Raw genomic sequence first — 57671 nt, 5'->3', positions numbered from 1 at the left:
AAGTCACGGCAATATGTCTTTAGGGCAGGGTATTTGAAGGTATAAGGAACACTTTCGGTTTGTCCAGAAGGCATTTTAGCATTTTATTAATAAACTTTTTTCAAAAAGCTTAAAATGGGAAGCCGTTTTTAGTGGTTTTCGTAGGAGGAAAAATGGCTAATGTTCCTAATTATAAAGCGGCCTATGTGAAAAGAGGTTATCCTGCTGTAGGATAACCTCTAGTTAATTAAAATTTCACGAGCGTACGGCCGCGAACTTCTCCTTTAAGGATTGCCCCAAGATAGTCAGGGAGCTCTTCCAGCGAGACCTCTGCGTTTATTGCAGACAATAAATGCTCTGGTTTATATTCCCCAGCCATTTTCTCCCATACAGAAAGCCTTTTTTCCATAGGACAGTAAACAGAATCAATGCCAAGGAGGTTAATGCCTCTGAGGATAAAAGGAAACACAGTAGCTGTAACTTCGGTCCCGCCGGTTAGTCCGCTTACGGCTACCGATCCGTTATAGGCGGTCTTACTAAGAATGGAAGCAAGGGTCTTTCCCCCAACGGGATCCACTGCCCCTGCCCAAAGCTGCTCATCAAGTGGTCTTAATTTATTTCCTGTCACATCTTCACGCGAAATAATCTCCTTAGCCCCAATCTGTTTTAGGTATTCATGTTCGGACTGTTTGCCTGTACTGGCAGTAACTTCATAGCCTCTCTTGGCCAAAATGGAGACGGCGATGCTTCCAACTCCGCCGGTTGCTCCGGTAACAAGTACTTTCCCTTTTTCCGGGCTTAAGCCGTTTTCTTCAAGCCTCATCACAGATAAAGCGGCAGTAAACCCAGCTGTTCCATATACCATAGCTTCCCTAAGGGTTAATCCTTTTGGGAGGGGTACAACCCATTCTGCTGGAATACGGGCGTATTCGCTGTAACCTCCATAATGGGAAACGCCTATTTCATAGCTGGTGGCAATTACTTCATCGCCTTCCTTAAACCGGTGATCAGTTGAAGAAACCACCGTACCCGCCAAATCAATTCCTGGTATAAATGGATAGGAACGGACGATTTTTCCGTTTGGAATGCTCGCCAGACCATCTTTAAAGTTTACGCTTGAATAGGCTGTTTTGATGGTTACTTGTCCTTCTGGAAGCTCCTCACTGGAAATTCTTTTAATTTCCAGTGAAAAATCATCTTCAATTTTATTAACCATTAAAGCTCTAAATTGTTCGGGCATTGAAAAAACTCCTCTCGGAACTGGTTTATTATCAGTATAGGCTTGAGAGAATGCTAATTCAATTATGCTGTTATATATCACTGTCAATATAGTAAAAAGTCGCAACAGAATCGCCATAATATTAACAATTAATTTCCATTCTTTATTATTTTTTCAGTTTAACAGGGTCGATATTCAGGGTTTTACATAGGAAAATAAACCTATGTTATAAACTGTGTAAAATGGGTAAATATAAATGTTTCGAAACATTACTGTTGCTAAATTGAAAGCTAGCTGAAACCTTTTGGGATAAAAGTTTTGGTAAAATAATAAAATATGAGACTTATATCTTAATTTGGCGGCGAATTATATTTAGGTATTCTTGTTAAAGAGAAACCATATGATGATTTGTGTATTTGGGATAAGGGCCATTAGGCACCCTTATATTTATATAGAAGGGAAGGTAACTACCTTGGAAAATCAATTGATCCAGAAAGCGTACTATGAATCGTTTATGGGAGAGAATGAGAAGCGGCATCCTGTCCAGGTTCTTGGTGAAGTCTGCCAGGAAGAACAAACAAAGGAGCTTCCTGAACTGGCAAACATACGCTTTGCACAGGGAGAGGTTTACTTTCTTAATAAAGATTTTGAATCAGCCATTTTTAAGTGGGAAAATATAGGCAATGATTTAGAGCCTTGGGCAAAAAAGAACATTGGAGATGCCTATTATGAATTGGGGCAGCTTTCAGTTGCCGAGGATTTTTATAAATCAGTTGAGACTGACAATGAAGTCTTACAAACCGAAGTAGCGTTACAGCTATTTTCTCTTTACATAGACCGCGGCAAACAGGAATCAGCTGTAAGTATAATCAAAGGGACGGTTTCCGCTAATCCGGACTATCCAAATGTAACAGAAATTGCCCGTGCCTATTTTGAAAGAGAAGAGGATTGGAATAATGCCATTGAATTGGCAGTTCTTGAGGCAATTAGGACACAGTCTCTTGATTGGTTTGACGTCCTGAATTCTTATGTTGAAGGCGGATATGCAAGAAACCATTCGCCGGAGTATTTTCTTCAGGCATTATTGGTTCTATTTGATATTGACCAAAAGCGTTTTGAAAGGCTGGCGGTTTCGCTTTGGGAGAATTATAAAAATCAGGATAATTACTTCACTTGGCTTAAGGAAATTAATCAGCTGCTGGTAACATTAGATATGGACAGGGAAGGGAATTGGCATTCACTATCTGCTGAATTCCAGGAGGCATATTTTGCCTTAATAGACGGAAGGTTCCTCATAAAAAAAATACAGGATTTGGTACCTGTTTTGCTTGAAAACTGGCTGAGAATCACCGATGTTTCTCACGCGCTGTTTGCATCGGCTGCGGTATTATCCTGGAGTGAGATATTCCCATCAAGCATAAGTGCTGCTTCAGGGGCAGATGCAGAAAAACTCTTAAACTTTACAGGTGCAAAGGTTAATTGGATTGAAGAGGGACTTCATTTATTTGAGACAATCCAGAACTGGGCGAAGGGCCACCAGATGGATATTGGCAACCGAATGAGATGGATTATTGGGGAACTTACCAATTTCCATACAAACCGTCTTCTCTTGGCTGGAATGAAGGGAAGCGGAAAATCGGCCTTTATCAATTCTGTTCTTAGCGAAAATATTCTCGGTGAGGAACCAACCTCTGCGGTTGTTATGTTCAGAGATCACGCACAAGTAGAGATTGATGAAATTGGTGATACAGAGACTAGAATGATCTCTGATTTGGCTGATTTCCGCGAAAGCACAGAAAAACGGCGGGGTGCAAATTCCACGATCGTAGACTTTAAACTTCCATCACAGTTTTTGATGGAAAATAGGGTGGCGTTAATTGACACACCAGGATTTAATGGGGAATTAGAAAGAAGTGAAACAGTAAAATACCTGCATCTTGCAGATACGATCCTATTTTTCCTGGATGCCAATTCACCTTTAACAGACAGAGAACGTACCGTACTTGCCTATATTCAAGAGCTTGCTCCCGAAATCCCGGTTCATTTTCTGCTGAATAAGATGGATATAGTAGAGAATGAAGAAGCCGCACGGGCAATTGCAGAAGATACATGGGAAAAAATTAACCACTATTTCCCGAACTCCAAGATATTTGCTTTTTCCAAGGAGTACGACAGCGGAAAACAGCTAAAGGATTTGTCTGAGTTTATTAAAGGGAGCGTTGGTGCTGCGATTTCCGATGAAGGCAGGACATCGCGCCTACTGTTCTTTGTACGTCAAACGATAAGAAATCTTGTTCAGGATCGGATCGCAATGGAAAATGATCTTGTTGAATCGGTCAAATGGAATAATGATATGTCCGTCAAGCTAAATGGTGCTTTAAACCAACTCGACGATATCGAAGTGGAAAAGAAAAGAAATATTACGAAATCGTATAAGTCTTTAAAAGATGAAATTAAAAGTGATATTTCGAAGACTGTTCCTGGACTATTGAAGAATACTTCTGAATTAATTACAGAACAAAGCGATCTGAGCAAAATTCACATAGAATTGAACGATGAAATGAACAGGCGTATCAGGGAATATCTCGAAGAAAATGTAATGCCTAAATATTATCAGGCATTACAAGAGTGGATTCAGCAATCCAATAATGAATTTACCGAAACACAAATTTATTTGGATGAAATGAGCGAGGGGTTCAATGCCCTTTACGGGGAAGAGCGAATCAAGCTTCAATGTGATTTCAGAGTGGTTGATGACTGGCGTCGGGATTCTGACCGTATGACAAACGGAGTTCAGTTTGAAAAAGAAAATATTCTACTACGAAACACTCCTGGCCAGTTTCTTTTAAAAAGTGCTGGCAGACTGTTTGGTGTTAATAATTCGATGGTTTATAACAAATATAAATCATTTGTTGAGAATGAGGATTACCGTGAAACTACAGATTCAGTGATTAAAAAATTCCTTCAGCAGTTTGAGCTGTTTGAAAAATCACTGGAACGTGATATTGAATTGTTCTTCCGAGACCCGATCCAGGTATTGAATAGCGCTGTCACAGAAACAAAGGCAGAAATCGAAACTGATCAGGAGAAACTTGACAGAATGAGGACTAATCCGGAAATGTACCGCGACCCATTGGCTTTGTTCGAGGTAAGAGTCCGCCAGTACGAATGGATGAGTGTAGCAGGCAGGGAAAATTATATACACTAAGAACGGCGCTGAAGCTGGATTATAAAAAAAGGAAGATGCATCGGAGCATCTTCCTTTTTTAGTCGTTTGGAAAACTACAGATTTTTACGGGAGAACCATTAATCATTATGAACAATAACTTCGCTTCCTTCTTTGATGGTTCCTGTTTTCACAACGGAGGCATAAACACCAAAAATGGTATTTCGCTCTCTGACAAGTGTTTTTAAAATCGAAGGATTTATTTTCGATGGGTCCTCTGGATCAACTGTTATGTAGAAACACCGCTCACAGCCCTGGTTCACTTTAAACCTAGCTTCTCCAATGGATAATTCTTTGCCGATCCACTGTTCTTCTTCGAATGGTACATCATCATCAAGGTCAAGTACTATAGTTGGACGGAACCTCCTTAAATCAAGTATTTCCAGCCCGCACATTTCACTAAACTTTTTGAGTGAGGAGCGTGTAATAATAAGAGCATGATCCTCCCAGTACGCCCCTCTTTCCTTTTCTGTGTTAAAGGACACCTGTTTTAGTATGCTTCCTGATTGGGAAGAAATTTGTTTAAAAAGCACAGGATCTTTCCATTCATATTCCCTGGCGTCCTTTGAAATAATAACATTGCCTGGAATAGATGACAGCTGTGACTGATAGGTTAGCAGATTGGGCATCTTTTGAACGGTTAAATACTTTTCATCCTCAAGCATGAACGCAAATGAACGGTCACCGGGGATTCCGTGTTCTGAAATGAGAACTTCATTTAAGCGCTCGCCTCCCATGGATTTTACCGGATAACGGTATAGATCTATGACTCTCCCTGCACGCATTTTTATCTCTCCCATAAAATTATTAATTTAGATTATTGCCTATTTAAATCTTTTTGTATATCTATAAGAGTAAACATGCTTGCCGTATGTGTAAATTATTTCTATGATTAATGGGAAAACATTTTTGGAACAGGAGATGGATTTAAGATGAAAACGGCTCTCTTAGTTGTTGACTTGCAGAACGCCTATTATGCTATGGAAGAAAGTAAGAAAAGCCTGAAGGGTATCTTGGGGTATGTGAATTACTCCATTTTAAAATTCCGTGAAGCAGATCAGCCGATTATTTTTATACAGGATGAAGAGGCAGGGGTTGGCACGCATGCTTTTGATTTATACGAAAAATTAGATGCAGATAAAACAGATATTTTTATCTCTAAAAGATACTCCAATGCTTTTTGGCAGACAGAGCTTGAAAATATATTAAAGGATTTGAATGTTGGTATGGTGCTTATCTGCGGCTTTGCTGCGGAGTATGGTGTCCAGGCTACATATCAGGGTGCTATGGAAAGAGGATTTGAGCCTGCTTTACTGCAGCATGGCATAGCCAGTACGAACGAGAAGTATGTTGACTTCGTTCAGGATATCTATCGAACGACCTCCATAAAGGTTGTTGAGTATATGTTTAATACCCAGCGCTTATAGCCCTAATCATCACGTTTTATAAAAATAAAAACCCGCCTTATGGCGGGAAGTAATTAAGCACTTACAGTTGGACGTGGCGACCTTAGCCTTTCTTCAAATGGCCATACGTCATTGAACGGGCGCTTGTGCTTTTCTTATGAGATACATAGCTGTGCAAAACCATGCCCATAATGATGACAAACATGCCACACCAGGATAAGAGTGACGGCATTGGAAGAGCGAGGAAGAACAGCTCACCGGCCAGAGCAAATAAGACTTCAATTGATTGGGTTGCTTCTACAGCTGCAAGTTTTTGCATATTACCTCTTACCATGTCTGTTGCTTTAAAAAAGATAACAGTGGCAATTACCCCTGAGCTTATTGCGACAAGGAGTGATTGATATACCTGGCCGGATTCAGGTAATCCGGAATCAAAGAAACCATAAAGGGCGAGCAGCAGCCAGAAAGGCAGGCTGGCAATTGTCATTCCAAGCACCCTTTGGTAGGCATCCAGACGGCCACGGCAAATGTCCATCATTTTTCGGTTTCCGAGCGGATAGGCAAAAGATGCAAGAATAACAGGAATTACACCCAGCAATAATGCAGATAGTGTAATTACCTTTGCCTGTTCAATTTGCAGAAGTACGATACCAAGCAAAATGATCATCGACATCGCAAGACCTTTAAATGGAATTTTTCCTCGATGCTTTTGAGGGCCATTTTTAGATATTATTGTCTCGAAAAATAACGGGGCCAGAAGCGAACCTGAGATGATAGTTATCTGCCAGGTTCCGGCAATCAGCCACCCTGGTGAATATGCAGCGGCAAAGCACAAAGGTCCGTAAAAGAGTCCGAATCCTACAAAACTCCATATTAACCATGGGGCGGGTCTTTCGCGCATAACATCAAATAGCTGACGGAGATTTTTTCGCATCAGGACGATTCCGAAGAGAAAAGGGATCATAAAAATATACCTGAGTGAAGCGCTCCATAGCCAGCTGCCTCCAGACAGCTCCATTGAGCGGTTTAAAATAAATGTAACGGCAAAAAAGAATGCTGCAAAAATACCTAATATAATGGGCCGCATGAAACTCCTCCTTATATGGGCCATAGGTTCCCGTATTTAAAGTCCCCTTTTATTGTAATCATTTAAAAACTTAACGTGCCTGTGCCCTTTATTTCTAGTAACTAAAGCGCTAGTATTGTACCCCAAAATGCTCTGAAGGAAGGAAAAGGCTAATTAATTTATAACATAACAAGAAAATTCTGAATAATAAAGAGAAAAAAATTTATCTTCAAAAAAAGAAATAAATAAAAAACCAGTTCCACTAAGGAACTGGTTGAATGCTTTAAGTAAGAAGCCGCATTTGCCGTAGTTAATATAAGAAAGTTTTAAACCACCACTCCTCAAAGTGGGTGTTCGCAGAAACCATCCTGCATGTCCTCCTTGTCGTATAGACAGAGGCTTGTCATTCCGATTTCAATTAAAACTCCCTATTACAGCTTAAAGGTTAAAACTTTATTATGAGTACGAACAACGCAGCTTGTATTAATATATTACCCGGAAATTTTAAAAAATACAATGGGAGATGTTACCTATATGAATCCAGTAACAACCGAATGCATTGATGAGCTTATTTTTATGAAAAATAAAGGACTCTTTTCAAGACCTGATGTTATTCTTTATCATCCCGGGCACTTTCCGGAGTTAAATGAACAATTATTTGATTATTACAGGAATAATGACAAAAGCATTGTTATGATTCCTGATGTGTTTAATACATTTCTTGGGATGAGTGAATATGAGTATTATGCCCCGCTTTTAACAGAAAAAGGCATAAAGAAGGAAAAACTTTGTAAGGTACCGGCTTACGAGGGGGAACAAGGAGTGGAGGCTGTTATTCGATCCGCATTTCAATTACTTAATGGCACCAATTACAAATACATAATGTTAGCGGGGAAATCCTTTTTTTCACGAAGATTTTATTTACTGGCCTCTATTTATGCCACAGAGGATAAGGTTATTGATGTTTTGCCTTTAAGGGACAACAGAGGAATCGTTCCGGCTAATTGGCGTGATTGCAAAAAAAGCCGTGAAAGAATTTTAAATGAATTGGAGCAATATGCAGCAATCCTAAAGAAAGTTCTATAGAGAAAAATTAATCTAGGGATGGGGGATTAATGCGGTTTTATGGGTCTAACAATCGGGAAGTTAAAGTTACAGGACGCAAAGGTTCTTTTAAAAATGATTTCAAGCAAACGGGTATAGAAAGAAAGTCAGGTGCTATAAACTCTCAAAAGCAGGATTTTTTCATTAAATCCAAATAGAAAATAGCAAATAATTGGAAAACCCAATTCGGTTAAAATTTGTAAAAAAGGGGAAATAACGATATATATATAGTTTGAGGAAAAGAGGTGCATAAATGGCAGACAACTTTGAAAACCTTATGTTTATCCGAGAGTTAGGCCGGTTGATGAGTGATTATAGAAACTGTAACGATAACGACATCAAAAGAGCCATTTATAAAGATATAGAGCTATTGGGGAAGGCGTTAAATTATTAAATACAGGGAAATTTCCTTATTATGAATTTCAGTAGTGTCCTAATGGGCACTTTTTTATTTTGTATTTAGGGTGAATGGTTCTTATTAACTTATTAAGCCCAAGGCGCAGTTATGTCCTTGAGAGGCTGGATGAAGGACAGTTTCAAGTCGCCTGATCAACATTTTGCCTCTTGGAAGACCTGATGAAGGACCTCGATTGAGGCCCCTTGCGCATTTTTCGTCCTTGAAGTTTATATCACAGTCTCTCACAGCACTAAAAGAGCAGATCCACTCACCTTTTTATTTCACGAGTTGTGCAAATTCTTTAAGGGATGTGGAATAGTTTACATAGATTCTGGGCAATAGGAAGAGCTCGTCATGTAATTGTTTTTTTGCAAAAGGTCCGGGAATTGTTGTAAGCCCATATTGATAAAATTTTTTTGTTTCTGCAACAACTTTAGAGTTATAACTCCCATATGGATAGGCAAGCGCTATTACGGGCTTTCCGGTAATTTGCTCAATTTTTTCCTTTGAATGTTTCAACTCATAATCGAGATTTGTTGTTTTTGTTAAATTTGGATGTGTTGCTGTGTGGGATTGTATCGAAAAATAGCCTGAGTGAGCTAAAGATTTTAATTCCGAAGCTGAAAGTCTTTCGGGTCTTCCTACAAAATCTGAAATAGCGAAAATGGTGCCAGACGGAGCAAATTTTTTTTCCTTTAGTCTTTTAAATACCGATAAGGCATTTAAATTGTCTTTCCAGCCATCATCAAAGGTAATAAAAATGGGTTTATTTACTTTGTCTATTTCTTCAAAACGTTCGAAGGTTAATAAGGTATATCCATTCTTCTTAAGAAAGTCCATTTGCTTTTCAAAATTTTCAGGAGTTACATACAATTCTTTTTGTCCATAACCATTATATTCATCGATCCAATGATAAAGCAGGATTGGTGCTTTCGAAGCGGCAGATGCTTGATTTGGAATGAACAGCAGTAAGACGATTACGATAATTTTTTTCATAATACTCCTTTTTCATATAACCTCTGCAGTCTTCCCTTTTTTTATTCTCCGGCGCCTTTAATTTCCACCTATATTTTATGAAGAAACATTGAAAAATAATAAGGTAACATATCATTGCAAGGGAGGAATTTAAATTGATAAAGAAGCATCTCGCTGTGCTGGTCGCTCCTGTTTTAATGCTGGGACTGGCTGCGTGTAATAATAATGCAAATGATGACATGAACAACAGGGGAAATAATAATGGACCTCTTCATGTCCGCTACAACCCTGATCGTGATAACAATAACGGCCGTGTCAATGACCGCTTTGATAATGTACGTTATAATACAAATAGCAGGCTGAATGACCGATATATGAATGACCGTGATATCGACCATGCAGGGCCTCTGACAGAGAATTATGATAAGGGTAACAGACGTAATGCGGGATTTGATGACAGGTTTAATGGCCGAAAAGATATGCTGAACATTTCCTCAATGGAAACTGATATGAATAGCAACAAATATCCTCATACTAGAGCTGTGTTAATCCAAATGGCTAAGTATCAGTTTATTCCATTTACATTGGGTCAGGCAGGCGAGTTGCCGCAGGGTCTTGGCCAGCAGCAAAGACCTTCTGTATCCGTACCGAGGGTTCAACAGGGAACCCCATCTCAGCAGCCAGCACCACAGCAGGGTCCAACTGCCCAGCCTGCTCCGCAGCAGGGACCAACAGGACCACAACAGGGTCCAACTGCTCAGCGGCCAACACAGCAGCAAAAGCCAGCAGCACAGGCACCTGCGCAAAGTAAGACACAAACAACTCAAGGGATTAGTCAGTTTGCACAGCAAGTCATTGATTTAACAAATGCTCAAAGGAAACAAAATGGGCTTCCTGCTCTGAAAGCAGATACACAATTAAGCGGTGTAGCTCAAAAGAAAGCAGTGGACATGGAGAAGAACCATTACTTCTCACACACCAGTCCGACTTATGGTTCCCCATTTGATATGATGAGGGACTTTGGGGTGACTTATAGTTCCGCAGGTGAGAATATAGCCATGGGACAAAAAACTCCTCAAGAGGTAGTAAACGCTTGGATGAATAGCCCGGGCCACCGTGCTAATATTCTAAACCGCAGTTTTACCAATATTGGGGTAGGATTTGACCAAAACGGCAACTACTGGTCACAGATGTTTATCGGTAAATAAGAAAACAGAGTGAGCCAGAATTCCTGGCTCACTTTATTTAAATACAATATGGGTAGACAACCATACCGTCATGTTTTATTTACATATACTATCTTGAATCTTTTTAGGAGGAGAAGTTTAATGGCTGAAAATAGGCAATATGGTATGGGAGGTTATCCTGGAATGATGGGCGGCTCGCAAATGGGATATCCAGGAATGGGCGGCTCGCAAATGGGATATCCGGGAATGGGCGGCTCGCAGATGGGATATCCGGGAATGGGCGGCTCGCAAATGGGATATCCAGGAATGGGCGGCTCGCAAATGGGATATCCGGGAATGGGTGGCTCACAGATGGGATATCCAGGAATGGGCGGTTCGCAGATGGGATATCCGGGAATGGGCGGCTCGCAGATGGGATATCCAGGAATGGGCGGCTCGCAGATGGGATATCCAGGAATGGGCGGTTCGCAGATGGGATATCCAGGAATGGGCGGTTCGCAGATGGGATATCCAGGAATGGGCGGTTCGCAAATGGGATATCCAGGAATGGGCGGTTCGCAAATGGGGTCTCAAATGGGTTCGCAGATGGGTTATCCAGGAATGAGCGGCTCACATATGGGATCAGGACAATATTACCCAGCAACCCCTAAACCTAAATCAGGAAGCTGAAGAAGTTGTTCTTAGGATATTGCAGGGCAGTTGGCCAGGCAAAAAACTAATAAATTGCCCCCAGATCTAAATCTGCGGGCTGTTTTTATTAATTTAAAAAATATTTTGTATTCGCTATGTTAAAATAGGATTACAGTTAAGAAGAAATGGTTATAAATCATATGAATTGCTCGAATCTTATAACAACAGGGGAAAAAGGGTCGAAAAATGAGAAAAGAACATAATACTAATTAACAAGGGGGATTCCGATGAATTCACAGAAAAGGGAGCTTCACAGGGGGCTGGAGGAACGCCATATTACGCTTATGTCATTGGGAGCGGCAATTGGTGTAGGCTTATTTTTAGGATCTGCTTCAGCCATAAAATTAGCTGGTCCGGGGATTTTGCTAGGATATGGATTTGCCGGAATAATTATGTTTTTCATTATGAGAGCGCTGGGTGAAATGGCAGTACAAAAACCAGTTGCCGGTTCTTTCAGCAAATATGCGCGTGATTACTTAGGACCGCTTGCAGGGTACATAACAGGATGGAACTACTGGTTTCTATGGGTCGTAACATGTATGGCTGAAATTACAGCTGTAGGAATTTATATGGAATATTGGATACCTGGTGTTCCTCGATGGGTCTGGGCTTTGACTGCTCTAGTGGCGATGGCAACTGTCAACTTTCTTGCCGTAAAAGCATATGGTGAACTAGAATTTTGGTTTGCGTTAATTAAAATTGTAACCATTGTCGCCATGATTATTGTAGGTATAGGTATGATTGCTTTTGGGATAGGCAACGGAGGTATTGCAACTGGTATTAAAAATCTTTGGGCACATGGCGGGTTCTTCCCGAATGGAATCAAAGGTGTGCTCATGTCATTACAAATGGTTATGTTTGCTTATCTTGGCATTGAAATGATTGGGGTAACGGCAGGAGAAGTGAAAAACCCTGAAAAGACTCTTTCCAAAGCAATTGATTCAGTCTTTTGGAGAATACTGATATTCTACGTAGGTGCTTTGTTTGTCATTATGTCCGTTTATCCTTGGCAGGAAATTGGCACGCATGGAAGCCCGTTCGTAATGACCTTTAAGCAAATAGGAATACCTGCGGCTGCTGGTATTATCAACTTCGTTGTATTAACAGCTGCTCTTTCTTCCTGTAATAGCGGAATTTTCAGTACTGCCCGTATGCTATTTGACCTCGCGGGACACGGGGAAGCCCCGCAAAGCTTTAGTAAAGTAACAAAAAGCGGGGTGCCTGGAATGGCCGTAATCGCCTCCGCTGCAGTGCTCTTGGTAGGAGTATTGTTAAACTATGTGGTCCCAGCGAAGGTTTTTACATGGGTTACCAGTATTGCAACATTTGGAGCGATTTGGACTTGGGGGATTATCCTGCTGTCACAAATTCGCTATCGCCGCAGTTTAAATCCGGGTACAAAGCTGAAATATAAAATGCCACTTTTCCCGGCGGCATCCTATATTTCACTTGCATTTCTAGTCTTTGTAGTGGCTCTCATGGCCTACGGAGAGGATACCAGAATTGCAGTTGTTATTGGTCCGCTGTGGATTATATTTTTGGTAGTGTTTTATTATGCCAAAGGGCTGCATAAAACCAAAAGGGACATTATTAATAAAGCAAGCTAAAAGGTGGACAAGCAGCGCCAGAGGATAAAATTCCTTTGGCGTTTTTGTTTTTATTTTCTTAAAATAGCATGATAAAGGTGTTATCCTATTAATGAGGTGTATATTAAAATGAGTGATAAAAAAATAACTCCTGAAGAGCTTTATAAAAAGCTAAACAATAACGAAAAAGTAGTGATTCTTGATGTAAGGGCAGAAGAAAAATTTCAGCAATACAATATCGAACATCCGATGGCTGATACTGTTAATCTGCCAAAAACAAATATTCTGGGTACAGACCACCAGGTTTCGGTTCTTCCGGAAGCTAAGGAAATCGTAGTGGCCTGTACAACAGGAAACTCTGCTCAAAAGTGTGCAGATGTTTTATCTGGTCAAAAGGTAAATGCTATTGTACTTGAAGGTGGGATCACTGCCTGGAAAGAGTTTTTAAAAAAGATCTAGTGCCTTGTGGCAAACAGTTTGGAGAGAGCAGCATGCTGAAGACAATCAATCAACGGCTTGAAAAAATGATGCCCTTTATTACACCTACAGGTGTGATTTTGGGTGTTTTGTTTGCATCCTATTTAAAAGACTATTCTTATCTAATTCCATGGATTTTTGCATTTATGACCTTCTCGGGGAGCTTAAGCTCCAACTTTAGCTCACTTAGAGAAGCCATTGTTCATCCTTATCCAATCTTTATTGCTATTATGATACTTCATATTATTATGCCAATATGGGCTTGGGGGATTGGGCATCTGGCATTTAGCGGTGATGCCTACACTATTACAGGGCTTGTTCTCAGCATGGTAATACCTACAGGGATTACAAGCTTCATATGGGTTTCCATTTATAAAGGGAATATACCTGTTACACTTTGTATCATATTAATTGATACCCTGCTTTCGCCTCTTATTGTTCCATGGTCATTATCCTTGTTTATTGGGCAAAAGGTACATATAGATGGCCTGGGAATTATGTTTGGACTGATGAAAATGGTGGTTATTCCCTCTCTGCTGGGAATGCTTTTAAATCAGTTTACAAAAGGAAAGGTAAAAGATGTGCTAAGTCCAAAGCTTGCGCCCTTCACGAAGGCATCTCTTGGAATAGTGGTCATGTTGAATGGAGCGGTTGTTGCTCCTTATCTTAAACATATTAGTTTGAAATTGGCTGGTATCATTGCAGTGGTGTTTTTTATTGCATTAACTGGCTATTTATTGTCCTATGTTATAGGAAGGGTTTTAAAAAGGGACAAGGAAACGACTGTTTCGCTAATTTTTACTGGCGGAATGAGAAATATCAGTGCTGGTGCAGTACTTGCAGTCTCCTATTTCCCCGCCGCTGTTGCTGTTCCTGTAGTGGTGGGGATGCTGTTTCAACAGGTACTGGCTTCTTTAAATGGCCTGCTCCTAAATGGAATTTTTTATAAAAGAGATAAAAGCCAAAGTGCGGCAATTTAACCAAATTGAAGAAGCCTGAGTCAAAACGTTTCAGGCTTCTTTGTAACCTGAATTCTTTCCCCGCATTTGAAAAACTCTATCGTTTACCTGTTTGGGTTCAGAATACTTTTCATATAGTTACCCCTTTTGTATTTGGTGTCGATTTGGGTTCACGCACTCTGAATACCATTACCCTTTTGATTTGCGCAGTCCAATTGGGTTCTCGTTTCTCCAGAGAAAGTTACCACTTTTGGCTTGTTCAGCCCAATTGGGTTCACAATTCTTCAGAGAAAGTTACCTCTTTTGATTTGGGCAGTCGATTTGGACTCACCATACTCCACGTATATTTATCTCCTTTGCCTCTGTTAATATCCGAATCTTGTTACGATAGTCTCCGCTTTTGATTTAGTCTGGTTCTTTAACCAGCTAAGAAACACCTAATTACGTCCCGGAGAAAGGGTCATGTGAAATTCCTGGGTGCGCGAGGTTATTTGTGTATCCAACGCCTCCCTCGACCCGACCAAATACCCCAAAATTACTGCCTCAGAGTTCTTTTTCAAATATTTTCCACATATCTACTACTGTATTATATTCTTTTATATTAAAAAGGGGAGGACGATTCATGGGAGTTAAGTTCATCAAGATTTCTGTCGTCTATTTTGTGATTGGAGTATGCCTTGGAATGTATATGTCAATGACTGAGCATTTTAATTTAACACCTGTCCATGTCCATATTAATTTGTTGGGGTGGACGGCCATGACGCTTGCCGGTCTGATTTATGTTGCGTTTCCTGAGGCTGCCGAAACAAAATTAGCAAAAGTTCACTTTTGGCTCCATAATATTAGTTTGCCGGTTATGATGGTGGGTCTTGCATTTTTTGTAACTGGTACAAAAAATGCTGCATCGGCTATTGCCGTTGGTGGTACTTTGATGGTACTTGGTATTGTGCTTTTTGCCTATAATGTTCTTGTGAATATAAAAGGAAGTTAATTTCAGTAAAAATTCCCCTGTTATTCAATATTGATATAGTGATATAATCGAAAAATCGTAAGAAAAGTTAGCGCCGCCATTTTCTTCTCCTGAAAATTGCCTTTTCGGGAATGGTGGTGCTTTTTATTGTGCTTTTTACAGGGGGATTTCACAAATATGGATATAAAGAAGAAATTGCCGCTTATTTTTACTCTTCTAGTTTTTGCAATCCTACTTTCTAATAATACTATCCATTTTTTTCAATCAAAAGAAGAGCTATTAAAGCAGAATAATCGGGAAATTACCTTACTTGCCCAGGAATTAAGCTTCCAGGTACAGCAGGCAAAAGAGGGAAGTTTGTTTGTAGAAGACCAGTTGGGCAGGGAGTTGCGAATTGCATCAGTTGCCATAAAAAAATCACTTCCGCCAAATTATGAGCAGGTGACAAATGATCAGTTAACAGCTCTCTCAAAGGAGCTTATGATATCCCATATTACCTTACTTGGGAAAACAAATAACGATATTATTGGTGTTAGGTCGTCTGATCCGGATGAGTTGAATATGTCAACAAAGGACTGGGGATATTGGCATACAGCCTTTAACCAGCTGTTTGTAAATAAAAACGTAACGATTAAAAAAGGGCAGTCATTGCCAAACTACTGGTCCGGTCCGGTAGAGGTGGCTTCAAGCAATCCAAAGCATATTGATAAATGGGGCTATTATTATGAAGGGAGCACCAATTATATTATCGATCCCTATCTCCGGGACAAAGAAGTTTTGGCATATGAGGACCGGTTTGGACCTATCAAAATCATCAATCGTTTCACAGATAATCTGGAGGGTGTCCTTGAGCTGACTGTTTTCAATCCAAAGAAATTTGGTGAGAAAAAAGAAATTATCAATGACAACGGAAAACCTTACACCAGAATTTCTGCAGAGCCAATTTGGTATGGAACCTATCATTTTAATAATCGCGATACCGATCAAAAATACATAAAAAAAGCGATAAAGACGGGTAAGCAGCAAAGCTATATTAAAGTGCTCAATGGAAAGAAGGTCCAAAAAACCTTCGTACCTTCGAAGCTTGGGCCAGACGAGCCGTTTGTTCTGGGGTTTACCTATGATTATGGTGTAATCGATAAACAGCTTCATAAAGAATTGGTGAAGCATATCATTCTCTCTGGAATTTTTATGCTGCTGGTTCTAATTACAAGTGTTATTTTTTCAAGAGCAATAACAAGACCAATCGATTATATTGCCGAGCAGGTAAATGAAATTGCCAAGGGGAACTTTGGAAAAACCATCGAATCAATCAGAAAGGATGAGTTAGGCTTCTTAGCAAGAAACGTGAATGCCATGTCCTCTTCCTTGAAAACCTACGTGGACAATTTTAAAACCAGCCAGCAAATGATAGAGTACCAAGCCCTTCACGATCCGTTAACAGGACTGCCAAACAGAAGGCATGCGACAGAAAAGCTGACAGCTTTGTTATCTTTCATAAAAGAAAATGGTGAAAATGTTGCGCTTATGTTTATTGACATTGACCGTTTTAAAAATGTAAATGACTCACTTGGACACAATATGGGCGATGAGCTTATCCGGCAAATTGCAAATCGCTTAAAAACATGTGCACTGCTAAGCAAGGGATTCATCTCCAGACAGGGAGGCGATGAATTTATCATTATATTAGAAAACGCCCAAATGGAAGCCCTTCAGGAGCTCGGAAATAAAGTGGTTGATTCACTTAAAAAACCATATTTCATAGATGGAACTGAAGTTTTTGTTGGTGCAAGCTGCGGGGTAAGTGTATTTCCGGACCATAGCGAAGATATCGATACACTTATTATGTACGCGGATATGGCGATGTACGAAGCAAAAAATCAGGGTGGAAATTGCGTTGTTTTTTACAATGAGAGGCTGAATGAAAAAAACCAAAAGCGGCTGACAATGGAAACACGATTGCGGAAAGCTATCCAGGAAGAAAAGATTGATGTCTATTTTCAGCCAAAGATTAATGCGAAAACAGGATATATAACCGGAGTGGAAGCCTTGGTTCGCTGGACTGATGAGGAGCTTGGGTCTGTATCTCCTGAAATATTTATACCTGTCGCTGAGGATTCCGGATTGGCTTTACCAATATGGGAATTTGTTATGGGACAAGCCTGCAAAATGGCTTCAGAATGGAAGGAAAAGTATCCTTTCCCGCTTACTATGGCTGTAAATTTTTCCGCAAAGCAGTTTCAAAACCCATCAGCGCTGATAAAAAGAGTAAAGGAATTCTTAACTTTTTATAAACTTCCTGGAGAGCTGTTTGAAATTGAAATAACGGAAAGTGTGCTCCTATACAATACAAATGAAACAATTGCGGCCTTAAGTGAGCTAAGAGATGAAGGTATTAGGGTGGCGATAGATGATTTTGGAACGGGCTATTCATCGTTGAGTTATTTAAAAAGGCTTCCAATTAATACTCTTAAAATCGATCGCTCTTTTATAACAGATATTGACGAAGCCTATAATAATGCAGAGATTGCCTATGCGATTATTAATCTGGCTAAAAGCCTTCGTCTTCAGGTAATAGCGGAGGGAGTAGAAAAGGCATACCAGGTTCAATATCTGCTTGAAAATGAATGTACGGAAATGCAAGGATATTATTACAGCAAACCGGCTAAAGCTAGTGACTTTGAGGATCTCCTGTCAATGCAGGGGACATTCACCGCCTGATAAAGGCGGTTTTTTGTTTTCATATATATCCGTTAATTCTTAACTGTTATTGTACTAAAGTACTATATAAATAGTAAAAGCTGATTATATATGAAAAATATCAGGGGGCATATGGCATGTTCTGGTTTATCTCTTTTTTATAATGGAAAAAAAGAAGATGAAAGATGCATAATTTGAACTAAAAATTTTTTCGAATATAGGACATTTGAAGTTTAATATTTCCAAATTTGTAAATATATAATTATACCAAATTTGGAAGGAGAAAGTAAATATGAAAAAAATCCTAATTTTCACCTTTTTAATCGCCTTAGGCTTTGCCGGGGGGAGTATTATGCCTAAAGTATGGGCAACTTCTGGGGAAAAGGATTGTAATTGCGGATGCGGTTCGGGCCAGACACAGGTTTCAGTTATTCCCTCTGCCAGTGATATGATGGTAATGACCAGCCTCATGGAAGCGTTATCTAAGGATCAGGATGGATCACTCTCCAAACAGGAAGTAGCAGCGATGCTTGAGCAATTGCAATCCCGATATGCAGCTGTTCTAGCCGCAGCAGCAATCCCTCCAGGAACGGAAAAGGTTACAGGTACGAAGCAAAGTACATTTACAAGCAATTATTATGAATACCTAAATCGTTATATTCAAAACAGCACTGGTACACCACAAAAGCAAAATAATACTTCAAATACAAGTGAAATCACCTCTAAGTCTATAACTTCAAAAGTTATCCCTGGTCCAGTAGTGCAACCACCAAGTACAACAGAAACACCAAATACAGCCTTAAAACCAAGAACAGCAGCAACAACCAGTCAGCCTGTTGAAAAGAAGAAAAAAGTTAAAAATAATAATGGATTAGGTAATGGATCAGAGCCAGGGGATGGAAATACATCAGACGTCAAAGGAGTTGACCCTTCTAATCCTGGCAAAGGGAAGCAGCGGCCTAAGAAAACAAACACTGTAACTAAGAGTACAGAGGCTTCATATACAGACAAATCTAAAAAAGAAAAGGTGAAAAATAATAATGGTCTGGGAAATGGTTCAGAGCCTGCGGATAATACTAGTACAGATATAAAAGGTGAAGACCCATCCAATCCGGGAAAAGGAAGTTCAAATAATAAAGCTGGAAAAAAATAAATTATGAATTATAACAAAAGAGCCTGAGGAGAAAAGTTACCGTCTCCCATTAGGCTCTCTTTTGTTTGCATCCACTAGTTTTCTTTCATGTTTCATTATTATTTAAAGTTTAATAGCATAAATTTGAGTTATAAGAAAACGTCCCTTTTACATATAAATACATAAAGGACAAAGGTGGGAACTTAAATTACAAAACAAAAAGGGGGCTTTTTGGTGAAAAGTACGGTAAAACTTTTGGGAATTCTAATGCTATTAGCAGGAGTGATTTTAGCAGGATGCGGTAAAAGCAGCACCAATCAAACTGGAGGAAAGGATACGGCCGCTGCCGGCAAAAAAACGCTTCGGGTAGTCACTGATGCAGCATATGCACCGTTTGAATACATGAAAGGAGATAAAATTGTTGGGTTTGATGTTGATTTTATTCAGGCCGTTGTAAAAGAAGCGGGTTATAAAGCAGAGGTTGTCCATGTTGGATGGGACCCTTTATTTGTTGAACTGGAAAATAAACGGGCTGATTTGGGGATCTCTTCGATCACTATTAATGATGAGCGGAAGCAGACATATGATTTTTCTCATCCATATTTCCTTTCTACTAATAAGATTTTGGTGCCAAAGAATAGTCCTGTTACTAGTGCGGAAGACCTGAAAAATAAAGTAGTTGCAGTCCAGAACGGAACAACAGGGCAGGAAGCAGTAGAAAAGATGTTTGGAAAGAACAATAAAAATCTTAAAAAATTCGAAAATAACAATTTGGCAATTATGGAATTAAACAGCGGAGGGGCTGCTGCTGTTGTTGCAGATAATGCTGTTGTGGAAGTTTATGCTAAAAATAACCCCGAGAAAAAGCTGAAGGTAATTGAAGACAGCAAAAACTTTGCCATTGAGTTTTACGGGCTGGCATTTCCAAAAGGAAGCAAATTAAGACCTGAATTGGATAAGGCTGTGGAAAAGGTTCTGAAAAACGGGACATATGAAAAGATTTATAAAAAATGGTTTGGCAGAATGCCAGATATTAATAAGCTTAAAGAGCAGCAATAAACCATAAAGCTGGTGAATGATAGGGGAAGTAAAGATGACTTTTCGATGGGATATTATTCTCGAGTATGCACCCTTTTTATTGAAAGGCACGCTCCTGACAATAGGTCTTTCTTTGTCAGGAATTGTATTGGGAACGGCCTTGGGATTGATGGTTGGCTTGGGAAAAATGATGCGGAACCGCTGGCTGGCACTGCCTTTTAATGCCTATGTTACTTTTTTTCGAGGTACACCTCTTTTTGTACAAATCCTATTAATTCACTTCGGTGTAGTTCCTTTATTCAGCGGTGAAACAAATGCCGTTGCAGCTGCCGTTATAGCCCTATCTTTTAATGCTGCTGCCTATATTGCTGAAATTTTTAGAGCTGGGATTCAATCCATTGATAAGGGTCAGATGGAAGCAGCGAGATCGCTGGGAATGTCACATGTTCAGGCTATGAAATATGTTATTTTGCCCCAGGCTTCCAAGAGGATGATACCACCGCTTGGAAACGAGTTTGTTGTCCTAATTAAGGAATCATCTCTGGCTGCTATTATTGCAGCACCCGAAATGATGTATTGGGGAAGAGCGATGGCAGGACAATATTTTCGGGTCTGGGAACCTTATTTAACAGCCGCTGTCATTTATTTAATTCTTACTATATCTCTTAGCTTCCTGTTAAATCGGTTGGAAAGAAGGCTGCAAACGGAATAGTAAAAGTGGAAGAACTAGTTTCAGAGAAACTTTAAATAAGGCCGTAAAGAAATTTAATCAAACGTTTGATTAAATTTGTTTTTTGTTTAATTGTGTAAAAAGTATAGGTCTTATATACCTTATAAAAACTGTTTTTTTTTGCTATATGTGGAAAAAAACGAGTCAATTTGATTATTATATGTGGTAAAATAATGCTCATATCATAAAAACTGAATCTACTGAAAAGGCAAACTCATTGAAAGGTGAGGACGCAAAGCTACGGGCCTAAGGTGCTTTCACTATGGCAGCCGGGTTGCCCGTTATCTGAGCAAAATTATTATTTTTTTCAGATTGGTACTGCCTTTTCACACAAAAAGGCAGTTTTTTTATTAAGTCATTATTACATCATCTCTGACATACAGCAGGAGTGGGAAAATGGAAAATAGCGACAGGAAATGATAAGTCAACATTGAATCATTCCATTCTTCGTGCCCTTTTCTCAGTTGAAGTCGAGGGCCCGCAGGAAAAGGAAAGCTTCGGGAGTATCGCACCAAGGAAAAGCGCAGCTTTTTCGAGGACGTGGTGAATTTAACTCATCATAATATACCTTACGGAGCCAAACGTGTCCCTTTTGCTTTTTCTTAGGATTTGATTAATATTTGTTTTTTCCTTTAAACTGTAGAAGATAGTACTATTGATTGCCAGGGAGATTTTTATGGAAGTAATGAATCATTCAACTGAAGAAGTGATGGAAGTCTGCCTGCTGGCCGGAAAAATTATGCTGCAAAGCGGGGCTGAAACATACCGTGTAGAGGATACCATGATGAGAATGGCGGCAGCGTTTGGAATCCGTCAATCACATAGTTATGTAACCCCTACTGGAATTATTTTTTCAGCAGAAGGAACCGGTCCAACCAGAACAAAGCTGACTCGTATATCGGAAAGGTCCACCGATTTAAAAAAAGTGACCATGGTAAATAGCATCTCACGCAGCATTAGCAGTTTTGAAATCGACCTTCTTGAAGCAAAACATCTTCTAAAAGAAGTAGATTTACAAAACCTTACATTCCCTTTTTCGGTGCAAGTTGCAGCGGCAGCTATAGCAAGCGGCTGCTTTCTTATAATGTTTAACGGAACTTGGAATGATTTTCTTCCTTCAATGATTGCGGGCGGATGTGGGTTTCTTGGACTGGTTTACTTTCACCGGTTTCTGCCGATCAAGTTTTTTTCGGAGTTTTTAGCTTCCTTTATTATAGGACTTCTTTCAGCGTTGTTTGTAAAACTGGGAGTTGGGCAGGAGCTGGATAAAATTATTATTGGGTCAGTAATGCCGCTGGTCCCTGGACTTTTAATTACAAACGCAGTCCGGGATTTAATGGCGGGACATCTTGTTTCGGGGCTGTCTAAAGGGGCGGAAGCCTTTTTAACTGCTTTTGCAATTGGTTCCGGGATAGCAGTTGTGTTGTCCTTTCTTTAAGCTCTCTTCCAAGATCCTGAAATAATGCAGACAATTAGGTGAAGAAAATGAAAATTTTGGAACAATTAATAACAAGCTTTATTGCAACAGGAGCATTTGGAATTATCTTTAATGCGCCAACACAATCTCTGGTAAAGTGCGGCTTGGTCGGAATGTTCGGTTGGCTTATATATGTGGTCATGGTTGATCAGCGTGCTGATGTAGTCCTTGCTACTTTAAGTGCAACCTTTTTAGTGGCAGTCATCAGCCATATTCTTGCGAAAGCGTATAAAACACCCGTCATCATATTTAGCGTTTCCGGAGTTATTCCTCTCGTTCCTGGCGGGCTGGCTTATGATGCTATGAGAAATTTTGTTCAAAATGATTATGGACATGCTGTTTCCCTTGCCGCAGAAGCTTTTCTTCTTTCAGGAGCGATCGCTTTCGGCCTGGTGTTTTCTGAGGTTTTAAACCAGGTAATCCGGAAAATTAATCATCATGAACAGGTGAAGTAGTTATATAAAGGTAGAAGCCGCCCAAAAGATTGGACGGCTTTTTAAACAGTCTTTCTTTTGATTAACCGGTAGGGAATCTCTATCTGTTGTACTTTATTTGATTGCAGGATTTGGTTAAAAGCGTTTCGGCCCATTAAACCTAGGGGCAATTCAATGGTTGTTATATCAAGAAGATCCGAGATTTCATGGTTTTCAAAGCCGATAATCGCTAGCTCGCCAGGTATGGAAATACCAAGTTTTCTGCATTCTAAAATGCAGCCGGCCGCAACCAGGTCGTTTGTAAGAATTAAAGCGGTTGGCTTTTCTTCTAATTGGTTCCATTCTCGTGCAATCCTTTTTCCATCCTCAATGGTCAGGCATCCAGAAAAAATCCACTCTTCTCTAGGCTTTTCTTCTATTTGACTTAAAAACTCCTTATAAGCTATATACCTGGCATGGCTGTTTGTTCCTACCCTTCGTCCCACCGCATACCCAATTTTTCTATGCCCGCTCTCTGTTAAATGGGTTAATCCAATATGAAAAGCTTCAAAATGATTGATAAAGACACTCGAAAAATCATTATCCATCGCATTCATACACATAATAATTTTTCCGTACTCCTTAAAAAGCGAGTAATTCTCCAAAGGAAGCGATCGGGAAGTAATAATCAAGGCGTCCAGCTGTTTTTGGCGAAGCAGTTCCAGTGCTTCTTTTTCCTTTTCTTGTTTGTAGTTAGTTTGGATAATCATGATTTTATAGTGCTGGAGCTGGGCCTCAAGAGCAATCCCCTCAAGGATAGAACTAAAATAGGGATGGTTAATGAAGGGAAGCACAACCCCGATTATATTGGTTTTTCCTTTTGAAAGATGAACCGCATTCATATTTTTATGGTAGTTTAAGTCATCAATAGCCTTAATGACAGCTTCTTTTTTTTCAGCTGAAACATAGGGGTGATTATTGAGAACCCTTGAAACAGTCGTTACCGATACCTTAGCTAATTTGGCGATGTCCCGGATATTTCCCATTGTTCATCATCTCTTTCTTGCGCTGAAACGCGTTTCATACTTTATATTTTAAAAAAAGAAGAAGGAGTGGTAAACATGTCAGGCTTGTTTTATCTAATTTTGCTATGTGTAATTATATGGTCTTGTGCAGCTATCGCCTTATCTCTAGGGAGAAAGTAAAGATTGTAAAAAGCGGCATACAATCAGGTGTGCCCTAGTTATTTCCATTAACTGATAGATGATTTCTTTTCAATCACCGAACTCCAGGCTGTCAGGACTACTGCGCCAATAACCATTAAGCCGCCAATCCAAGGGGTGTGCTGGATCCCTATGGAGTCGACAATAATGCCTCCAACAAATGCTCCGATCGCTATTCCTACATTAAATGCGGCAATATTCAAAGCCGATGCTACATTAACAGCGGAAGGAACATACTTTTCAGCAAGGTTTACAACCAGAATTTGAAGACCGGGAACGTTCATAAATGCAAGCAGTCCCATTAGAAAGATAGTCAAAAGACCAGCAATTTTAAATGGAGCAGTAAACGTTAAAGTGATTAGAATAATCGATTGGATGAGAAACATCCAAAATAATGCTATTAAAGGGTTTTTATTAGCGGCTTTTCCGCCTGTGGTATTGCCAATTGCTACAGCAAGTCCGTAGCCAAATAAAATAGTGCTGACAGCTTTAGATGAAAACCCTGTAATATCTTGAAGTATTGGTGTTAAATAGGTGAAAGCTACAAATGTTCCTCCATATCCCAGAGCAGTAATAGCAAAGGCTAATAGGAGCGGACCGTTTTTCAAAATCTTAATTTGATCACTGAATGACGATGGAGGGGCATCCTTGATATTCTTAGGTACTAATACTGCACTGGCGAAGATCCCAATGATACCAAGCAGGGCAACTCCCCAGGATGTTGCTCTCCAGCCAAAAGCCTGCCCAATAAATGTACCCAAGGGAACTCCAGTGACAGTCGCAACTGTTAATCCTGTAAACATGAAGGCGATCGCGCTAGCCCTTTTATTTTCAGGAACTAAATCCGCCGCGATAGTTGAACCGATAGAGAAGAATACTCCGTGAGAAAAAGCTGTAATGATACGAGCTATTAGAAGCATGCTAAAAGTTGATGAAAGTGCTGCTGCTGAATTTCCTGCAATAAAAATGACCATAAGTGCCATAAGCAAAGTTTTTCTGCTCATTTTATTTGTGAGAGCTGTTAATATAGGAGCCCCAAAAGCTACTCCAATTGCATAGCCTGAAATTAATAAACCTGCCATCGTAATAGAAATACTTAAATCATTAGAAATGGTCGACAATAACCCTACAGGGACAAACTCGGTCGTACCAATACCAAAAGCGCTGACGGCAAGTGCGATAAGAGCTGGAGTGCCTCCTTTTTTACTTTGAGTAACTATATGTGAAGTCACTTGAATACCTCCTAAAAAGTTTTAATTTTAACTGGGAATGGTGAAGGCGCCTTTCACCAACTGAACCCTGAAAGCTAGTATGCAGGATATATACAAAAAGGAAAAGTACGCACTTTTAAGTTCCACAGGCACCATCAGGGTACATAGGTACCAAAAAGTACCCTATAGGATAAAAAGGGATAAACGGCTATAATGTTACTGTTGTAACTTTAACTAGGAAGGCGAAAACAATGAAAAAATATAATATACCAGTGGAAGCCGCATTGGAAGTAATCGGCGGAAAGTGGAAGGTAGTAATTTTATGTCACTTAATAAAAGGGAAAAAGAGAACCAGTGAACTAAAAAGACTTATGCCTGGAATTACACAAAAAATGCTGACTCAGCAATTGCGAGAATTGGAAGAGGATGATGTTATTTTGCGTGAGGTATATAACCAGGTGCCTCCAAAGGTCGAATATTCTCTGACTGAATATGGGTGGACCTTAAAAACGATTCTTGACTCTTTATGTATGTGGGGCGAACAGCATATTGAAAAAGTTTACCCAGATAAGGATCAGGTGCTTGTTAAGCCGGCAGAAGGATAATATCGAATTAAAAAAATTAAATTTTTAAAGTTTTTATAAATTAAATGTTTTTTCTATGTGTGATTTAGCTGTAAAAAATACAATTTATAAATAAACGAAAGATAGTGAGACTAAAAACTTCTTTTTTCCGAAAATACTTAGGGGAGAAGCTTTATGCCCGACTTTGGGCAGTGAATCCCCGGCATTGGCTGATGAATGCCCCTCTATATTCAGCAAAATCCCGGACAAATTTTGATATGCCCCACGCATCAGCTCACCCCTTAAACAGAAAAACTAAACCATTTCGGCTCAGTCATATTGATTCTTTCCATAGAATCCATTCCTGTTTTTCCAGAATTCAAGGAGTTTAACGATTTTAGGCAATGTAGGCTCCGCTTCATTTCCGAACGCCTCTATGATTCTTGTCCCAATATCATCAAAAGTAATTCGTGTTTTAATTTGGGCAATATCGGTAGCTTCAAACGCATTAAGTTTACTGTTTCCACCCCTGTATTTTTTAGAAACAAAAACATGTATAGCAACTTTTAAAAAAAGTCCCAGAAATTAGAGTGTTTACTTGGGAATTCGCACTTTGAATATTATGACCCAAAAAGTTTCTCTTCATCAAAAACAATAGGCCTGCTCCTTTTGAGGGAACAGACCTGTGATCTATATTGGTGGCTGATACTCACATTTAACCTTTCCTTTTAGCGGTTCTGATTGCCAAAGAAGAAATAGCTTTTTTCTAGCAGAAACCAGCCTTTATTGATTTTTATTAAATAATGTTTCCGTGTAACAGTTGGGATACTAGGCTTTTTAATAGTTACAATCCTGTCAACGCGGTTATAGAGAATGTAGAAACCTGCAATGGAAATAGCTGAAAATAGGAGATTCAGCGCCTGTTCCACAAGAATCCCGGTTTCGAAGGCCTCAACTCCATATAATTTAACTAGTTTAGCCATTATCAGACTGTAAAGAAGTTCTCCTAATCCAAATAGAAGAGTAACCCGATTCAGCAAGGTTAAAATCTCTTTTTGAAAAAATAATTCCTTGGTTAATTTTCGGTCATTTCCTTGTGCAGTTAATAAGTCTAAAGAGAAATATAAAAATAAGGGCCGCTTGATAAGACCGCTCCCAAGAAAAATTATCGTTAATATAATGGAATAGTAGATATTATTCCAAAGAAGATGGGAAGCAGTCTTTGAAAATAAGTCGGTTAAAGTACCGGCAATCATGTTAAGGATAAGGTAAATAGAGGAGAAATTCAAAAATCCTGAATAAATAAATCGGAAAGCTCCATAAATAACTCCTGGAATAGATGAAAGAACCATGCATAAATAATCACCTATCATTGGCCTTCCAAACTCCCATATAACAAGTGGGATAACAAGATAAAATATAATATCCGCCAAAAGAAAAAGATTATTTCGCATATAGTTCCCCTGTTTCCTTAATTTTTCCTGATCTTGCCCCATGTATTTGTCCTCTTTTCAGTATATTTCTTGAAGGGGAAATAATTCCGATCCTAAAAAACTGAAGTCTCCAAAATGCTTTAAGGACTGTCGAAAAATGCGTATTTTGTAAAAAAAAAAAACCCTATTCGAAGCTGAGAGAAGAGGAAAAAGGGTTAAGCCTGTTTATACAGGGTATCTATATTATGAATCTATCTTAAAGGAGGAATTTATGATGGAGAAACGAATCGTTGGTGTATACAATAATGGGCACGAAGCAGTTGAGGCAATTGAAGATTTAAAACGTCAAGGTTATGACCGGGATGATATTTCTGTGGTAGCAAAGGATCACTCGGATGTGGAAATGATTAATGATGAAACTGGCACAAAAACAGAAGAGGGAATGGCAACAGGAGCTGCTACAGGTGGAGTCCTTGGGGGTCTTGCTGGCTTTTTAGCGGGTGTTGGTGCGTTGGCTATCCCTGGTGTCGGACCTATTTTGGCCGCTGGCCCGATCGCTGCAACTCTTACTGGTGCGGCAGTGGGTGCTGGAGCAGGTGGACTTGCAGGTGCTCTAATTGGAATGGGTATTCCTGAAGATGAAGCTAACCGATACGAAAATGATGTTAAGTCAGGTAAAATTTTAGTTATGGTGGATGAGAACGGAAAACATTCATCACTCAATTTAAATAATGATACAACCGATGCTAATCTTTCTGGTGGTATGGGTGCAGGAACAGCAGGTACAACCTACGGCACTGATGACACCCTAAGAGGAACAGCCATTGATGATTCTCGAGTGAATAACGGCTCTGGAACGCGAGGAGGCGCTCTTCGCAGCGGTACTGTTGATGCAAACGATGATACTCTTGGCGGAAATAGGACAGTTGGCGGGGTAGGCTATGATGCAAACAGTTCTCTTGCCGACAATGTCTCTGTAGATAGGACAAGCAGTCGAGATACCTTAAGGAACAGAGAAGACTTCTCTAATGAATCTGAGAGCATGATGACTGGTGGATCTACGATGGGAAGGACGGGAGAAATGCCGTTTGGTACTGGAGGCACAGGTGTTTCCGATCCATCAGCAGTAAACAGCTCCGGACCAGACCTTGATTCTTCCCTGGATGATAACCGTAATGCAGGAAAGACTGGGGCAGGAATGGGAGATCCGACATTTGGTAACGAGGGCGGATATAATCCGGTTCTTGGATCCGATTCTATGATTGGAAATACACCTCCAGCAAATAGCGAAGCGGACCCTGGAGTAAATGTAAACCCATGGAATGAGACAGATAACACAGCACGAAACAGAAGACGTGGAACAGATTCGTTTAAAGGCGAATAATAAAAAAGCAAAAAGCATGCTCTCGAGCATGCTTTTTTGCTTTTTATATAACATGAGAAAACATTTATATGAGAAAAGCGGGCCAGCATAGCCCGCTTTTTTAATGAATATTCATCATTATCGCGTTAGTCACCAACAGGGGAAACGCGTTTTTGTCCAGCTGTGGCACCCGCTGAACGGGTGCCGCGGCTTTTCTTAGTAACTTGCAACTTAACAAGTGTAATATATATATGTCATCATAGATGTATGCCGCGGTAATAATTCCACCTGACCGTTTTTAACCTAAACGATGTAAGCCCTACCTCTCTTACATCCTTACGGCTCCGAAGCCGATCCAGTGTGAATAAGTCTTGCTAAAAAACCAAAAAGCAGAATGCCAATAATTATTATGCATAGTTGAAAGTTACAATAAGCATTAATCATAACATGTATATCAGGGAATATCAAGGGTTTTATTTTTGATAAATAAGGAAACAAGATTTGTAAAAAAAGAAAAAAACGATATCATTTAAAATATAATATATTTAGATTTACGAAACAATCTCGGAAAAACCAGAGGCGGGTGAATTCAGTGCAAAAAGTATTTTCATTTTTAAAGCCGTATCGTATTCACATGGTTATTGCCCTTTGCTTAATGCTGGTTGAATTGGTAGTTGAGCTTTGGCAGCCATATTTGATGGCAAAAATTATTGATGAAGGTGTTATGAAAAAGGATTTGCATGAAGTGGCGTTACTCGGAGGATTCATGCTTGCCATATCTTTATTTTCATTTCTATCTGGTCTTATTAATTCTTTCTATGCATCTCATGCAAGTCAAAGCTTCGGATTCGATTTAAGAAAGGCAATGTTCGAGAAAATTCAATCCTTTTCCTTTTCAAATTTCAGCAGGTTTTCGACTTCCTCACTGGTAACCAGGATGACAAATGATGTTACCCAGGTGCAAAATACTGTTTTTATGAGTTTGAGAATTATGATGCGGGCTCCTCTTCTCATCATAGGCGGACTCATAATGGCTATTTCTGTTGATGTTAAACTTGGATTAGTTTTGGCAGGCGGAATTCCTTTCCTTGTCGTATTCCTCATTTGGGCTAGAACCAAAGCAAGGATCTATTTTCAATCAACTCAGGAAAAGCTTGATAATGTCAATAATGTCATTAGGGAAAACCTCATCGGGATGAGGCTCATAAAAGCTTATATTAGAGGAAATTATGAAGTAAAAAGATTTCAAAAAGCCAACAAAGAGCTAAGAGATAAAACAGCCTCTGCTCTTCGGTTAATTGAATTTTCCACTCCTGTACTAATGATGGTTATGAATTTGGCCATTTTGCTGGTTCTCTGGTTTGGTGGATTTGAAGTCAGCTCTGGTGGTGCAAAAGTAGGAGAGGTTGTTGCCATTGTCAATTATGGAACCAGAATTACTGGTGCGCTTTCGGTGGTTTCGATGATTCTTATGGTTTTTGCCCGCTTTAGAGCTTCAGGTCAAAGGATTGCCGACGTATTGGAAACCGAGATTGATTTGTTGGACCATGCAGATGTGGATGCATCCTTTCTGATTAAAAATGGAAAGGTGGAGTTTAAGGAGGTATCCTTTCATTATCCAGATTCTCCTTATCCTGTACTGAATAATGTCTCTTTTTCTGCAAAAGGGGGAGCAGTAATTGCTATCCTTGGGGCAACTGGATCTGGTAAATCTTCATTATTTCAGCTAGTGCCCCGTTTATATGATGTTAATAGCGGAGCAGTTTTTATTGATGACAAAGATATACGTTCGATTAAGCTTGATACACTTCGCGGAGCTATCGGCTATGTGCCGCAGGAGGCGCTTCTTTTCACCGGAACTATTGCTGAAAATATTTCATGGGGAAAGGAAAATGCCTCAGAAGAAGAAATTATTGAGGCAGCAAAAAATGCACAGATTCACGAAACCATTAAGTCATTTCCTCAAGGATATCAATCGCGAATTGGCCAAAAAGGAGTTAATCTTTCAGGGGGTCAAAAACAAAGAATTTCAATTGCACGTGCATTAATCAGAAAACCAAAAATCCTTATGCTTGATGATAGTACAAGTGCTCTCGACTTAAAGACTGAAGGTCGGCTTCTCCATGCACTAAAAGGATATTCCTGTACAACTCTTTTAATAACGCAAAAAATCAGTACGGCTATGGCGGCGGATAATATTCTTCTTTTAGAGGACGGGGAAATAAAAGAACAGGGAACTCATGAAGAACTGTTAAAGGGATCCCAGCTTTATAGAAAAATCTTCGAGACACAGTTTGAAGAGGAGAAACGGATGTATGTATAAAGAACTAAGAAAACCATTTCAGTACAGCCGACCTGACTTTAAAGCCAACGGACGAGCGGCTGGAGGGAAAAAGAAAGCTAAAGCAAAAAATATGCAGAGTACGTTGAAAAGACTGTGGATGTACCTATCCGAGAAAAAAGGGATGTTATTTCTGGTTGTTTTGATGGTTGTGGCAAGCTCCGGCTTGGGACTCCTTGGCCCTGTCCTTATCGGAAGGGCGATTGACCACTATATTGTCACGAAGCAAACACAAGGTCTTTTCCTTTTACTAGCCGGCCTTGCTGGTACCTACTTTCTTTATTCACTGTCGTCCTTTTTGCAAAGCTTTTGGATGATTGGGATCGCGCAGGATACAGTTCAGAAAATGAGGAATCAAATGTTCCGGCATTTGCACAGCCTTCCTATTTCTTTTTTTGACCGCCGGCAGCATGGGGAGCTTATGAGCAGGGTTACAAATGATATGGAAAACGTCAGTTCAACCTTGAACAGCTCGGTCATTCAAATATTTTCTAGTTTACTTACTTTAGTTGGTACTGTGTCAGTAATGCTCTGGATGAGTCCGCTTTTAACGATTATTACCTTATCCATCGTTCCCCTAATGTTTGCAGGGCTCAAGTGGATTACCAATCGGACGGGTGTATTGTTCAAAGAACAGCAGTCAAATATCGGTGAACTGAATGGATATATAGAAGAAACCATATCAGGACAGAGGATTGTTAAGACATTCTCCCAGGAACAAAAAGTTATACTGGATTTTATGAAGAAAAACAAACGCCTGCGTGAATCCGGCTTTTGGGCGCAGACCTTTTCGGGATTTATTCCAAAATTAATGAATGTTTTAAATAATTTAAGCTTTACCATTATTGCTGCAGTTGGTGGAATTTTTGCCTTAAAGGGTATGATTACAATTGGAACCATTATCGTTTTTACTGAGTATTCCCGACAATTTACAAGACCCTTAAACGACCTGGCGAATCAATTTAATACCTTGCTTTCTGCAGTAGCAGGAGCAGAACGGGTTTTTGAAATACTCGATGAAAAAGCAGAAGCAAAGGATGAAAGTCATGCTATTGAAGTGAAAGAGATCAAAGGGGAAGTGGAATTCCGGGACGTATCCTTTTCTTATGAAAAAGGCGGAGATACGGTGTCTGGGATTAGTTTTATAGCAGAACCGGGACAAACCGTTGCATTAGTGGGACCAACCGGAGCAGGAAAGTCAACTTTGATTAATCTGCTTTCCAGGTTTTATGACCCGGACATTGGCGCTATTTATTTTGATGGTGTGGAATCCCGCAGCATCAAACGGGCAAGTCTCCGCGGTCAAATGGGTTTTGTTTTGCAGGACTCTTTTCTTTTTGAAGGCTCGATTATGGAAAATATCCGATACGGGAGACTGGATGCAACAGATGAGGAAGTGGTGGAAGCAGCTAAGCAGGCAAATTCCGATTCCTTTATCCATAAGCTTCCGGATGGATATCAAACTTTATTAAAACAGGATGGGAGCGGAATCAGTCAGGGGCAGAAGCAATTACTGTCCATTGCCAGAGCTCTTCTGGCAGATCCTGCGCTGCTTGTATTAGATGAAGCAACAAGCAGTATTGATACTGTTACAGAATTAAAGATTCAGGAGGCCTTAAAACGGCTTATGAAAGGCAGAACAAGTTTTATTATTGCGCACCGCCTGAATACCATTAGGCATGCAGACCAGATCCTTGTTCTTCATAGCGGAAGGGTCATCGAAAAAGGCACACATGAAACACTTCTTAAAAATAAAGGATTTTATTATGAATTAAATAAAGGAGTTAAAACAACCTGAACCGGTTGTTTTTCTTTTTTAAAAAACTGGGTACCATATACAGGTATAACCAAGTCGTAATGTTTGATTTGGCTGTTCAAAAGTATAAATAATAATACTGACTTGCAAATAAAGGAGATGTCTTCATGATTGGATTTATCGGCTTAGGTATCATGGGAAGCAGAATGGCGGAAAACCTTCTAAGTAAAGGCTTTGATTTAGTGGTACATAACAGAACAAAGGAAAAAGCTCAAAGCTTGCTGGATAAAGGGGCTCAATGGGCTGATAGTCCAGCTGAAGTGGCCCGTAAGGCAGACGTTGTCTTTACTATGCTTGCCAATCCCTCAATTGTAGAAAAGATTGTTTTTGATAAAGATGGGCTTTTTAATGGATTTTCAGAAGGGAAGCTTTGGGTCGACTGCAGTACTGTTGATCCTGCGTTTTCGAGGAAAATGGCCCAGGAAGCAAATAGCCGGGGTATTCGTTTTCTTGATGCCCCGGTAACTGGCTCCAAGATTCCGGCCGAAAAGGCTGAGCTTGTCTTTTTGGTTGGGGGGAAAGAAGAGGATATGAATGAAGTTAGGGATATGATGAATGCCATGGGCAAAGATATTTCCTTCCAGGGAGAGAATGGGATGGGGGCATCGATGAAGCTGGTTATTAATTTGATGCTCGGCCAAGCTATGGCAGTTTTCTCTGAAGCTGTTGCATTAGGGGAAGGAATGGGACTAGACAGAGAAAAGGTTATTAATACACTTTTGGCGGGACCTACAGCAGCTCCAGCTTTGAAGGGTAAAAAAGACAAGATTCTGCAGGATGAATTTTCCCCTGAATTTCCTCTTGTACATCTGCAAAAGGATTTGTATCTGGCCACAAAAGCGGGATTTGAAAATGGAGTACCGATGCCAATCGCTAATGTTACGAAAGAAATATACGCTCTGGCTAAACAAAGCGGATTGTCTGAACAGGACTTCTCAGCAATTAGCCGTTTTTTATCATCCAAATCAGCTAAATAGTTGGTATTTAGCGAATGACCTAATTTTTCTTATGCATTCAGAATTTATGGATATAAATTCCGATTAGCAAACAAAAGGACTTGCACAACTTCTGCAAGTCCTTTTGTTTAACCTTTAATTGTCTAGCCCCAGCGCCCAGCGAGTTTTCATCCTTGATAAGCTTCTGCTTATCTTGCATCAAGTATGACCGTTAGATGATACATGGTGCAGCTTGTGTCCATCCCGCTTCTCCCTACGATAAGTCAACATCGACCTCGAGTGCTCCTGCGCCAAAGCTTTTTCAAAGAAGCTTATGTTCCAGCTCGTCGCAAAGCTGCATACCGTCTACTCAGAGAAGTTGTTACAGGAAGTTTACTCTGGTAGTTGCTTCGCTGAACGGGCACTTCCGCTTTTCTTACTACCAATTAAAGTATTGAACATAATAGTGGTAGAAAACCTGAATAAAAAAAGCAAAAGCAATCATTACTCCGGTCATAAACCTTGTTTGAAGTATATAAAAAATGAGCCAAAGTAATATTGAGACTACCGGGATCCAAAAAGCGGGGCTGCCGGTGCTGTGAGTCCCTAAATGGTATAATTGATAGACAGAAAACGGAACGATAAAGATTCCAAATAAAATATTTAATATGTGGATAAATTTTCTTTTGCGCATTCTTTCTCACCCTAATTCTGAAGTTGTAAACGCAAGCTGCGTATTAGAATATATACCCTTCCTGTTAAGGAAAAAACACAAGATGCTTAAGGGAGAATTATAGCTTTTAGTAATTTCCCCATGAAAAGAGGGAGTGTAAATGGTTATTTGCATGATTATCGCTATTATTTTAGCAGTCATTTTATTCATTATTTTTGCTCTAATAACATACCGAATTACGGTGCAAAATAGAATTCTTGCGAAGGCAAAAGTCCTTGTGAAAAACGGCGGGATAAGCGAAACTGCTGCTTTGGATATTGGGGGAATAGTACAGCACATTTTAGTAGAAGGAAAGGATCTTACAAAACCGATTCTTTTGTTGCTGCATGGAGGCCCCGGCCAGCCCTTTCCCTTTGGAGTGAGTGCAAGGACTCTGTTTCCTGAACTGACAAGCCATTTTATTACGGTTTATTATGATCAGCGTGGCGCCGGTAAAAGCTATTATAAAGGCATTGATAAAAAAACAATGAACGCTGAACAATTCATTTCGGATGTAAATGAATTGATTTCATATCTTCAAGAGAGGTTTAAAAGGGAGAAGATATATCTGGCAGGAATGTCTTGGGGATCAATTATCGGAATAAAACTTGCCCAGGAGTTTCCGGTAAAATTTCATGCATATATTGGTTTTGATCAAATTACGAGTATTACAGAAGGGCAAATGCTTGCGTATGAATGGCTGGTCTCCAAGGCTGGAGATGATAACGATAAGAAAACACTGCATAAGCTTCACAAGCTTGGAGGTCCGCCTTATTTTAATGAGAGGGAAAAGTCCTACAGCGATTTAATAAATGCCGCAAAGGGATATATTTATAAAGATGAAAAAACAAAAGCCCCTAGTATCATGGCTTTAATTAAGGGAGCTTTTATATCACCGGATTATACCCTTAAAGACACTTATAAAAGCTTAATCTCCGGGGTGAAATTTAGCATTTTTGAATGTGAAGAACTGCAAAAAGAAATCATGGGAACAGATTTAAGCTATATAAAAGAATTAAAGGTTCCTGTATACATTATACAGGGCAGGCATGATTTAACGGCCAACTATACCCTTGCTCAAAAATTTTTTAATGAACTGAATGCCCCGGAAGGAAAAGAATTTATTACCTTGGAAAATTCCGCTCATATTCCCAATAAACAGGATTTTAACAAGTTGGTTTCTGTTATTGCTGAAATGAATCATCACTAATAGATAGTAAATGGAAGCGGCGCTCTCAAAAGGAAAAGCGCCCTTTTAATTTGACTATTTCCAAATACCGTTTCCTGTAATTACTTGAAATAATCAATCTTGTAAGCGATAACAATATTGGTATGGGTGTATAATAATTTCCAGTGTTTATCCTTATATTTCCTTGGAAAAAATTAAATTTTTAGATATTTTAAAAAATATATTGATTTATTCTAAAAATGATTATATTATTCTGATATAAATAAATCGCATTAAAATTATCTAAACATTTTGACAATGGTTACAGGAGGATATTATGAATTTATTCAGGAAGAAAAGTATACAAGCTCTTTTAGGAGAAAATGAGCAGAAAAATACCGCTTTAAAGAAAGATCTTGGTGCCTTTGACTTATCTATGCTAGGTATTGGGGCAATCATCGGCACAGGGATATTTGTTTTAACAGGGGTAGCAGCCGCGGAGCATGCCGGACCAGCACTAATTCTATCCTTTGTCTTATCTGGGCTTGCCTGTGTGTTTGCGGCATTGTGTTATGCGGAATTTGCTTCCACTGTTCCGGTTTCCGGAAGTGCATACACCTATAGCTATGCTACCTTTGGCGAGTTGATTGCCTGGATTCTTGGATGGGATCTGATTTTGGAATACGGCCTTGCCTCTTCTGCTGTTGCCAGCGGGTGGTCAGGGTATTTCCAAGGTTTGATTGCAGGATTTGGAATCCACATACCAACGGCAATCTCTAGTGCCTATGATCCGGCTAAAGGAACTTATATTGATATCCCGGCGATTATTATTATTTTCGTTATCACATTTTTATTGACCCAGGGTGTGAAAAAATCAGCTCGTTTCAATTCAATCATGGTAATCATTAAACTCGCGGTGGTTTTATTATTTATTGGTGTTGGAGTATGGTACGTGAAGCCAGGAAACTGGACACCGTTTATGCCATTCGGATTTTCCGGTGTTACAGCCGGGGCAGCAACTGTATTCTTCGCCTATATTGGATTTGACGCAGTATCCACTGCAGCTGAAGAAGTAAAGAACCCACAGCGAAATATGCCGATTGGTATTATTGCTTCCCTGTTAGTTTGTACAATCCTTTATATCATTGTTTCAGCTATTCTAACAGGTATTGTACCTTACACTGAACTAAACGTTAAGAACCCTGTTGCGTTTGCCCTGAATTACATCCATCAGGATTGGGTTGCAGGCTTTATCTCTATAGGAGCTATTATTGGAATTACGACTGTATTACTGGTTATGATGTATGGACAAACTCGTCTGTTCTATGCAATCAGCCGCGATGGGTTGCTCCCGAAAGCATTGTCCAAGGTAGACAAAAAACGTCAGACCCCAATCGTAAATACTTGGATTACATGCTTGGTTGTTTCTATTTTTGCAGGGATCATTCCGCTAAGCAAGCTTGCTGAACTTACGAATATTGGAACATTGTTCGCTTTTATGGCTGTATCAATTGGAATCCTATATCTTCGTAAATCCAAAACACCTATTAAATCAGGATTTAAAGTTCCATTTGTGCCGGTTATTCCGATTTTGGCATTCATATTCTGCGGGTATTTAGCACTCCAGCTTCCAGCTATGACATGGATTAGTTTTGGAATATGGCTGGTTGTCGGTTTATTTGTTTATTTCGGATACGGCAGAAAGCATTCAACTTTAAATACATCTGAAAATAGATTAAGAAAAATTAGTTAAGATTAAAAAGCCCTCTTCAAAAGAGGGCTTCAGTTTGTCGGCGAGAGGGGGTTTGGAATGCTTTATTCCGAACCCCCTTTTTGTACTTAGATTTCCTATTGGGTTATACCATTCTTATTCACGGAATCCAGGCGGTTACAAGTCCAGTTGGCCATCATTTTTCAATTCAGCGCAGCGAAAATAAGCTCGCCTGCATCCACCAATACTTAATTGCCCTCAAGGCTGTCCAACGCATGCCAAAAGTATATTGAATAAAGGTAAGTTTAATAAGGATAATCGGAACAAAACTTGGGCGGCCTACTTCTGAATACACATCCTTGAATAAATCATAAATGAAAGAGGAATCAAGGGCTGATTCCATCTTACGGACCAATTGGACCTGAGGAATAAGCTGGTCTAATTTAACCATTTCAACCTGATTTAAATGAATGGGACTGTTTTTCGAAAGCAATTTATATATATCTATTTTAAAAAAGGCTTGGTTCTACTGCCACACCAACTTTCTAAACAAAGTTGATTGGAGTGGAGGGCACGAGACTCCTCGGAAACGCTATCGCATTTCCTTCGTGCGTGGGCAATTTCAAGGGAGCTATTCAATGTCCTGCGGGATTAGCGGGACAGGTGAGACCCCACAGGCGTTTGCGCCGAGGAGAAAGAAGAACGGAAGTGACTTGTTCAGCCCCGACAAGCGCTGGAGGGCCTGACGATGAAGTTGTTCTTTTACTTCAACGGCAGGACTGAAGCGACCTCGAGGGGCTAGGCACTGAAGTTTGACAGGCTCACCGCCCGCCCCGCGGAAAGCGAGTGCCTGGGAAAGGAAATCAACAGGCATCCTCTACAGTCTGAAGCCCTCTTCTAAGGAGGGCTTTTATAGCATAGTAAGCCAGCTTCAGCTCCGTAATCACCAGTTTTTAAACAGATTCCATTCAAAGTTTTTTTATACCTTCTAATGTAATGGTTGTTTTTGGCGCTGAATTGAATGGTTCGGCTAATTTTTATGATTGAATTTTGTCGAAACAAGATGGTTTTTGCGTTTTTTTTTGTCATATTTTGTTAAGGTTATGATAGAATAGGAGGCGCATTCCAACAGAAGAAAAAAAAGAAAGTGATTAAAAGGGGATGGATGATGAAAGAAGATTTTCAAAGAAATAATCTTGGTTTGGAAGAAGTAAAAGCCGTTAAATTATTTCTTATTTTATTTTATATATTTTTATTTTCTTTTGATCTATTCTACTATATTGTTTATCCTCACTATTCTAATCAAATAAAGCCGGGCATTCCTAAGGATGGTTTAGGTATATGGTTATATATATATCTTCTTTTACTGATACCTGTTGCAATTTACTTTTGTAAAAAGGGCAATCCTTTTATTGTTAAATATATCTATTTGTTTTCATACATAAGCATCGACATTGCTGACAATCTTTTAATCTATCTAGGGAATAATAAACCATTCCAATCGGGGAACGTTGCCGAGGTATTATTCCTTCTTTTTTCACCTATTTTTATTAATCGAAAATTTTTTTGGTCGGCGATTGGTGGTCTGATTGGGAAATATATTTTTCTTGGTATTATTTTAAAGGATGGCCATGTAATCATGCCTATCCTGCTATTTATAATATTTGCTGCCATTTCCTTTATCATATTAAGTCGGTTTTTCTCTTATCTTAGAGCTATTACGTCTGTTCACGAAGATCTCAGGCAAAATGAAAAACTTGCTGTTATTGGGCAGATGGCAACCGCAATCGGGCACGAAATCCGTAACCCATTATCTTCTTTAAAGGGGTTCACGCAGCTGCAAGGAGAAAAACACCCGGAAGATAAAAAATATTATACCATCATGATGCAGGAGATTACCCGGATTAATGATATTGTGGATGATTTGATGATTATCGGAAAGCCAAAGAACAAGGAATATCAACTAGAAAGGATGGAAGATGTTCTGGATTATACATTGTCTCTTGTTCGCAATTTAGCAGAGGATAATAATATCGAGATTCAAAAAAATTATGAACCAGAACTTCCTATGCCGGAGTGTAATGTCAATCAAATCAAACAGATATGCATCAATCTATTAAAAAACGCAATAGAGTCAATGCCTATGGGCGGATTGATAAAAGTGGAATTAAAACATCTTAATAAAGAAATTGTTATTAGTGTAATTGACAGTGGCTGCGGTATTCCTAAGGAAAATCTGGATAGAATGGGGGAGCCGTTCTTTACAACCAAACAATTTGGTACTGGCCTGGGGCTTTTGGTAACGAATTTTATTATCAAAGAACATGGCGGAAAGCTGAATATTAACAGTACGGTCGGTAAAGGCTCGCGGTTTGATGTATTGCTTCCTATCACCCAGCAGGGCCAATTACGTCGTAAAACAAATTTTGTCTAACTTTTGTCTGAAAAACATATATATAGGGGAATTTCCCCCCCATGATGGGGGAGTTCCCTGATAAAGATAACACGGTTGATTTCTTAAAATGAGATTAAGAAATCAACCGTGTTTTTTTATTGCAATAAAAAGTTTGGCTCTTTGTAAACTGGTTAACTGTCCAGCTTCAGCTCAGGGCGCTTGCGCTTTTCTAATAAGGAGGAAATAAGATGCAGACAAATCTTTCGACAAATCCAAAACAGGGACGTTCCGTCAATGACGCTTTTGCTTCCCATTTTGCCAAATCAATGTTTCTTTCAATTTTGGCACTTGGGATTCTGACTTTTATCGGAACAAGAATGTTTACACACATTGACTTGAATTTGTACGGATATATGATTGGAACCATCGTTTTCATCGGTGGATTCTTCTACCGTTTTATTGCATGGGGAGAAAGGCCGCCAACCAAGATTATTATTAAAAAGGGTTTAAAGCAGTTGTTTAGAAAATCAACTCCTAAAACGGCTGCAGAGCATTTAGTTACATATAAATTTATTTGGCATCGCGGGATTTACCGCTGGCTCCAGCACTTCTTAATTGGCGGCGGATGCATTCTTTCCTGCTTTGTTACTTTCCCTCTCGTATTTGGATGGATGTACTTTACGATGGATGACAATGGCTACTACACAGTTGTTGGTCTGGGAATGAACTTAATGAAGGTAAGTGCAGACGGAATTATCGCTTTCTTTTTTTACAATGCTTTAAATATAACAGCCGTTATGGTTATTACAGGGGTTTGCATGGCGCTGTATCGCCGCTTGAAAAATATGCAGGCGCGTGCAGAACAAAAATTCATGTATGATTTCCTTCCACTTTACATGCTTCTTTTTATATCAGTTACAGGATTACTGCTGACTTTTATGAACGTCGTTTTGCATGGCTGGGGGCAGCCGGTAATGAGTCTGATCCACCAGTTTTCAGTTATCGTAACGTTAATTTATCTTCCATTTGGGAAGCTCGCACATATTCCGTTCCGTCCGATGAGCGTATTCGCCCGGAACTATAGAGAGCATTACAGCGAAGAGGCAGAAAAAGAATGTAAGGTTTGCGGATCACACTTCGTATCAGTTGAACAATCACAAGACGTTATCGATGTACTTGGTTTGAATAATATGGAGTTCTTCAAGAAGGAAGGCTTCCACCTGGCAGAACTTTGCTTGCCATGCCGCAGAAAATACCGGATCGCACAATTTTCAGGAATTGCAACGCACGAAATTAAGGTCAAGGAGGCCAACCAGAATGCAAAAGGTTGAGTATCGGAATGAAAGAGATAAGTTTTTTAAAGAAATAGAGAATTTGCAGCATCCAAATGAGACGCTTGTAAAAACACACTGCAGCTATTGCGGTATGCAATGTGGTATGAATCTCCGCGTTAATACAAAAACAAATAAGATTATCGGAGTTGAGCCTCGTTATGACTGGCCTGTGACGGTTGGTAAAATGTGTCCTAAAGGTGTAACAGCATATCAGCAGACCAACCATAAGGACCGTATTCTTAAGCCGCTTATTCGCGATGATGCTTCATTAAAAGGAACTAAAGAAGGCTTCCGTGAAGCAAGCTGGGAAGAAGCATACGATCTAATCGCCAAGAAGTTTACGGAGCTTCAGCAGGAGTATGGAAAAGATACTTTATCCGTGTTCAGCGGTGTTTCTATGACAAACGAGAAATGCTACCTGACAGGAAAGTTTGCCCGTGTAGCTATGCAAACCCGATACATTGATTATAATGGCCGTTTTTGTATGTCCAGTGCTGCAGGCGGCTTCCTTCGTTCCTTCGGAGTTGACCGAGGATCTACATTACCTTGGACAGATATCCATGAAACAGATTGCCTGTTTATTGCCGGAAGTAATACAGCTGAATGCCACCCAACTTCCATGTTCCGTGTATGGAATGTACAGGAAAGAGGGGGATACATTATAGTCGTTGACCCTCGTGAAACACCAATTGCCAGAAGAGCAGACCTTCATCTTGATCTTAGACCTGGAACAGACTTAGCATTGGCCAACGGTATTGTAAATCTATTAATTCAAAAAGGCTATGCCGATGAGGAATTTATTAATAAACATACAAATGGTTTTGAAGAAACAAAAGAATTAGTCAAAGAATTCACTCCTGAATACACCAGCCAAATTACTGGTGTTGCACCAGAAAAAATTATCCGTGCAGCAGAGATTTATGGAAAAGCACCAAACGCAGTTGTCATGTTTGCACGTGGAATAGAACAGCAGCATAAAGGTGTGGATAATGTTTCTGGTTATACCAATATGGCGCTTGTTACAGGAAAAATTGGCCGCCCCAAAGCAGGTGTTGCTACTTTCACAGGACAGGGTAACGGCCAGGGCGGACGGGAACATGGACAGAAGTCAGATTTACTGCCAGGCTATCGTAAACTTACTAATCCAAAACATGTGGAAGAAGTATGCCAGGTGTGGGGGATTACTCCTGAGGAAATGCCTCAGCCGGGTGTATCTGCTTATGAAATGTTTGAATTAATGGATCAAAAGACCATTCGAGGATTGTATCTGCTTTGTTCAAATCCAGCTGTTTCTGCTCCAAACTTGAACTTTGTCAGAAAAGCTATGAAGGGCCTTGATTTCATGGTGTGTGCTGATTTCTACCTTTCAGAATCAGCTGAGTTTGCGGATGTTATTCTTCCTTCGGTTACATGGTCTGAGGATGAAGGTACCGTTACTAATATTGAAGGCCGTATTATAAAAATCAACAAAGCACAGGAGCCGCTTGGTGAATCAAAACCAGACTGGCAGATTCAGGCTGAACTTGCTGAAAGACTTGGAAGAGGGAAATACTTCTCTCATTTAAAGACAGCAAGGGACGTTGCGGACGAATTCCGTCTCGCGTCTAAAGGCGGATACGCAGATTACTATGGTGCAACATGGGATAAAATCGAAAAGCAGGACGGAGTTTTCTGGCCTTGCAAAGACGAAAACGATCCTGGAACACCGCATATGTTTTTGGATAAGAAGTTTTACCATCCGGATGGAAAGGCCAAAATTTGTGCACTTCCTTACCGCCCGCCTGCTGAAGAACCAAATGAGGAGTACCCATTGCGACTGACAACCGGGCGTGTAGTGTTTCACTATCTATCAGGAAATCAGACAAGAAGGATTCAATTCCTCCATGATATGTGCCCTGAGCCTTATGTTGAGGTACATCCTGAAACAGCAGCAAAATACAATATCGAACATGAAGAAAGAGTCCGCCTTTTTACCCGTCGCGGTGAGGCTGTTTATAAAGTGAAAATTACAGAAGCCATTAGGAAGGACACAGTGTTTGTTCCGTATCATTTTGGCCACGACCAATCTATTAATCTATTAACCATTGCAGCCCTGGATCCAATTTCCCGCATGCCGGAATTCAAAGCGTGTGCTGCGCAGATTGAAAAACTAGAATTAAAGAAGGTGCAATAAATGAAAAAGAGGCTTTATTTAGAATTAGAAAACTGCATCGGCTGCCGTTCCTGTCTTGCTGCCTGCACACAGTGCGGCGGACACGAAGAACGGAACAGGAACTATGTCTATGATGTTAACCCGCTTGTTAACAGGCAGACAATGCCTCTTATGTGCCTTCACTGTGTCAATCCAGCGTGCGCAAGAAGCTGTCCGGCCCAGGCCATTCAAATCCATGAAACAGGGGCTGTTCTATCGGCTCTCGTGGAGAAGTGCATTGGCTGTCAGAACTGCACAATTGCTTGCCCATATGGCATACCAAAATTTGATACTGAACAAAATCTGATGTATAAATGCGATCTTTGTATTGATCGTTCTAAAGATGGGATACCTCCAATGTGTGCAAGTGTATGCCCGTCTAATACGCTTCAGTGGCTGACTGATGAAGAGATTGAAGCCAAACAAAAACAGTTTAATCTCGACAATGGAAAATGGGTAACAAGCATGCCTTATTTGGAAGGCGAAACAAATGTAAGGGTAAACCTGCCTGGTATTCTGCAGGGTGTAACTAAACTGTTTTAAGGAGGGACTGTCATGACGGAAAATAACAATAAGATCCCATTTAATGAAGATAACTACACTCATAATATAAACCGAAATAATGAAAGAAAGCTCGACCGCCGGGGATTTATGAAGACGCTCGTAGGAGCTGCAGGTGTATTTGCTATCTCCTCCCTTCCATGGGGAGCAACGGCAGCCAAGGAGCTAATGGGCCTTGGAGATAAAGAATATCCTCATAAAAAAATTACTGATTTAAAGTCCATTGGGGTTGGCGATGCTGTTGACTTTGCTTTCCCAGGTGAACACGATAGTGCCATTTTAATAAGACTTTCAGATGAAAAGTTTGTTGCCTACCAGAACGCCTGCACGCATCTTCGCTGTCCGGTATTTTGGGATAAAAAAGAAGAAGAAATGATCTGCCCATGTCATCATGGAAAGTTTGATGTGCAAACAGGATCTCCAATAGCTGGCCCTCCACGCCGCCCGCTGCCTGAAATTCAGGTTAAAGTAGACAAAGGAGCCGTTTATGCGGTCAGGGTGAAGCGTTATGAAACGTGAATATATTAGTGTAGCCATTCTTTGTGCCATTTTGATGCTCAATATTATTTTCACCCAATACATGGTACATCAGTATTTTTATGAGCATTATGCAAACACCATTATTTCTGGAGCTATGAACATATTACTGTTCCCAGCTGCAATTTTTGTATATAAAAGGGATCAAAAAATGCAAAAAGGGATGAAATCCCATGAATAGCGAAACTTATATTGATTTTTGTTTTATTACGAAGCTGGAAGGTAATTTTACCGGGGAGATTGACGATATTCTAAAAGCACTGTTTAAGGGTAACCGCTTAAACTGGTATCTTGAAGAAAAGTCTGCAGACGGTGCCAAGGTAGTAATTGCCGAAATTAAAGGAATGAGCAATTGGAATACAGAAGAAGAAGCGATTATGTATATTGAAGATCATGCAGGAGAGGCATTCTGGAATTACCTGCAGGGATACAAGATGTTTATTTATCCCAACTCGAGAGGATGTAATAGTTGTGGAACCCATTAATATTAATGCTCTTGTTCAAACCTTTGCAGGACGAAATGCAGAACTCATTATACAGGATGAGCAGGGAAGCGACCAGGCACCTTCTGTCCAAAAGTTCATCAAAAGGATTCAATTATGTCCTGATGGGACACATGTCAGATTTTACTTTGATGATTTCTACTTTTTAGCTGTACCCCTGGCTGCTGAAGCTATTCTTTCAGAAAAAGAGTGGACAGCATCTGATCGGGAAAGCGGTTTGATTTATAAAATTGCAATTTAATTTTTAGGCTGTGTTGCCTATTGTTGATTTTCTGCCCTGTTGATTGCTGCGGAAAGCGAACGTCGTGAGCTAAAATCAACAGTCAAGATTAATAGAGCCAATTTTTTTAAAAAATGGAGCACCTTTTGAAGGTTAGAGGAGGAGCGAAATGGAGCTTTTAAAGGAAGATCAGCATATAAGCTCATATATAATCCGGTCACAGGAAGAAGAAATTAAACGAATCGCCCTTGAACTTCATGAAGGTGTTGGCCAGAACCTGTACAGTCTTTATACAGGGCTGCAGTTTATTGAAACAGGCACCGATAATCCACAGATGAAAAGCTATATCCAGGAAATGGAGCGTCTTATGGAACGGACTTTACAGGAAATCAGGTTCCTGACTGTTGAATTGCATCCTCCCGCTTTGTCACTGGGTTTATTCCCTGCTGTGAAAAGCTATGCAAAGCTATATACTTCTACTTTTGGAGTTATTGTAGAGCTTGAAAACAATGGGGTGGAAAAGCTGCTTCCCGAGCAGGGCAGTATAGCGATGTTCAGGGTTTGCCAGGAAGTCTTGGTTAATACGGCAAAACATGCGGAAGCAACAAAAGTAAAAATCTCCTTTTTTTGGGGTGAAGCTGCTATAACTATAAAAATCCGAGACTTTGGAAAAGGTTTTAACTGCACAGATACATGTCCCGGAAATGCATCAGGCCTGGCTGCAATAATAGAAAGAATGTATCAGGCTGGCGGGAAGTGTACCATTTCCTCTAAAATAGGGGAAGGAACAATTGTAGACATTTCACTTCCTTTTTCTAAAGATTAGACAACAAAAGGAGAGTTTAAATTTGATAAAAATCCTGCTGGTTGATGATCATGCTGTGGTCCGTATGGGACTTTCCATGCTATTAAGTACACATCCGGATATACATGTTGTTGGGGAGGCATCCGAAGGAAATGAAGGTATTCGGAAGGCTCTTGATTTAAAACCTGATGTTGTTGTCATGGATCTAAGTATGCCTCATGGCAAAGATGGGCTGTCTGCCACTTCTGAATTAAAAAAGCTGATGCCTGAAGTAAATATACTGATTTTAACGATGCACGATGATGAAGAGTATTTATTCCGTGCCATACAGTCAGGTGCTGCAGGCTGTATTCTGAAAAGTGCTCCACACGATGAATTGCTGTCCGCTATTCAAACCGTTGCTTCCGGTGATGCCTATCTGCATCCAACTGCAACGAAAAGACTGATGGAGGAGTACCTTGGGTCACTTAAACAAGGACGGACAGATACGTTTAACCTTTTATCAGACCGGGAAAAAGAAGTCCTGACTTTAATTGCCAAAGGCTTTTCCAATAAAGAAATTGCCGAGAAGCTGGTGATTAGTGTGAAAACAGTTGAGACACATAAGGGAAACTTGATGGAAAAGCTTCAAATGAAAACCCGTCCTGAACTGGTGGCTTATGCTGTGAAAAAGGGGCTGTTAGGATATGGCTTATAAGAAAAAAGGGATTCTATGGACCAAATAAACGATTTCCTAGCTATTGATGATGTTTGCAAAAGCCTAATGAAAGAAATTTCGTGCGATTTTATTGGCTTGGCATTGCAGGATAAAAACGGTCTTAATATCAAGTGGCACTATGCTATTGGAAATTTAAATGAAAAGTACAGGTTAATAACTGTTCGGTTTGGGAAGGGGATTGCCGGAAAAGTCATTTCAAGCGGCACCCCATTGATGATAGACGATTTCCCTAATAATGTTTTAGGCAAGCCAATTGAACAGCCTATTATGCTGGCGGAAAATCTGGTATCCTCATATGCGGTACCTTTATTTTTTAAAGGCGTACCTAAAGGCGTTCTGCTTATCGGAAATAGGGAAACACACTCCTATACAGAGGATTTTCAAACTAGCGTAAAAGAATCCGCTGGTAATTTGGAGAAAATATTATCAGACCATATCGTATCTTAGTATCAGGAGGCTTATCATGGAGCAGAGACCGCACAACCAATTAGAACCGGAAGGAAATGACCGGATGGTCCCGGAGCACCAGCAGCCTGAAGAGGAAAGGCAGCCATCTGAAAAAGTGAACAATTTCTTGGATGAAGGCAAGCAATATCAGCAGGTAACAGAAGAATTAAAGAAGTCAATGCAAGAATTAATCGATTTGAAATTTGCCCTCGATGAATCCTCCATTGTGGCCATTACTGATTCCCGGGGAAAAATTACATATATTAATGAACAGTTTTGTGAAATCTCCAAATACACTAAAGAAGAATTAATTGGGAAGGACCATCGCATTGTCAATTCGGGTCTTCACTCAAAAGAATTTTTCCACAAAATGTGGAGAACAATCGGGGCAGGGGAAGTATGGAAGGGAGAAATCCGTAACCAGGCCAAGGATGGTACGTATTACTGGGTGGATACAACCATTGTCCCGTTTTTGAACGAAAAAAATAAGCCTTATCAATATCTCGCCATCCGCTACGAAATTACCGAGCGAAAACGGGTTGAGGAAGAGCTGCAAAAAATGATGGTAAAAATAATTGACGTCCAGGAGGAGGAACGGAAAAGGTTGTCACGTAATCTTCATGATGGAATTGGCCAGAATCTTTACAGCCATTTAATCACCATCAATCGTCTATTGGCTGAAATGGACCATCCGTTGCTTCAGCAAATGCAGGATGAAGCAACGGAGCTTATTGAAGAGATTCGTGATATTTCCTGGGAGCTCCGGCCATCTGTTTTAGATGATTTAGGTCTTGTTCCTGCCATTCGTTCACTCCTGAACAGGTACTCGGAGCATTACAAAATTGATGTGATATTTGAATGCGTATTGAACCGAAGGCTTTACGTCAATATTGAAATCACTATTTACAGGATTATTCAGGAGGCCCTGACAAATATCAGGAAGTATGCTGAAGTATTTGAGGCAACAGTAACCATAAGAGAAACCGAAGAGTCAGTTCGGGTGATGATTGAAGATAAGGGTGCTGGATTTGATCCGAAGCAGGAACACAGGGGAGTTGGCTTGTTCAGCATGGAGGAGCGAGCCCGATCTGCAGGCGGCGAGCTATCTATCTATTCAACACCTGGAAAAGGAACGAGGATTATTTTTGAAGTGCCAAACTGATGTGTTCCTTGATAGGATTGCACAGACTGTAGACAATCTCGAAGAATTTCGAGGTTGTCTACAGTCTTTTTGTTTTACAATAAAAGTAGTTCTGGAGTCCAACTAGATTTCCGCTTCGGGTGGACGCTTTCCGTGGGCGGGGCCAAGCCGCTTCCCTCGCTACTCTTAGTCCAGGGCCTCGACTGTCCCACTTTTCCCGCTGGAGTCGCCACCCTTAGCTACAATGAACTTAAATCAGCAGTAAAAGTGAAACTGTTGGTCCTTAAACCGGCCTATCAAGAACATTTTGTCTAAAAAATCCATAATTCCTCTGCTGAGCCATTTGTTTGATTTTATAAGGTTAATCGGGTAACTAAAAGAAGTCAACCGTATAGAAAAAGAACCGGCCATCCCAGACCGGTTTACATTTTTATAATTTAAAAGAACTTTTTAGTGATACGATCCGGTTGAATACAATTGGACCACTAGCTGTATTCTTCGGATCTGCATTAAAGTAGCCGTGACGGAAGAATTGGAATTTATCCTGTCCCTTTACATCCTTCATATTTGGCTCAATGAAACCATTCTGAACTTCAAGAGAGTTAGGATTTACATGATCGAGGAAAGTTTTTCCCTCGTCGTCGCCATCCTCTGGTGTTTCATCCAGGATAAGTGGTTCATATAAACGAAACTCTGCTGCAACCGCATTAGTTGCTTCAACCCAGTGGATGGTTCCTTTGACCTTTCGGCCGGTAAAACCGCTGCCGCTCTTAGTTTCAGGATCGTAAGTACAATGCAGCTCTACAACATTGCCTTCCTCATCCTTAATAACATCTTCACACTTTATAAAGTAAGCATGCTTCAGGCGAACTTCATTTCCAGGGAACAGGCGGAAGTACTTGCTTGGAGGATTCTCCATAAAGTCGTCCTGTTCAATATAAATTTCACGGGAGAACGGGATTTGACGAATGCCCATATCAGGGTTCTCTGGATTGATTTCAGCATCAAGCCATTCAACCTGTCCTTCGGGATAGTTAGTAATTACAACTTTAAGCGGCTTCAATACACCCATCGTCCTTGGAGCTTTTAGCTTCAAATCTTCTCGAACGAAGTGCTCAAGCATTTGCTCATCCACTGCACCTGATCCTTTGGATACCCCTGTTTCTCCAATGAAATTACGGATTGCTTCAGGTGTAAATCCCTTGCGGCGCAAGCCTGAAATAGTAGGCATTCTCGGGTCATCCCAGCCATCTACATATCCTTCTTCCACCAGCTGTTTCAGTTTCCGTTTGCTCATTACAGTATTGGTAATATTAAGACGGCCAAATTCAATTTGCTGAGGCTGGCTTTCCATTTCACACTTCTCAACCACCCAATTATATAATGGGCGCTGATCCTCAAATTCTATTGTACAAATGGAGTGGGTCACGCCTTCGATAGCATCCTCAATTGGATGAGCAAAGGCATACATCGGATAGATACACCATTTATCTCCAGTATTATGATGGGTAGTGTGGGAAATGCGGTAAATAACAGGGTCGCGTAAATTGATATTTGGTGACTTCATATCGATTTTTGCGCGAAGGACTTTTTCCCCATTGCCAAATTCTCCAGCTCGCATGCGTTCGAAAAGGTCTAGGTTTTCGTCAACCGAACGATTTCGGTATGGACTCTCCTGGCCAGGTTCTGTCAGTGTTCCGCGAAGTGAGCGAATTTCATCTGCAGATAAATCATCAACATAAGCCAATCCATTTTTAATTAAAAGGACAGCACGATTATACATTTCCTCAAAGTAATCCGATGCGAAAAATAATCCTTCCCACTCATAACCGAGCCATTTAACATCTTCCTTGATAGAATTTACAAATTCCACGTCTTCCTTCAAAGGATTGGTGTCATCAAATCTTAGGTTCGTTTTGCCCTTAAATTCATCTGCCAGACTAAAGTTCAGAAAGATGGATTTTGCATGGCCGATATGTAAATAACCGTTCGGTTCTGGCGGAAAGCGAGTAACAACTTCATTACGCTTGCCAGACTCAAGGTCCTTAATAATTATATCCCGTATAAAATTAGACGATTGATTGTCCACTTTTTTCAACCTCTTTCTACATATGTACTACTTATATATCATAAATAACGATATTTTTCCATTGTTCCCGCCAAATCATGCTTTTAACAAAGGTACAATAATTTTCCTGCTGCTTACGCCGTATGCCTTCTTGAACCGTAGATATTTCGCCAGAATTGCTGCTAGGAATATACATCCTCTTTTAAAGGAGCTGTTTTTTTATAATATTCTTTACTGCTTCACGCCTGCTAAGGTTTGCAAGGGGATATTGGGAAACAAAATTAATTACCCAATCAGGGTCGGTTTTTGCATATTCCCTTAAAGCCCAGCCAATTGCTTTATTGATGAAAAATTCCTTGCTGCCAAGGTTTTCGATAATAATTTCAGTTAAAAGGCTGGTATCAGTCTGAGTCTTATATTTTAATTGAAAAAGGATCATTGTCCGTCTGAGCCAGATGTTATCTTTCTTTCTCCATCGATCCCCAACTTCTATAATTAAATTTGGGTATTTGCCGAAAAGGTACCCGATATGATTTGTGGCAATATGGTCAATCGTATCCCACCATGATCTACTGGTGATCAAGGTTTCTAAGAGTGGCAGGTATTTATCAGTTAATTCCTTTTTCTTCTTTTTTAAATCAATTAACCCGATCGCAACAATTTGCAATTCTCTCTCAGGCATTTCCCAAAGCTGCAGTATAACCTCCTCAAAAGTTTGATCTCCCGGAAATCCATTATCTTTTATAAACTCATTTAGAATGGCTCTTCTCTCTGGGGTCTTAATTCCAAAAAACTCATATTGATCCCGCATATACTTTTTCATTTGCACAGCATTGCTGCTATTGGCATATTGCCTGAAATAGTCTCTTAACTTCTCCGCATAATTCATTGGAACGCTCCTATGTAATATTTAATTAAAAGCATATCATTTTTTTGGAGCAGGGAGTCCTGGTTTTTAAAAATAACCTGAAAAGGCTAAAATAAGAGGTGTACAAGAAGGAGGGTTTCGATGATTAACTTTGGAACAGTGGGAACAGGCTGGATTACTGAATCATTTATAAAGGCAGCAGAGTTAAGCGGGCAGTTTCAATTGCGTGCTGTTTATTCACGAACTGATGAGAAGGCAAAAAAAATGGCAGAGTCCTATAATGCTGACACCTTCTATACCAGTATTGAAGAAATGGCGCAAAGCACAGAAATTGAAGCAGTTTATATTGCATCACCTAATTCACATCACTTTGAGCATGCATTACTGTTTTTAAAAAATAAAAAGCATGTAATATGTGAAAAGCCTATTTTCTCTAATAAAAAGGAGCTTGAACAAGCTTTTCAAACGGCTAAAGAAAATGGAGTATTTTTATTTGAGGCAATCCGAAATATACATACCCCTAATTTTGCTATCTTAAAGGAGAACTTATCAAAAGCGGGTAAGTTAAGGAGTGCGCTTCTTCCTTATATTCAATACTCATCCCGGTATGATTTGTATTTAAAAGGGGAGGAGCCCAATATTTTTTCTGCTGCCTTTTCCGGAGGAGCATTAGTCGATCTTGGTGTTTACCCGCTATTCTTAGCTGTAGGGTTATTTGGTGAACCACAAAAGGTAGCTTACCATCCTGTAAAGCTGAGGACTGGAGTAGACGGCAGCGGTACCTTAATAATGGAATACGATGACTTTGTTTGTACTATCATGTGTTCAAAAACGTCTCACTCCGTTATTCCATGCGAAATTCATGGCGAGGCAGGAACCTTTGTACTTCCGGAGGCTGCACCAATCTCGAAAATCCAATTTATTGACAGCCATACGAAGGAAAGCGAATACATGGGAATCTGGCAAGAAGAGCAGGACATGGTATATGAAGCCACCAGGTTCGCAGAGATTATTGGAACTAAGGACTTAAAAACATATGAGGAACTTAAAAAACTGAGCAAAATTGTAATCGGGATAACTGAAGAAGCCAGAAGACAAAACGGAATCGTATTTGGTACAGAGAAAGAATAAAAGGAAAAGCCAGGCATAGCGCCTGGCTTATTCAATCACATGTTTTCTTTATATATTGAAAATACTTGTATATAATTGTATTATGAAGCTAACAAATGGACATCTATAGCTCTGGCCATCTGGGTCATACAGCAGGCAGGCCATGCATTTATCTTCATTGGTGTGCATTCCGTTGCAAATCCGTGCATTTCCTCCTTTGACCGTGCATTCTTCTCCCAGTTCCGTGCATTTCCTTCCTGATATCGTGCATTCTTCTCTCAATATCGTGCATTTCCTCCTCGAAATCGTGCATTTCTTCCTCGAAAACGTGCATTCTTTTCTTAATATCGTGAATTTCCCATTTAAATTATAAAAATATCTTTCTCAAAGTCTATTTTTTGTGTTTTATTTGTAAAACTATCTTCGTTTTATGACAAGCAAGACAACTTTACATACAAAAATTTCAAAAAACCATAAAGGATGTGAGATTTTGTTTGTTAAAGAAGCTTCCCCTTCCCAGCTTCTCTTAAAATTAGCTGCGCTAAAAGACAGGCTCCATGATGATAACCCTAAAAAAGTCAATGTGATAAAAGATTGGTATAAAGAAAGTGCTGGCTACTATGGTGAAAAGTCACTTGATTACTATCTTTCTTTTCTCGATGAAAAGAACTATCTCATCTTCCACAACCTGAGACTTCCCTCTGGAAAATATTTTTTTCAAATTGACCTCCTCATCCTGACCTCTTTTTATGGACTAGTAGTTGAATCAAAGAATATCAGTGGGGAACTCTATTTTGATTCGAAATTTTGTCAGCTCATCAAGGCGGAGGATGGCAAGGAAAAGCGGCTGGGCGATCCTTTTTCACAAGTCAGGCATCAAAGTAATCAGCTAACCAGCTTTTTCGCTGCAAATAATCTTCCTCCTCTCCAGATAGAGTACCTTGTCGCTTTGACTAACCAAAATGCCATAATTAAAAATGTAACCGGGAACCATGGCGAGCAGCATAAATTATGCAGGGGGGCTAATATTCTCGAAAAAATCGGCAAAATTGAAAAGTATATAGCCCATGATCGATTTACTTCCAAGGATATAAAAAAAATAGCGAAAATTCTTTTAAAAAATCACACATCTCCTGATATCGATATTCTTAAACAGTTTAACATCTCTAAAGAAGAAATTATTACTGGGGTCCGCTGTCCTTCCTGCTCTTTCCTCCCCATGCAAAATACACACGGAAAATGGTCCTGTCCTTCCTGCTCCGGCATCTATAAAGATGCCTACGAGGATGCTGTTAAGGATTATTTCCTTCTCTTCGGTCCCCAAATTACTAATAAGGAATTTCGCTGGTTTACACATCTTTATAAACGAAATACCGCCACTCGTTATCTTTCTTCAATGGAATTAGGCAAAAGTGGCAGTAATAGAGGAAGCATATACCTGCCCGCAAAAAAATCCTGAATTTGCGGCCAGTATATAAGCCTCCCTGCTGAGACTCTTCGAAAATGCTGCGCATTTTCTTCGTGCGTGGGCAATTCCGAGGCAAATTCAATGTCCAACGGGAAAACCTAGCCGGGGTGACCCCGCTTTCCTCAGGGAAGATAATCCAGGGCATAAAAAAGGGAGTGCTCAAAATTTGAGCACTCCCTTTTTTATGCAGCCTCTTGCTGCTTATCTTCAGTTGGACGCTTTGATTTGACTAAGCGGTCTAGCACAAATCCGACTGCTGCTCCAGCAAGGGCCGGTACTACCCATCCTAAACCAAAAGAGGAGAATGGAAGAGCTGATACTAACTGGTCAAGAGCAGAAGATTCAATGCCAAACATCTTTAATCCATCATATAAAGCAACTAATCCTGTTAAGAGCATGGCACCTGCATACACCTTCTGAGACCCGCTGAAATAGCGGTGGAAGAAGGAAAGGGTGATTAGGACAATTGTTAAAGGATAAGCCATTACAAGGAATGGTACTGAAACATTGATGATCTGATTTAAGCCTAGGTTAGCAATTAAAAAGCTTGCGACAGTAACGATTGTAACAAATGAACGATAGCTTAGTTTAGGTGCAATTTTTGTAAAATACTGACCACAGGCAATGGTTAAACCAACGCAAGTAGTAAAACAAGCAAGTGTAAAAATTACTCCAAGCAGGATTGTCCCGCCTTTGCCAAGCAGCATGCTCGAAGCAGCTGATAATACCTCTGTTCCATTTTCAAAAGTTCCGTAGCCTGCCATTTTTGCTCCCATTAATCCAATGGCTAGATAAACGGCCGCCAAAGCAGCCCCAGCTACAAGTCCGGATTTAATTGTTTGGGAAGCAAGTTCCTTTTTAGAACTGATTCCTTTTTGTTTGAAAGCAGTTAAAATAACGATACCAAAAGCGAGTGCTGCCAGGGCATCCATTGTTGAATATCCATCAATAAATCCTTTGAAAAGTGAAGCAGTTTGATATTTTTCTGCAGGAGCTTTTAATGGATGAGATAGTTTAGTGAAAGCTGTAACACAAAGAACAAGAATGGAAACGAGCAAGGCCGGTGTGATAAAGCGGCCCATATAATCTACAACCTTTGAAGGGTTAAGGCTTAGTAAGTATACGAGTGTGAAAAATACAACAGTAAACAATAAAAGAAGAACTGAATTGCTTAAAGAGACCGAACCAAGGAAAGGTTTTAATCCCATTTCAAAGGCAACATTAGCATTACGCGGAATACCGAAAAATGGTCCGATTGAGAGATACACAACAATGGTAAATATTGTGCCAAACAGAGGATGCACCCGGCTGCCTAATGTCTGTACTCCGTCTTTAACAAGGGCAATAGCCGCCAGAACGAGTAGAGGTAGCCCCACAGCTGTAATAATAAAGCCCAGAATAGCTGGCCAGAAGGAAGTCCCAGCCTGCAGTCCTAAAAATGGCGGAAAAATTAAGTTTCCTGCACCAAAAAACATTGAAAATAGCATAAGTCCGATAAAAACGGTATCTTTCTTTTTCATTCGAATCACTCCTCAAATAAATAATATTTTAGAAAAAACAAAAAACCCGCCCCTGAATAGGGACGAGTTTGGCTCGCGTTACCACCCTAGTTCCGTAATAAAGAAAATTACGGCGCTCCATCAACGTACTAATATACGCGTTCCTGTTAACGGTGGAAATTCCGGTTTGGCTTACTGTGCTTTCACACTTCTTCAGCCGCACGTCTCGGAGATGATTTTCAAATGAATTCTGCCATCGGCTTGCACCAAACGCCGACTCTCTGAAGGCTTGGAAAACATCCTACTCTTCTCGTCAATGACTTTTAAAAAAATAGTTGAAAGAAAACTCTGAAGTATTAATTAATCTGATTATATTATATTTCAATAATTTATCAAGAGATAAATATTTACAAAGCTTATTAGAAAGCGATAACAATGCTGTGAATTCAGGCTCTAAACACTAAAAAAATTTTTTTTGTGACATCTTTCCGACAGTGCTTTTTTAAGAGATTTAAATCACATATTCCTTCAGTCCGCTACTTTATCATTAAGGTAGCAAGCTGAATGGAGGGAAATGTAATGAAATCGAAGAACTGGTATTACAGGCAGATCAAAAAAAAGCCGGTTCAAGCTGTAAGATATGCCGTACAGGCTATATTTTTATTGTTTTTGTTATATGTTGGTCTACAATTTTACAAGTTTTATATACACTTTCAAACGGGAGGAACGGAGCCATTTGTCCAAAGGCCATCTGCCGTGGAGGGATTCCTGCCAATCTCCGCTCTTGTGGGACTTAAGGTTTGGCTGCTAAGTGGTGATTTTGACAAAATTCATCCAGCTGGCCTGGTGTTATTCTCCTTTTTTGTGGGATCAGGTTTAGTGTTTAGAAAATCATTTTGCAGCTGGATTTGTCCGGTCGGGACAATAAGTGAGTGGACAGGGATGCTTGGCAAAAAGCTGTTTAAGAGAAACTTTGAGATTCCGGGATGGCTCGCCTGGATTCTATCAGTATTTAAATACCTGTTATTATTGTTTTTCGTTAAGATGATTGTGTTTGATATGCCGGTCTTCGTGGCTAAAGATTTTCTGCAGGATCCATATAATAAAATTTCCGATGTGAAAATGCTGCTTTTCTTCCTGAACATTGGCGGATTTGCATTGAAATTTATCATTCTTATGTTTGTGCTTTCCCTATTTTTTAAAAATTTTTGGTGCCGCTTCCTCTGTCCTTATGGAGCATTAATCGGTTTAGGGTCATTATTTGGAATAACCAAGGTTACCAGAAATGAAGAGACATGTATTGATTGTGAAGCTTGTACAAGAGTATGTCCTCAAAGGATAAAGGTTTCGCAAAAGACAGCAGTCCGTACTCCTAACTGCACGGCATGTATGCAATGTGTGGAGGCTTGTCCTGTTAAAGACACTTTAAATATGACTGTTGCTACTAAGAAAGTGAATAAGTGGTTTGTTCCAACGGCTTTCTTAACTGCGTTTATTCTAATCGTTATTTTTGCCAGGATTACCGGCCATTGGAATACTATTATCTCATATGAAGAACTTAAACAATTGATTCCAGGTGCAACTTCAATTGGGCATTAAATAGAGAAGAGTTTTCCGATTATAGATGGGGAACTCTTTTTTCATTTATTGAACATGGATGCAGAAGAAACATTATTTTGAAACCTTCCCCTTTAGGTAAAATTCCCTTCATGAAGAGAATTTCTCCCTCCCTTTTAGTAACAGGGATATTCGCCCGTACATATGATAGCTAGCAGGGAAAAGTGGGGGATTAACATGAGAGGAAAAACTTCAGCTGCGAGAAATAGTTACCAGGAAAGAGCCATGAGGTCTGTTTATCTGTTTAGAGCCTCGGAAAAATTGGTTGGAGGCGTTAAATGGGGATATATCAATCAAAAGGGTGTATTTGTCCTCCCGCCTGTTTATGACCATGCCGGTGATTTTGAAGATAGCGGCCTGGCCATTATCGGATTTATGGGCTTGGACGGGCTGATAGATACGAATGGCTATTTTGTTGTGAAACCAAAATACGAGACCATACATCCCTTTTCGGAAGGTAGAGCTACTGTTATTGACAAAGGAAGATATAAAGTAATTGATGAAATGGGAAAGGAAATTACCGAAAGGTCTTATGAGTTTATCGGAGATTATAAAGAGGGCAGGGCAGTGGCCGCTGTATCGGATTTAAAAGGGATTTTGCGATACGGCTTTTTAAATCGGTGGGGAAAGGATGTTATTCCGCCGGAATTTGAAGCAGCCAGTGAGTTTAAAGAAGGTAAGGCTCTTGTAAAAATAAAAGATGGGCTGTTTGCCCTTATTAGTCTTACCGGCAAGAAACTGCACACATATCAGTATGCAAATGTGGAGAATTATGGGGAGGAAAGGCTGGCATTTCAGGCAGTTCAAAATGGAAAATATGGCTATATGGACGAAAAGGCTGATATTATGATAACTCCCCGTTTTTCGTGGGCAGGTCCGTTTACAGAAGGCAGGGCTATCATTAATGTCTCGGATGATGATATCCAAAATAAATACGGACTAATTGACCGAAATGGCTTTTATTTTATCAAGCCAGCATATG

The 57671-nt window shown here is 40.0% G+C and carries 50 protein-coding genes, 1 other RNA gene, 1 riboswitch and 1 other annotated feature (1 of these 53 only partly in view); of the genes, 39 read left to right on the top strand and 12 right to left on the bottom strand.

Annotation, left to right across the window (positions count from 1 at the left end; genetic code table 11):
- Nucleotides 1-226: 226 nt before the first annotated feature.
- Complete coding sequence (locus tag G8761_RS13395) at nt 227-1219, bottom strand: NADPH:quinone oxidoreductase family protein (protein WP_166027460.1); 993 nt, start codon at nt 1217-1219, stop codon at nt 227-229.
- A 451-nt stretch (nt 1220-1670) separates the two neighbouring features.
- Between G8761_RS13395 and G8761_RS13390 the strand changes: the two genes are divergently transcribed.
- A complete protein-coding gene (locus G8761_RS13390; RefSeq protein ID WP_338000956.1) occupies nt 1671-4406 on the top strand; it encodes a dynamin family protein in 2736 nt (911 codons plus the stop codon).
- A gap of 98 nt (nt 4407-4504) precedes the next feature.
- Here G8761_RS13390 and G8761_RS13385 read toward each other — a convergent pair whose 3' ends face one another.
- A complete protein-coding gene (locus G8761_RS13385) occupies nt 4505-5209 on the bottom strand; it encodes an MOSC domain-containing protein (protein WP_166027458.1) in 705 nt (234 codons plus the stop codon).
- 147 nt (nt 5210-5356) lie between these two features.
- On the opposite strand from G8761_RS13385, the gene G8761_RS13380 reads away from it, so the two are divergent.
- Nucleotides 5357-5851, top strand: a complete 495-nt coding sequence (locus tag G8761_RS13380; RefSeq protein ID WP_166027456.1) for a cysteine hydrolase family protein — start codon at nt 5357-5359, stop codon at nt 5849-5851.
- Between the two features lie 82 nt (nt 5852-5933).
- Here G8761_RS13380 and G8761_RS13375 read toward each other — a convergent pair whose 3' ends face one another.
- Both G8761_RS13375 and ssrS read right to left on the bottom strand, forming a co-directional pair.
- Nucleotides 5934-6917 carry a DMT family transporter gene (locus tag G8761_RS13375; protein WP_166027455.1) on the bottom strand — a complete coding sequence of 328 codons (984 nt, stop codon included), beginning with the start codon at nt 6915-6917 and terminating at the stop codon, nt 5934-5936.
- A 267-nt stretch (nt 6918-7184) separates the two neighbouring features.
- Nucleotides 7185-7379, bottom strand: a non-coding RNA gene (gene ssrS, locus G8761_RS13370) — 6S RNA.
- Between the two features lie 51 nt (nt 7380-7430).
- Between ssrS and G8761_RS13365 the strand changes: the two genes are divergently transcribed.
- Both G8761_RS13365 and G8761_RS13360 read left to right on the top strand, forming a co-directional pair.
- The gene (locus tag G8761_RS13365) at nt 7431-7982 is read left to right on the top strand and encodes a hypothetical protein (protein WP_166027453.1); all 552 of its coding nucleotides are present in this window, start codon (nt 7431-7433) and stop codon (nt 7980-7982) included.
- A gap of 271 nt (nt 7983-8253) precedes the next feature.
- A complete protein-coding gene (locus tag G8761_RS13360) occupies nt 8254-8394 on the top strand; it encodes a hypothetical protein (RefSeq protein ID WP_166027451.1) in 141 nt (46 codons plus the stop codon).
- Between the two features lie 279 nt (nt 8395-8673).
- On the opposite strand, the gene G8761_RS13355 is transcribed toward G8761_RS13360, so the two are convergent.
- Nucleotides 8674-9393, bottom strand: a complete 720-nt coding sequence (locus G8761_RS13355; protein ID WP_166027449.1) for a polysaccharide deacetylase family protein — start codon at nt 9391-9393, stop codon at nt 8674-8676.
- A gap of 134 nt (nt 9394-9527) precedes the next feature.
- On the opposite strand from G8761_RS13355, the gene G8761_RS13350 reads away from it, so the two are divergent.
- The 12 genes from G8761_RS13350 (at nt 9528) to G8761_RS13295 (ending at nt 22773) form a co-directional block, all read left to right on the top strand.
- Nucleotides 9528-10580 carry a CAP domain-containing protein gene (locus G8761_RS13350; RefSeq protein ID WP_420800250.1) on the top strand — a complete coding sequence of 351 codons (1053 nt, stop codon included), beginning with the start codon at nt 9528-9530 and terminating at the stop codon, nt 10578-10580.
- 120 nt (nt 10581-10700) lie between these two features.
- Complete coding sequence (locus tag G8761_RS13345; RefSeq protein WP_166027447.1) at nt 10701-11228, top strand: mediator complex subunit 15 domain-containing protein; 528 nt, start codon at nt 10701-10703, stop codon at nt 11226-11228.
- A 248-nt stretch (nt 11229-11476) separates the two neighbouring features.
- Entirely contained in the window at nt 11477-12856 is a 1380-nt protein-coding gene (locus G8761_RS13340) for an amino acid permease (RefSeq protein ID WP_166027445.1), read from the top strand.
- A 108-nt stretch (nt 12857-12964) separates the two neighbouring features.
- The gene (locus tag G8761_RS13335; protein WP_166027444.1) at nt 12965-13294 is read left to right on the top strand and encodes a rhodanese-like domain-containing protein; all 330 of its coding nucleotides are present in this window, start codon (nt 12965-12967) and stop codon (nt 13292-13294) included.
- 32 nt (nt 13295-13326) lie between these two features.
- Nucleotides 13327-14292, top strand: a complete 966-nt coding sequence (locus G8761_RS13330; protein ID WP_166027442.1) for a bile acid:sodium symporter family protein — start codon at nt 13327-13329, stop codon at nt 14290-14292.
- Nucleotides 14293-14893: 601 nt separating this feature from the next.
- A complete protein-coding gene (locus G8761_RS13325) occupies nt 14894-15262 on the top strand; it encodes a cytochrome-c oxidase (RefSeq protein ID WP_166027440.1) in 369 nt (122 codons plus the stop codon).
- Nucleotides 15263-15418: 156 nt separating this feature from the next.
- On the top strand, nt 15419-17962 hold the full coding sequence (locus G8761_RS13320; protein WP_166027438.1) for an EAL domain-containing protein: 2544 nt from the start codon (nt 15419-15421) through the stop codon (nt 17960-17962).
- 271 nt (nt 17963-18233) lie between these two features.
- A complete protein-coding gene (locus G8761_RS13315) occupies nt 18234-19094 on the top strand; it encodes a hypothetical protein (protein WP_166027283.1) in 861 nt (286 codons plus the stop codon).
- A 213-nt stretch (nt 19095-19307) separates the two neighbouring features.
- Complete coding sequence (locus tag G8761_RS13310; RefSeq protein WP_338000955.1) at nt 19308-20132, top strand: basic amino acid ABC transporter substrate-binding protein; 825 nt, start codon at nt 19308-19310, stop codon at nt 20130-20132.
- 34 nt (nt 20133-20166) lie between these two features.
- Nucleotides 20167-20823, top strand: a complete 657-nt coding sequence (locus tag G8761_RS13305; protein ID WP_166027436.1) for an amino acid ABC transporter permease — start codon at nt 20167-20169, stop codon at nt 20821-20823.
- Nucleotides 20824-21038: 215 nt separating this feature from the next.
- Nucleotides 21039-21123, top strand: a riboswitch (cyclic di-GMP riboswitch).
- Nucleotides 21124-21517: 394 nt separating this feature from the next.
- Entirely contained in the window at nt 21518-22279 is a 762-nt protein-coding gene (locus G8761_RS13300) for a threonine/serine exporter family protein (protein WP_166027434.1), read from the top strand.
- Between the two features lie 47 nt (nt 22280-22326).
- Nucleotides 22327-22773, top strand: a complete 447-nt coding sequence (locus G8761_RS13295; protein ID WP_166027432.1) for a threonine/serine exporter family protein — start codon at nt 22327-22329, stop codon at nt 22771-22773.
- A 41-nt stretch (nt 22774-22814) separates the two neighbouring features.
- Here the strand turns inward: G8761_RS13295 and G8761_RS13290 are convergent, their stop codons facing one another.
- Together G8761_RS13290 and G8761_RS13285 are read right to left on the bottom strand one after the other, a co-directional pair.
- Nucleotides 22815-23777: a LacI family DNA-binding transcriptional regulator gene (locus G8761_RS13290; protein ID WP_166027430.1), complete on the bottom strand. Its 963-nt coding sequence runs from the start codon at nt 23775-23777 to the stop codon at nt 22815-22817.
- A gap of 206 nt (nt 23778-23983) precedes the next feature.
- Nucleotides 23984-25192 carry an MFS transporter gene (locus G8761_RS13285; protein ID WP_420800251.1) on the bottom strand — a complete coding sequence of 403 codons (1209 nt, stop codon included), beginning with the start codon at nt 25190-25192 and terminating at the stop codon, nt 23984-23986.
- A gap of 224 nt (nt 25193-25416) precedes the next feature.
- Between G8761_RS13285 and G8761_RS13280 the strand changes: the two genes are divergently transcribed.
- On the top strand, nt 25417-25770 hold the full coding sequence (locus G8761_RS13280; RefSeq protein WP_166027426.1) for a winged helix-turn-helix transcriptional regulator: 354 nt from the start codon (nt 25417-25419) through the stop codon (nt 25768-25770).
- 686 nt (nt 25771-26456) lie between these two features.
- On the opposite strand, the gene G8761_RS13275 is transcribed toward G8761_RS13280, so the two are convergent.
- A complete protein-coding gene (locus G8761_RS13275) occupies nt 26457-27224 on the bottom strand; it encodes a VC0807 family protein (protein ID WP_166027424.1) in 768 nt (255 codons plus the stop codon).
- Between the two features lie 208 nt (nt 27225-27432).
- Between G8761_RS13275 and G8761_RS28090 the strand changes: the two genes are divergently transcribed.
- The 6 genes from G8761_RS28090 to G8761_RS13245 all read left to right on the top strand — a co-directional run bounded on the left by G8761_RS28090 (nt 27433) and on the right by G8761_RS13245 (nt 37249).
- On the top strand, nt 27433-28545 hold the full coding sequence (locus G8761_RS28090; protein WP_420800249.1) for a YflT domain-containing protein: 1113 nt from the start codon (nt 27433-27435) through the stop codon (nt 28543-28545).
- A gap of 571 nt (nt 28546-29116) precedes the next feature.
- Nucleotides 29117-30847: an ABC transporter transmembrane domain-containing protein gene (locus tag G8761_RS13265; protein ID WP_166027422.1), complete on the top strand. Its 1731-nt coding sequence runs from the start codon at nt 29117-29119 to the stop codon at nt 30845-30847.
- Nucleotides 30840-32663, top strand: a complete 1824-nt coding sequence (locus G8761_RS13260) for an ABC transporter ATP-binding protein (RefSeq protein ID WP_166027420.1) — start codon at nt 30840-30842, stop codon at nt 32661-32663. Before G8761_RS13265 ends, G8761_RS13260 begins: the two co-directional genes overlap by 8 nt.
- 125 nt (nt 32664-32788) lie before the next feature.
- On the top strand, nt 32789-33658 hold the full coding sequence (locus G8761_RS13255; RefSeq protein WP_166027418.1) for an NAD(P)-dependent oxidoreductase: 870 nt from the start codon (nt 32789-32791) through the stop codon (nt 33656-33658).
- 791 nt (nt 33659-34449) lie between these two features.
- The gene (locus tag G8761_RS13250) at nt 34450-35538 is read left to right on the top strand and encodes an alpha/beta hydrolase (RefSeq protein ID WP_166027416.1); all 1089 of its coding nucleotides are present in this window, start codon (nt 34450-34452) and stop codon (nt 35536-35538) included.
- Between the two features lie 295 nt (nt 35539-35833).
- Nucleotides 35834-37249, top strand: coding sequence for a branched-chain amino acid transporter BcaP (locus G8761_RS13245; protein WP_166027414.1), 1416 nt, complete (start codon nt 35834-35836; stop codon nt 37247-37249).
- A gap of 166 nt (nt 37250-37415) precedes the next feature.
- On the opposite strand, the gene G8761_RS13240 is transcribed toward G8761_RS13245, so the two are convergent.
- Nucleotides 37416-37658, bottom strand: a complete 243-nt coding sequence (locus G8761_RS13240) for a transposase (protein ID WP_166027412.1) — start codon at nt 37656-37658, stop codon at nt 37416-37418.
- Nucleotides 37659-38375: 717 nt separating this feature from the next.
- Here G8761_RS13240 and G8761_RS13235 point away from each other — a divergent pair.
- The 12 genes from G8761_RS13235 (at nt 38376) to G8761_RS13180 (ending at nt 48080) form a co-directional block, all read left to right on the top strand.
- Complete coding sequence (locus tag G8761_RS13235; protein WP_166027669.1) at nt 38376-39641, top strand: ATP-binding protein; 1266 nt, start codon at nt 38376-38378, stop codon at nt 39639-39641.
- Between the two features lie 209 nt (nt 39642-39850).
- Nucleotides 39851-40933, top strand: coding sequence for a respiratory nitrate reductase subunit gamma (locus G8761_RS13230; RefSeq protein ID WP_166027410.1), 1083 nt, complete (start codon nt 39851-39853; stop codon nt 40931-40933).
- Nucleotides 40920-43109, top strand: a complete 2190-nt coding sequence (locus G8761_RS13225; protein WP_166027408.1) for a molybdopterin oxidoreductase family protein — start codon at nt 40920-40922, stop codon at nt 43107-43109. Before G8761_RS13230 ends, G8761_RS13225 begins: the two co-directional genes overlap by 14 nt.
- Nucleotides 43110-43670, top strand: a complete 561-nt coding sequence (locus G8761_RS13220; RefSeq protein WP_045524505.1) for a 4Fe-4S dicluster domain-containing protein — start codon at nt 43110-43112, stop codon at nt 43668-43670. It begins immediately after the preceding gene.
- A gap of 12 nt (nt 43671-43682) precedes the next feature.
- On the top strand, nt 43683-44207 hold the full coding sequence (locus G8761_RS13215) for a Rieske (2Fe-2S) protein (RefSeq protein ID WP_166027406.1): 525 nt from the start codon (nt 43683-43685) through the stop codon (nt 44205-44207).
- Nucleotides 44197-44406 carry a hypothetical protein gene (locus tag G8761_RS13210; RefSeq protein WP_166027404.1) on the top strand — a complete coding sequence of 70 codons (210 nt, stop codon included), beginning with the start codon at nt 44197-44199 and terminating at the stop codon, nt 44404-44406. Before G8761_RS13215 ends, G8761_RS13210 begins: the two co-directional genes overlap by 11 nt.
- A complete protein-coding gene (locus tag G8761_RS13205) occupies nt 44399-44710 on the top strand; it encodes a hypothetical protein (protein WP_166027402.1) in 312 nt (103 codons plus the stop codon). Before G8761_RS13210 ends, G8761_RS13205 begins: the two co-directional genes overlap by 8 nt.
- Nucleotides 44697-44969 carry a hypothetical protein gene (locus tag G8761_RS13200; RefSeq protein WP_207789207.1) on the top strand — a complete coding sequence of 91 codons (273 nt, stop codon included), beginning with the start codon at nt 44697-44699 and terminating at the stop codon, nt 44967-44969. The genes G8761_RS13205 and G8761_RS13200 overlap by 14 nt, the downstream gene beginning before the upstream one ends.
- Before the next feature lie 148 nt (nt 44970-45117).
- On the top strand, nt 45118-45774 hold the full coding sequence (locus tag G8761_RS13195; protein ID WP_166027400.1) for a sensor histidine kinase: 657 nt from the start codon (nt 45118-45120) through the stop codon (nt 45772-45774).
- Nucleotides 45775-45796: 22 nt separating this feature from the next.
- Complete coding sequence (locus tag G8761_RS13190) at nt 45797-46450, top strand: response regulator (protein ID WP_166027398.1); 654 nt, start codon at nt 45797-45799, stop codon at nt 46448-46450.
- A 15-nt stretch (nt 46451-46465) separates the two neighbouring features.
- Nucleotides 46466-46918: a GAF domain-containing protein gene (locus G8761_RS13185; RefSeq protein WP_166027396.1), complete on the top strand. Its 453-nt coding sequence runs from the start codon at nt 46466-46468 to the stop codon at nt 46916-46918.
- 16 nt (nt 46919-46934) lie between these two features.
- Nucleotides 46935-48080 carry a PAS domain-containing sensor histidine kinase gene (locus G8761_RS13180; RefSeq protein WP_166027394.1) on the top strand — a complete coding sequence of 382 codons (1146 nt, stop codon included), beginning with the start codon at nt 46935-46937 and terminating at the stop codon, nt 48078-48080.
- A 409-nt stretch (nt 48081-48489) separates the two neighbouring features.
- On the opposite strand, the gene G8761_RS13175 is transcribed toward G8761_RS13180, so the two are convergent.
- A complete protein-coding gene (locus G8761_RS13175; RefSeq protein ID WP_166027392.1) occupies nt 48490-50148 on the bottom strand; it encodes a glutamine--tRNA ligase/YqeY domain fusion protein in 1659 nt (552 codons plus the stop codon).
- 181 nt (nt 50149-50329) lie between these two features.
- Entirely contained in the window at nt 50330-51016 is a 687-nt protein-coding gene (locus G8761_RS13170) for a DNA alkylation repair protein (RefSeq protein WP_166027390.1), read from the bottom strand.
- A gap of 123 nt (nt 51017-51139) precedes the next feature.
- Here G8761_RS13170 and G8761_RS13165 point away from each other — a divergent pair, with 123 nt between their 5' ends.
- Both G8761_RS13165 and G8761_RS13160 read left to right on the top strand, forming a co-directional pair.
- Nucleotides 51140-52126, top strand: coding sequence for a Gfo/Idh/MocA family oxidoreductase (locus tag G8761_RS13165; protein ID WP_166027665.1), 987 nt, complete (start codon nt 51140-51142; stop codon nt 52124-52126).
- A 469-nt stretch (nt 52127-52595) separates the two neighbouring features.
- On the top strand, nt 52596-53564 hold the full coding sequence (locus G8761_RS13160) for a nuclease-related domain-containing protein (RefSeq protein WP_166027388.1): 969 nt from the start codon (nt 52596-52598) through the stop codon (nt 53562-53564).
- Nucleotides 53565-53755: 191 nt separating this feature from the next.
- Here G8761_RS13160 and brnQ read toward each other — a convergent pair whose 3' ends face one another.
- Nucleotides 53756-55093 carry a branched-chain amino acid transport system II carrier protein gene (brnQ, locus tag G8761_RS13155; RefSeq protein WP_166027386.1) on the bottom strand — a complete coding sequence of 446 codons (1338 nt, stop codon included), beginning with the start codon at nt 55091-55093 and terminating at the stop codon, nt 53756-53758.
- Nucleotides 55094-55148: 55 nt separating this feature from the next.
- Nucleotides 55149-55398: a binding site (T-box leader), on the bottom strand.
- Between the two features lie 253 nt (nt 55399-55651).
- Between brnQ and G8761_RS13150 the strand changes: the two genes are divergently transcribed.
- Entirely contained in the window at nt 55652-56671 is a 1020-nt protein-coding gene (locus G8761_RS13150) for a 4Fe-4S binding protein (RefSeq protein WP_166027384.1), read from the top strand.
- 195 nt (nt 56672-56866) lie between these two features.
- Nucleotides 56867-57671 carry the 5' portion of a WG repeat-containing protein gene (locus G8761_RS13145; protein WP_166027382.1) on the top strand. Its footprint extends 959 nt past the window's final position, so the window shows 805 of its 1764 coding nt (coding positions 1-805); the start codon lies at nt 56867-56869; the stop codon falls past the right edge of the window.

It is taken from the genome of Neobacillus terrae, from assembly GCF_011393025.1.
Lineage (GTDB): Bacteria > Bacillota > Bacilli > Bacillales > Cytobacillaceae > Neobacillus_A > Neobacillus_A terrae.
The sequence above is the reverse complement of the archived record's forward strand: the minus strand, read 5'-3'. Positions and strand labels throughout refer to the sequence as shown.

Coding starts and splice junctions, on each gene's coding strand:
- G8761_RS13275 (WP_166027424.1), bottom strand. CDS start 27,224: ATGGGGCAAGATCAGGAAAAATTAAGGAAACAGGGGAACTATATGCGA.
- G8761_RS13240 (WP_166027412.1), bottom strand. CDS start 37,658: ATGGTTAAATTAGACCAGCTTATTCCTCAGGTCCAATTGGTCCGTAAG.
- G8761_RS13220 (WP_045524505.1), top strand. CDS start 43,110: ATGAAAAAGAGGCTTTATTTAGAATTAGAAAACTGCATCGGCTGCCGT.
- G8761_RS13320 (WP_166027438.1), top strand. CDS start 15,419: ATGGATATAAAGAAGAAATTGCCGCTTATTTTTACTCTTCTAGTTTTT.
- G8761_RS13395 (WP_166027460.1), bottom strand. CDS start 1,219: ATGCCCGAACAATTTAGAGCTTTAATGGTTAATAAAATTGAAGATGAT.
- G8761_RS28090 (WP_420800249.1), top strand. CDS start 27,433: ATGATGGAGAAACGAATCGTTGGTGTATACAATAATGGGCACGAAGCA.
- G8761_RS13280 (WP_166027426.1), top strand. CDS start 25,417: ATGAAAAAATATAATATACCAGTGGAAGCCGCATTGGAAGTAATCGGC.
- G8761_RS13180 (WP_166027394.1), top strand. CDS start 46,935: ATGGAGCAGAGACCGCACAACCAATTAGAACCGGAAGGAAATGACCGG.
- G8761_RS13385 (WP_166027458.1), bottom strand. CDS start 5,209: ATGCGTGCAGGGAGAGTCATAGATCTATACCGTTATCCGGTAAAATCC.
- brnQ (WP_166027386.1), bottom strand. CDS start 55,093: ATGAAAAAGAAAGATACCGTTTTTATCGGACTTATGCTATTTTCAATG.
- G8761_RS13340 (WP_166027445.1), top strand. CDS start 11,477: ATGAATTCACAGAAAAGGGAGCTTCACAGGGGGCTGGAGGAACGCCAT.
- G8761_RS13195 (WP_166027400.1), top strand. CDS start 45,118: ATGGAGCTTTTAAAGGAAGATCAGCATATAAGCTCATATATAATCCGG.
- G8761_RS13170 (WP_166027390.1), bottom strand. CDS start 51,016: ATGAATTATGCGGAGAAGTTAAGAGACTATTTCAGGCAATATGCCAAT.
- G8761_RS13375 (WP_166027455.1), bottom strand. CDS start 6,917: ATGCGGCCCATTATATTAGGTATTTTTGCAGCATTCTTTTTTGCCGTT.
- G8761_RS13365 (WP_166027453.1), top strand. CDS start 7,431: ATGAATCCAGTAACAACCGAATGCATTGATGAGCTTATTTTTATGAAA.
- G8761_RS13330 (WP_166027442.1), top strand. CDS start 13,327: ATGCTGAAGACAATCAATCAACGGCTTGAAAAAATGATGCCCTTTATT.
- G8761_RS13300 (WP_166027434.1), top strand. CDS start 21,518: ATGGAAGTAATGAATCATTCAACTGAAGAAGTGATGGAAGTCTGCCTG.
- G8761_RS13215 (WP_166027406.1), top strand. CDS start 43,683: ATGACGGAAAATAACAATAAGATCCCATTTAATGAAGATAACTACACT.
- G8761_RS13150 (WP_166027384.1), top strand. CDS start 55,652: ATGAAATCGAAGAACTGGTATTACAGGCAGATCAAAAAAAAGCCGGTT.
- G8761_RS13325 (WP_166027440.1), top strand. CDS start 14,894: ATGGGAGTTAAGTTCATCAAGATTTCTGTCGTCTATTTTGTGATTGGA.
- G8761_RS13305 (WP_166027436.1), top strand. CDS start 20,167: ATGACTTTTCGATGGGATATTATTCTCGAGTATGCACCCTTTTTATTG.
- G8761_RS13210 (WP_166027404.1), top strand. CDS start 44,197: ATGAAACGTGAATATATTAGTGTAGCCATTCTTTGTGCCATTTTGATG.
- G8761_RS13355 (WP_166027449.1), bottom strand. CDS start 9,393: ATGAAAAAAATTATCGTAATCGTCTTACTGCTGTTCATTCCAAATCAA.
- G8761_RS13235 (WP_166027669.1), top strand. CDS start 38,376: ATGAAAGAAGATTTTCAAAGAAATAATCTTGGTTTGGAAGAAGTAAAA.
- G8761_RS13185 (WP_166027396.1), top strand. CDS start 46,466: ATGGACCAAATAAACGATTTCCTAGCTATTGATGATGTTTGCAAAAGC.
- G8761_RS13250 (WP_166027416.1), top strand. CDS start 34,450: ATGGTTATTTGCATGATTATCGCTATTATTTTAGCAGTCATTTTATTC.
- G8761_RS13260 (WP_166027420.1), top strand. CDS start 30,840: ATGTATAAAGAACTAAGAAAACCATTTCAGTACAGCCGACCTGACTTT.
- G8761_RS13230 (WP_166027410.1), top strand. CDS start 39,851: ATGCAGACAAATCTTTCGACAAATCCAAAACAGGGACGTTCCGTCAAT.
- G8761_RS13335 (WP_166027444.1), top strand. CDS start 12,965: ATGAGTGATAAAAAAATAACTCCTGAAGAGCTTTATAAAAAGCTAAAC.
- G8761_RS13360 (WP_166027451.1), top strand. CDS start 8,254: ATGGCAGACAACTTTGAAAACCTTATGTTTATCCGAGAGTTAGGCCGG.
- G8761_RS13205 (WP_166027402.1), top strand. CDS start 44,399: ATGAATAGCGAAACTTATATTGATTTTTGTTTTATTACGAAGCTGGAA.
- G8761_RS13380 (WP_166027456.1), top strand. CDS start 5,357: ATGAAAACGGCTCTCTTAGTTGTTGACTTGCAGAACGCCTATTATGCT.
- G8761_RS13225 (WP_166027408.1), top strand. CDS start 40,920: ATGCAAAAGGTTGAGTATCGGAATGAAAGAGATAAGTTTTTTAAAGAA.
- G8761_RS13290 (WP_166027430.1), bottom strand. CDS start 23,777: ATGGGAAATATCCGGGACATCGCCAAATTAGCTAAGGTATCGGTAACG.
- G8761_RS13255 (WP_166027418.1), top strand. CDS start 32,789: ATGATTGGATTTATCGGCTTAGGTATCATGGGAAGCAGAATGGCGGAA.
- G8761_RS13345 (WP_166027447.1), top strand. CDS start 10,701: ATGGCTGAAAATAGGCAATATGGTATGGGAGGTTATCCTGGAATGATG.
- G8761_RS13315 (WP_166027283.1), top strand. CDS start 18,234: ATGAAAAAAATCCTAATTTTCACCTTTTTAATCGCCTTAGGCTTTGCC.
- G8761_RS13245 (WP_166027414.1), top strand. CDS start 35,834: ATGAATTTATTCAGGAAGAAAAGTATACAAGCTCTTTTAGGAGAAAAT.
- G8761_RS13295 (WP_166027432.1), top strand. CDS start 22,327: ATGAAAATTTTGGAACAATTAATAACAAGCTTTATTGCAACAGGAGCA.